Origin of the sequence: Butyricicoccus sp. AM32-19 (genome assembly GCF_003480365.1) — a bacterium.
Taxonomy (GTDB): Bacteria; Bacillota; Clostridia; order Oscillospirales; family Butyricicoccaceae; genus Agathobaculum; species Agathobaculum butyriciproducens.
This window is the reverse complement of the sequence record NZ_QUIX01000014.1, coordinates 1-57671: the sequence shown is the minus strand read 5'-3', so window position 1 is coordinate 57671 and position 57671 is coordinate 1. Positions and strand designations below refer to the sequence as shown.

Sequence of the window (57671 nt, the reverse complement as noted above, 5' to 3'; positions counted from 1 at the left end):
ACAAAATCAGAATACAAAATTTCCGCAAAGCGCCGCTGCTTTAATTGTGCGGTGTTGCCTTAAATTCTGGCGTGTCCCGTTTGTTCATTTTTCCTCTTGGCATAATAAATCACTCCATCTGTTAGATAGTATATCATACTGTCTAACAAATGGGGGTGCAGTTCAACATATGTCCCCCTTCTTTCTCATTCCTCTGCTGCAGTAAATCTGATTCATCGTTGGGTTTTCGATCAAGATCAGCAGGCAGATAATCTATAGCACTCCGAGGCGTAAAAGAACGCAGTATATCGTTTTTTAGGCATGGACGCATTTCCTTAACAGTTTCCCATTGGATATCATCGAACATTTCTTCTCTATCTTCGTCTTCATCTTTTCGGCAATTATTTGTAAACTTATGAACCAGCTTTTTGTAATGTTCAGGCAGCACCCGTTCCTTCCCATACAGCGGGTAATACGGTGCTGAATGAAAGAGTAACAATCTTTTCGAGTGGGAAATACAGTTCTTTATACAGAACCAGATGTTTTACCAGTACATCCTCTACTCTCTCCAGCAAGTGCTCTGACGCTTCACTTATGACAAAAGTTTCATACACATTATCTATTAAAGAGCAGGAGGTATTGTACTTCAGCAGTTCCGCTTTATCGTGCTTATTCCCGTCTCCCTTAACTTTATATATGGCATTTAATACGAACAGCAATGGCAGTACAGGGTAAATATATGGTATCGAAAAAACTGCGTTATACCTTGTCTTACTGCAAACTGTTATCTTCTTTACAGGCACACCTTTATACAGTAGTTCGTTATCAAATCGCCGATAGCAATTATTGATATCCTCCGTAATTTTCTTTATTAGGTTTTTTCCATTATCCTCATAGTCATGCTATTTATCGCTCGTCTCTGAACGGCTCAGCAGATGCACCATATTACTGATCGCCTGAAACAAGTAATCATTTTCATCACGAATTTTAAACAGCAGTTTGTAAGACTTCATGTCAGCTTCATCATCATAGCTACGCATGTTAATTTTTGTAATATCTTCTTCAGTCCCAAAAACAAGTCTGGTATAGAGAAACTGAAGCTCATCCGAGCTCAAGTCTTCTCTTTTCCGGGCTCAGTCAGAAAATCTGTAAGAATACGAAAATTCCTATCTTTGTACCCAGGAGTATTGCTGTTTTCAACGAATTTCGCAAATTCAGTCATCTGCTGTTCAATCTTATGCCGAAGTTTTTTCTTTGACAAATTAGCATTTTCAAAATCAAATGCGCTATTACAGAACTTCTCAAACACTATAACCACTGGGCCACTCCACCGCACGACGACAAGAAGGCCGCACGCCGCCGCACTATTGGCAGCGTCAACCTGTTCCTCGTCTCTCCCCTGCGTCCGAAGTTGACCAACTTTCCGATGCTGGACATCCCGGCGAGTGCCAGCGCGGTCTCTACCAAGAAGGGTAAAACCGGCAAGACCGATCATCGCGACTGCACCGCCGGAATTGCCTTGACAGCCGAGTTCGTGTTGGACGGCGTTTCCGAACTCACGCGAAGCATTTTCGTGTACCTCGGTAAGCCGCTCAATCTGACCGAGGACGTCTGCCCGGCTCTGATTGGAGCAGCCCTCGAGGAGTTCGCTAACTGGTTCGCGGACAACTACGAACATGCAATTGCGCTGCTGCATCAGATTGCCGACAAGCCGGACATCCTGTCCCATCTGCGGGTCGAGGGCTCGGATGCGTTCGCTGATCTACTCACGCGCGAACGCCGTATCCAGGCCAATCTCGCTCTGCTTCGGTGGTCTTTCTTATGCATGGTCGAGATGATCAAAGAGCGCATGGAGTTACCTTCCAGCAACGAGCATGCGCTCTACGAAAAGTTTTGGGAGGCCATTCACTGCTCTGTCCGCAAGCAGGTGGAGGAATTCGCCTATTTTTAGCATAGCACCTGCGGCATCGAGCCGCAATACAGGCGCGGTTCCGCAGGTGTCTGATACGGCGAAATCCGGTTATCCCGAACTGTCGTATATATAGTATAACAATGGAAAGAATATACAATGCACCCACCATCTACACAAACCAAAGGAGGTCAACCCTTATGTTCAAGCCCACACCCACCTGTCCCCTGCCCGACATCCGCGAGGCACGCATCGACCCGACCCTGCCGGTGAACGAGCGCCTGCGCCTGTTCGCCTCGTCTGTCAGCGACCCACACCGCTTCCGCGTAGGCGACACTGCGGTTGAGGTGCTGTTTGATGACGGCGCACCCAGTCTGCAATCCTGCCTGACCAACCTGTGCAAGCGGCTCCAGTGATGGTAAAAGCCGGATAACCGAAGCGAAGCCTTGCGGCACGCCGTGTGCTGTGATACACTATACGTGCAAAACACAGCCTGCGGCGTGCCGTCCGTTTTTTAGGAGGCACTCAATGGCACGAAAAAGTAAATACGAACCCCAAAAGTTATCCACAGTCCTGTGGAAACCCGCGCTCTATATCCGTCTTTCCCGCGAGGACGGCGACAGCGAGGAGAGCAACAGCATTATCAGTCAGCGCGAGCTGCTGACCGAGTTTGCAGATACGCAAACCGACATGACCGCGTCCCGGCTGTACGTTGATGACGGCTATACCGGCACCGACTTCGACCGGCCGGATTTCCGACGCATGATGCACGACCTGCGCGCCGGCATCGTCAACTGCGTGATCGTCAAGGATCTGTCCCGACTGGGACGCAACTACGTCAAGGTCGGCGAGTACCTTGAGCACACGTTTCCGCTGCTGAACGTGCGGTTCATCGCGCTGAGCGAGCGCATCGACAGCGTTGCCGACCCGCGCTCGGCGGACAGCCTGATCGTGCCGTTCCGCAACATCCTCAATGACGAGTACGCGCACGATATCTCCAATAAAGTCCGCGCTTCGCTCGATCTCAAGCGCCGGCAGGGCAAATTTATCGGCTCATTTGCGTCCTACGGCTACCGCAAAGACCCGAACGACCACAGCCGGCTGCTGATTGACGAGCCGGCTGCCGCCGTTGTCCGCGATATTTTCAACTGGTTTCTTGCCGGAACAAACGTACTCGGTATTGCCAAAAAGCTGAATGCTAAGGGCATTCCGAATCCATCTGCCTACAAACGGCAGCAGGGCATGAACTACCGCCATCCGGCCTCGGACAAGCTGGACGATCTGTGGCCGGACAGTTCGGTTCGCCGTATCCTGCGCAATCCTCTCTATACCGGCACTATGGTGCAGGGCAAAAACCGCATGAAAAGCTACAAGCTGCATGTCAGCGAGGCCGTGCCCGAGGAGGACTGGATCACTGTCGAGCAGACACACGAGGCTATCATCTCAAGCGAGCTGTTCGCCAAAGCGCAATCCCTGTTCGCCCGTGATACGCGCACCTCACCAGCACAGCCCAAAGTCTACCTGTTCTCCGGTTTTCTTCGCTGCGCAGACTGCGGCAAGGCAATGAATCGAAAGCTGATTTCCCAACCGCATCGCGACTATTGCTACTATATCTGCTCGACGTTCAAAAAGCAGCACAGCGGCGCCTGCACGAAGCATACCATCCGCAGCGACCGGCTGGAGCAGGCTGTATTGGAAACGCTCCGTCACCAGATTGCTCTGGCGGTCGAGATGGATGAGCTGATTGCCGAGATCAACCGCAGCGGCACGCGAAACCGTTCCGTTAAGCCTCTGCTTGACGAGCGGGCACAGTTTGAAACCGAGCGCGAACGCATCGAGCAGATGAAGCTGTCCCTGTATCCGGACTGGAAAGCCGGAGATATTTCGCGTGAGGAATACCATCGGCTGAAAGAGCAGTTTGAGCAGCAGCAGGCCAAACTGGACACACGTCTTGCGTCCCTGCAAGCGCGCATTGACGAGGTGCAGAGCGGCGTGGACGAAACCAATTCGTTTGTATCACAATTCGTAAAATATCGCAATCTGCCCAGTCTGACGCGTGAAGTCGTAGTCGAACTGATTGACATGATTTATGTGCATGAGGGCGGAAAAATCACGATAAAGTTTAAGTTTTCGGACGCCTATGCAGTCGCGCAGGAGTATATCCGCAAGCATGGTCAGACCGCATAAGGCACATAGTCCTAAAATAACATCTTCCCCCGCTGCTGCCGACACCCTTTCCGCACTGCTGGAGGATTTGGGTGCCGAGCCGCGGGACTTTGACTGCATCGTTACCGGCGACCTCGGTCACATCGGTGCGGACCTGCTGCTGACGCTGCTGCGCGGCGACAGCATCGACCTGTCCCCTGTCTACTCGGACTGCGGCAGCCTGATTTTTGGTGACGAGCAGGACGCGCATGCAGGCGGCTCGGGCTGCGGCTGCTCAGCGGCAGTTCTCTGCGGACCGCTGCTGCGCGATATGCATCGCGGCAAAATCCACCGGCTGGTGTTTGCGGGCACGGGTGCGATGATGAGTCCGACCTCGGTGCAGCAGGGACAGCCGATTGCAGGTATCTGCCACGCCGTTGTACTGGAAAGGAGCGAAGCATGAACTACCTGAACGCTTTCTGGGTCGGCGGACTGATCTGTGCGCTGTGTCAGGTGCTGATTGACAAAACCAAGCTGACACCGGCGCGTATTCTCGTTTCGCTGGTGGTGCTCGGTGTTATCCTGCAGGGGCTCGGCTGGTATCAGGCAGTTGTGGACTACGCAGGTGCAGGCGCGACTGTGCCGCTGCTCGGCTTCGGATACTCGCTGGCAAAAGGCGTTGCCAAAGCAGTTGCGGAAAGCGGCCTGCTCGGCGTGTTCACCGGCGGCGTGACCGGTGCGGCAGGCGGCATTGCCGCCGCGATCGTGTTCGGCTGTCTGTTCGCGCTGCTGTCCAGACCGCAATCAAAGTCGTAAAAATAACACTCCCGCTCGGAATCCACCTTCCAAGCGGGAGTGTCTTTGCAGCCAATTCTTTCTTTATCCGATTACGCAGATCACGGTCATTATCATGGCGCATACCACCGCAGCCGCGCTGACAGTGCGTACCTTGCTTACCGCGCCATCGGCCTGCTGCCGGTCTTCACCCAACAGCCATGCCGGTCGGAAATAGAACAAGATACCGAGAACGAACAATACGCCTATGCTGACCCAGTCATAGATTTGCATTTTCAATGCCCCATTTCTTCATTTCCGTAACCCAATACTCTCTCTTCATTTCTCTCTCCTGCTTCCGTCTGCCGAAAGCTGCGGCACTAACCGACCGGCTGCAATCCGTCGGTATCTGCCGCTCGCGCACCTGCGTCTGTATACGCGGTGCAAACCTGCTCATCGCCTGTCTCTGCAGGTGATTCTTTTTTATCAGGTTGATATTATTTTATCACATCCCGCTGTAAATCTCAATGTTTCTGCGGCTTTACAAAACACTTTCTCCAATTTAACCAATTTCTTTTTTATGTTTTTGGCAAGAACCCTTTATTTTTGTGCACTTTATCTGTATCTATCTCCTTGCTTTATTGCATATTTTCGAGTATACTAAGAAAGACGAACTTTATCCCGCAATTGGGAAGGAGGAACTTTTTTAAATGCTGTACTCCAAAAACAAAAAACGCGGCTTCACGCTCGTGGAGCTGATCGTTGTGCTGGTCATTCTGGCGATCCTCGCGGCGCTGCTCATTCCGGCACTGACAGGATATATTGATAAGGCGAAAAAAGATCAGGTCATCGCGGAGACGCGCATGCTACATGAGGCCGTGCAGACGGAGATGTCCGAACTATATGGTTCTTCAAATTGGAAACTTAATTCCTACACCACACTTGCAAACAGTACAGGTACAGTAATTGGTAACAATTCTAATGGTAATCCTAATAGTTATGATTTGAAAGCCAACTACGATAAAATTGCAAAACTTTCCGAAGTACCTTGTCTGCAGAAAGGCGGTTCTGGACAATTTCTCGTTCTTATCAATAGTAAGGCACAAATCCACGCGATTATTTATCACTCCGACCGTGGCTATCTCGGTCTTTACTTTAGTGATACCAACCAATATAGTGCCTATAAAATTGGCGAAACTGCTGAAGGCGGTAAAATAAGTGATAACATGTTCCGTTCTTATTATAGTTCGGTTTATTATAATGCCGCCGTTGATGCCGTGCCCGACTCCAACGGCAATTACAACGACAAGAACTATTATTGGTGGTCTTGCACCGGCATCCGCGGTATGCTGAACATCAGCGAACTTGTTTTCCCATCATAACAAAATCCCCGCCACTCGGCGGGGATTTCTTTTACCATATGATATTATGCCTCAAACCCATCCGGGAACACAACGGTCAGCACCCACTTGAACGCCTCTTCGCCGTAAACGGCGTGCGGCACCTTGGCGGGCATGACCAGCGTTTCACCTGCCTTGACAATATGCGGCACACCGCCGACCGTAAAGCGTCCGGTGCCCTCGAGCACGGTCACCATTGCGTCGCCGGTGGAGTCGTGCGTGCCGATCTCCTCGCCCTTGTCAAACGCGAACAGCGTAATGCTGACCGCCTTGTTCTGCGCCAGTGTCTTGCTGACCACCTGTCCCGACTGAACGGAAACCAGCTCAGCGAGCCTTACAACGCTCTCATGGTCGATATTGCGGATGAACTTGTCCATAGCTTCTCCTCTTTCCTGTCGTTTGCTTTATGCGGACAGTATACCACGCCAAGCCGCCGATTTCTGTTGTCCGCACAACATTTACAGAAAAATCGAATTTTCCTTGCGCGCTTCAGTCTGGAATTGCTCGAGCATAGCGGTGTGCGACAGAAAATCCGGATCATCAAATTTCTTTGCACCGCTCGGGCAGTAAGTCGTGCAGGCACAGCATTTAATACAGGTGCCCGGAATATTAGACGGGTCGTTCGGGTCAATCGCACCCATCGGGCAGATTTCCGCGCACAGACCGCAGTGCTCACACAACATCATCATCGTGCTCGGCTTGGCCTTCAGGAACTTTGCGGGCGTTTTGTCGGTCTTAAGCGGCGTGTAGTAGGCTGCCTGCGCGTCACCCGGCACCTTCGGCGGCTTGATCTCTCCCTCGCTTCTCAGCTTGAGCGCCGCACCCTGAGCCAGCATACGCAGCTCACTGAGGTCAGCCGCGTCCGGACGGCCTGCCGCCAGCTTGTCCGAGAATACATGCCGGCACAGAAAAGCGCCGCCTGCCGCCGGTTTGAAGTTGTTTTTGATCAGCAGATCGCACATTTCGGCAAGCGCGTTGTCATACGCTCTGCCGCCGTAGGTGACGAGCGCCACCGCCGGTGTACCCTCACCGTGCAGGCAGCGAGCAAAGTCCGGCGAAATCTTGTTCGGCAGCCGACCGGCATACACCGGACAGCCGAATACGACCAGCTCATCCGGGGCAAACTGATACTCCTGCGCACGGTCAGACGGCGTGTTGAGTGATATGTACCGGCACTCTGCCTTAAACAGACGCGCCAGTTCATCCGCCGTTGTTTCAACAACGGTCTTTGTGCTTCCTGCCGGACTGAAATACACACCCGTAACTTTTTTGATATCCATATCCTTTTCGTCCTCCGCTTTACGCTTATTCTACAATTTCAATACGGAATACGTTGATCGTGTCCACATCGGGGCAGCAAAACACCGCCACGCCGTCCTCCTGCCCGGGAAGATGGCCGCCGTAACGCAGAATGTCGATGTATGGGAACGCAACGTGCATCGCCATCGGGCAAAGCTGCCCGCGCTCGGTGTCGAAGTCGAAGCTGTCGCCGATTTTGTGCCCGCGGTGACAGCCGTGCTTGCCTTTTCGATCGATCAGCGTAATTTTGATCTTGGGTCTGCTCATTTGCGCCACGGCTCCTCACCCTGATGCAGAATTTCCATCTGGCACAGACGCATCGCGTTCAGCGCGGTATCGTGCGACTCCGGCGTGACGCACGCGCACAGTGCCGCGTCGATTACGATGTTTGCCTCCGGGAATGCTGCCTTGCACAGCATGGCGTTGGAAATCACGCAAATGCCAGTGCATACGCCGACAAATTCGATCTCCTCCGGCGGCTCGTGCAGAGCGCGTAGCGCGTCCACAAGTGCCACCGCGCCGAAGGTCGGCTTGCGGATAATGCGGGACGCCGGAATGCCATCCACAGCGGCAGCAATGGCATCGTCCAGCGCATGACCTTCCGTTCCTTCGATGCAGTGCGGCACCGGCAGATGGCGCCCTTCGTTTGTCTCCATGTAGTTCGGCTGGTGGGTGTCCAGCGTGACGAACAGATTCTCACGCGGTGCATTTTTTGCCTTCTCTGCCACATAGGGCACGATGGCGCGCGCTTCAGCCGTACCGAGAGGGCCGCTGATAAAATCCTTCTGCATATCCACTACGATAAGAATTTTCATAAATTATGGTTCTCCTTTGTGTAGTGGTTATAGTATAGCATTGTTTGATGGGGTTTTCCATGCATTTTCGTTTTTTAGCGAGTGCTAACCGGTGGATTGCCGCTTGCGAAGCGAGGTGAACTGCACTGACGCCGCGCGGGCGCACAAGAGGGTAGACAACCTGCGGTTTTCCACCCTCTTATGAATCTCCCCTTTTCCCTTGGATAGTCTGGCGCAGACCGGAGAACGGTGACCGCTGCGAAAATGGAAAACGGCAGTCGGGTTGCCGTTGCGTGTCTTTCCCCGCCTTTTCGCAGTTCACAGATAAATTACTGCTGCGCATGCGGGTTCATCTACGCAGAGCGCGGCACAAGGTGAATTGCCCGAAGGGCAAGAGAAGGTCCCCTGGGGGATAGCAGTGCCGCACAACTCTTTGGCACGTTATAACGCACGGCACCTGCGAATTTAGGTGTTCGGTGCCATTTATTTTCGCAGGTGCTATCTATAATAACGTGCTCACGAATTGCGCAACACGGTCATGTTGCGCCTGCGAAGACTTTCGGTCTGTGTAGCAGTAATGTATCTGACACTGCGAACAGGTTGCGAAAGACACTGTAGTAAAAATCCTCTGCCGTTCCCCGTTTCTACGCTTACGCAGTCTACCATCTGCACCCAAGCTACGCCGCAAGGGAAACGGGTGTTCAAAGAGGGTAGAAACCGTAGGTGTCTACCCTTTTTGTTCCCGCGCCGGACGGCGCACGTTCCCCGCACGCCGCAGCGTGCGAAATCTCTCACCCAGAAATGGCGAACCTCTTCACCCGATGAAGTTCTCCACGCGGTCCGCCGCCTTGTGCATCGCATGCTCCGCCTTACGCGCCGCGTGCTGCGCACTTCTCCTCATCGACGGATTGAGCATCGCGCCGGCCGCTACCATCGAAACCACCGCGCCTGCCATCGCTCCGGTCGCAATGCCGGAAACAAAAGGTGAAATTCGCATAAAAGATCTACCGCCTTTCATAAAGTTTATAGAATCAGTATGCCCGCTCGTCCCTCAAATTTTGCACAGCAAAAAAATGCTTGTTTGGCACAATCGACTATTTACAATCGCATGTTCATATTATATAATATATCTAACAATCCGCCTTTAAGGTGCGGCCCGTGAGCCGCGCAAGGCAGAAAACAGTGCATACGCCGTCAGCCGTAGGACAAGGGGGACAGGTGTAGTATTTCGTGCGGCTTTCTGCTAATTGTTGTGGCGGAAAGTCATTTTTTTGCATTTTTGAAGGGAGGCGGCAGATTGACCGAACCGAAGATCATACTCGATCAGGATGGCATTCGCCGTGCACTGACCCGCATTGCGTTTGAAATCGTGGAAAAAAACAAGGGCGCGGAGCACCTGCTGCTCGCCGGTGTGAAAACACGCGGTATCTATCTGGCGCAGCGCATTGCTGCCAAGCTGGGCGAGGTCGAAGGCAAGGCACCTCCTGTGCTCGAGCTGGACGTTACACCGTGGCGCGATGACGTGCCGCGCACGGACGCTCCTCTGCCCGATCTCGATCCGCGTATTGCAGGCGCGACCGTCATCATCGTGGACGATGTGCTGTACACCGGACGCACCGTACGTGCCGCCATCGAAGCCATCTCTCACCGAGGACGCGCCGAGCGCATACAGCTGGCTGTGCTGGTCGATCGCGGTCACCGTGAACTGCCGCTGCGGCCGGATTATATCGGCAAAAACCTGCCTACCGCGCGTGATGAACGCGTTTTTGTCCGCCTGACCGAAGTGGACGGCGAAGACAGTGTAAACATACAAGCTCGCAATCCGTAAAACAACATCGCACCTGAGAAAGGAAGAACCGAATGTCTATCCAAACCTTAGTAGAAAAGATCAAGGAAAAGGGCAACCCGACCGTAGCCGGCCTGGACGCTCGACTGGAGTACATCCCGCAGCATATTTCGGGACGCAACATGATGCTGCACGGCGAAACGCTGCGTGCTGCCGCTGAGAGCGTCGTAGCCTTCAACTGCGGCCTGATCGACGCACTGTGCGACATTGTTCCGGCCGTAAAGCCGCAGGCTGCGTATTACGAGCTGCTCGGCTCCTACGGTGCGATGGCGCTCAAGGAGACCATCGACTACGCACACGCCAAGGGCATGTACGTTATCGGCGATATCAAGCGCAACGACATCGGCGCTACCGCAACCGCCTACGCAGAGGCTTACCTCGGCAAGACCCGTGTCGGCGACACCGAGATCGCACCGTACGGCTGCGATTCGGTTACCGTAAACGGCTATCTCGGCACCGACGGCGTAGAGCCGTTCCTCAAGGAGTGCCGCAGCCGCGAGAAGAGCCTGTTTATGCTGGTCAAGACCTCCAACCCGTCCTCCGGCGAACTGCAGAACCGCGACATGGAGGGCAAGCCGCTCTACGCCCGCATGGCCGAGATGGTAGCAAAGTGGGGCGAGGGTCTGGATACGCCGTGCGGCTACAACCAGATCGGTGCCGTAGTCGGCGCAACCTACCCGGAGGAACAGAAGATCATCCGTGAGCTGCTGCCGAAGTCCTACTTCCTCGTACCGGGCTACGGCGCGCAGGGCGCGACCGCAAAGGACATCGCAAATGCATTCAACGACGACGGTCTCGGTGCTATCGTAAACTCCTCCCGCGGCATCATGTGCGCATGGAAGAAAACCGGTAACAACGGCGAGGATTATAAGGAAGCCGCCCGCGCAGAAGCCATCCGGATGCGCGACGACATCGTAAACGCCATTAAGTGATTATAGGGGGTATCCAATACCCCCTATATACAAAAATCAGTTCCAGTAGAAACTGATTTTTGATACCCCCGGACGCGGCCCAAGGCCGCTGAGTCGAGGTATAAAAAGTCAGGCGCATGTCCCGACTTTTTATGAACGCAGCAAGCTGCGTTCTATTACAATAGAAATTCCGCGAATTTCATTTAGGAGCGTGTGGATATAGTGAAAAAAGCATACTTACTGCTGGCGGACGGCACTCTGTTCGAGGGTACCGCAGTCGGCTACGAAGGACAGAGCATCGGTGAGGTCGTATTCAACACCGGCATGGCAGGCTATCAGGAGGTTCTGACCGACCCGTCCTACTACGGTCAGGTCGTTACCATGACCTACCCGCTCGTCGGCAACTACGGCATCAACTTTGAGGATTATGAGTCCCGCAAAAGCTGGGTTTCCGGCTTTATCATGCGCGAGATGTGCGAATACCCGTCCAACTGGCGCTGCAAGGTAACGCTCGATGAGTACCTCAAGGCACAGAAGGTCGTTGGCCTTGCCGGCATCGATACCCGCCGACTGACCCGCAAGCTGCGCGGCGAAGGCGTTATGAACGGCGTTATTTACACCGAGGGCTTCGAGCCGGATGAGCAGACCATTGCGGAAATGAAGGCTTACGTTGTAAAGGATGCGGTTAAGACCGTAACCTGCGACGAGAATATCGTTTATCCCGCTGACGGTGAGACCAAGTACCGCATTGCCCTGTTCGATTACGGCGTAAAGTACAACATTGAGCGCGAACTGTGCAAGCGCGGCTGCGAAGTCACCGTTGTTCCGGCGTACACCAAGCCGGAGGAGGTTATCGGCAAGTACGACGGCGTGATGCTGTCCAACGGCCCCGGCGATCCGGCGGAGAACGTTGAGATCGTGGCAAACCTCAAGGAGCTGCTGAAGTCCGACATGCCGATCTTCGGCATCTGCCTCGGCCACCAGCTGCTGGCACTGGCTATCGACGCAAAGACCACCAAGCTGAAGTACGGCCACCGCGGTGTCAACCATCCGGTAAAGGACATCGACGCGGACCGCACCTACATCACCTCGCAGAACCACGGCTATGCCGTTGTAGGCGAGTCGGTTGACCCGCAGATCGCCCGCGTGCGCTATGTCAACCTGAACGACGGCACCGTTGAGGGCCTCGAGCACATCGGCCGTCCGGTATTCACCGTTCAGTATCACCCGGAGGTATGCCCCGGCCCGATGGATACCTCGTATCTGTTTGATAAGTTCATCGAAAATATTGAAAAGTCGAAAGGAGGCGCTCAGTAATGCCGCTGCGCAAGGATATTCATAAGGTAATGGTACTGGGCTCCGGCCCGATCGTTATCGGTCAGGCTGCCGAGTTCGACTATGCAGGCACGCAGGCGTGCCGCGCACTGCGCGAGGAGGGTCTGGAGGTTGTTCTGGTAAACTCCAACCCGGCAACCATCATGACCGACAAGGCTATGGCGGACAAGGTTTACATCGAGCCGATGACCGTCGAAGCCGTTCAGGAGATCATCAAAAAGGAGCGTCCGGACTCTCTGCTGCCCAACCTCGGCGGTCAGACCGGTCTGAACCTCGCCATGGAGCTGTGCGAGAACGGTTTCCTCGATAAAATGGGCGTAAAGCTGCTCGGCGCTAATCCGACCACCATCGCAAAGGCAGAGGATCGCCAGATGTTCAAGGACACCATGGAGAAGATCGGCGAGCCGATCATTGCCTCCAAGGTTGTTCACTCGGTTGAGGATGCGGTTGATTTCACCCGTGAGATCGGTCTGCCGGTCATCATCCGTCCGGCGTACACGCTCGGCGGCACCGGCGGCGGCATCGCCTATACCTGGGAGCAGCTGCGCGAAATTGCGGCCTCCGGCATCATGTACTCGCGTGTTGACGAGATTCTGGTCGAGAAGTGCATCGCAGGCTGGAAGGAAATCGAGTACGAGGTAATGCGCGACCACAAGGGCAACGCCATCACCATCTGTAACATGGAGAACGTTGACCCGGTCGGCGTACACACCGGCGACTCTGTCGTAGTTGCGCCGTCGCAGACCCTGTGCGACAAGGAGTATCAGATGCTCCGCACCTCCGCACTCAACATCATCACCGAGCTGGGCATCGAGGGCGGCTGCAACGTGCAGTACGCGCTCAACCCGGAATCCTTCGAGTACGCCGTAATCGAGGTAAACCCGCGTGTTTCCCGTTCCTCCGCACTGGCTTCCAAGGCAACCGGCTACCCGATTGCAAAGGTAACCGCAAAGATTGCAGTCGGCTATGGTCTGGATGAGATCTCCAACGCCGTTACCGGCAAGACCAAGGCATGCTTCGAGCCGACGCTCGACTACTGCGTTGTCAAGTTCCCGCGCTGGCCGTTTGACAAGTTCGTTTACGCGGACAACACCCTCGGCACCCAGATGAAGGCCACCGGCGAGGTTATGGCCATCGACAACAGCTTTGAGGGCGCACTGATGAAGGCTGTCCGCGGCTGTGAGATCAAGCTGGACAGCATGATCGCCCCGCACATCCAGAAGCAGTCTGACGCCGAGATTAAGAAGGGCGTGTCCCGCACGGACGACCAGCGTCTGTTCCACATCTGCGAGGCTCTGCGCCGCGGCATCATGACCATTGAGGAGATTCACGACATCACCACAATGGACGTGTTCTTCCTGCACAAGTTCCAGAACATCATCGACATGGAGAAGGAACTGGCTGCAGCTGACAAGATCGACTCCGATCTGTACATCCGCGCCAAGAAGATGGGCTTCCTCGACAAGACCATCGAGCAGCTGTCCGGCAAGGACATTTCGGATGTTAAGCGTCTGCCGGTATACAAGATGGTTGATACCTGCGCCGCCGAGTTCGAGGCAGAGACCCCGTATTACTACTCCACCTATGATGAGGAGACCGAGGTTGCACCTCCGTCCGGCAAGAAGAAGGTTCTGGTACTTGGTTCCGGCCCGATCCGTATCGGTCAGGGCATCGAGTTCGACTACTGCTCGGTTCACGCTGTCTGGGCACTGCAGAAACTCGGCTGCGAGACCGTTATCATCAACAACAACCCGGAGACTGTTTCCACTGACTTTGATACCGCTGACCGTCTGTACTTCGAGCCGCTGACGCCCGAGGACGTTACCGGTGTTGTTGAGGCAGAGAAGCCGGATTATGCAATCGTACAGTTCGGCGGTCAGACCGCCATCAACCTTGCGGCGCACCTTGAGAAGCTGGGCGTTCCGATCCTCGGCACGCCGGCATGGTCGATCGACGCCGCTGAGGACCGTGAAAAGTTCGACGTTATCCTGGAAAAGTGCGGTATCCCGCGTCCGGCAGGCCATACGGTTATGACCGAGGAAGAGGCTGTCAAGGCAGCCGACGAGCTTGGCTATCCGGTTCTCGTTCGTCCGTCCTACGTTCTGGGCGGTCAGGGCATGGAAATTGCCTACAAGGAGGCCGATGTCCGCGAGTTCATGCAGGTTATCACCCGCAACAAGGTCGAGAACCCGGTTCTGGTCGATAAGTACATGATGGGCCGCGAGATCGAGGTCGATGCCATCTGCGACGGCGACGACATCCTCATCCCGGGTATCATGGAGCACTTCGAGCGCGCAGGCGTTCACTCCGGCGACTCCATTTCCATCTATCCGTCCATCAACATCGAGCAGAAGCACAAGGACACCCTCGTTAAGTATACCGAATCTCTGGCAAAGAACCTCGCTGTTCTCGGTCTGGTCAACATCCAGTTCGTTCTGTACAACGATCAGATCTACGTTATCGAGGTAAACCCGCGTTCGTCCCGTACCGTACCGTACATCTCCAAGGTTACCGGCGTGCCGATGGTCGATCTGGCTACCCGCTGCATGTTCGGTGAAAAGCTGAAGGACATGGGCTGCGGCACCGGTCTGCATCCGGAAAGCGACCACTATGCGGTCAAGGTTCCGGTATTCTCGTTCCAGAAGCTGCGTGATCTGGATACCCAGCTTGGCCCTGAGATGAAGTCCACCGGCGAGGTTCTGGGCGTTGCCAAGACCTTCCGCGAGGCACTGCTCAAGGGTCTGACCGGCGCAGGCTTCCAGATGAAGAAAAAGGGCGCTGTCCTGATCTCGGTCCGTGATTCGGACAAGCAGGAGGCAATCCGCATCGGTGAGCGCTTCGAGGCTCTTGGCTTTGATATTTACGCTACCAGCGGCACCGCAAACGTGCTCAACCGTCACATGGTCGCAACCAACTCCATCCGCAATGTGGATGAGCCGTCCCCGAACATCATCGACCTGATCGAGTCCGGCAAGATCGACTACGTTGTTGCTACCTCGGTCAAGGGCCGTCATCCGGAGCTTGGCTCGGTACACATCCGCCGTATCGCGGTAGAGCGTGCAATCCCGTGCCTGACCTCGATGGATACGGTTTCCGCGCTGCTGCGTTGCCTCGAGGGCGATGTTAAGATCGAAAACTGCGAAATGGTTGATATCAACACCATCTGATTGCAGTGAAATAGAAAAAGAACCCGAAGGGAGAAACTTCGTAAAGAAGTTTCTCCCTTCGGGTTTTGTAATCCGCCGGAATGGATACGCCGTATGAACAGTATCCGGAGCCGCGCAAAGGAAATGGAAAAATCATTTCAGTCTCTTGTATAGCGTAAGAAAACAGAAACGGTGCAGTCAATAAGACTGCACCGTTTCGAAAAATGTTAAATTGAACTGCAAAAGCTGTTATACGAGAGAAATTAGTCCTCGTCGTCGATCTCCAGGTAATCCTTAAGATCCTTGAACAGTGCGGTCGGATCAACGTCATCCTCGAGAACGATCTGAAGCGGCTCGTTCAGGGACAGCAGGAACATACCGAGCAGGCTCTTTGCGTCTACCATACCGCTCTTGCCGTGAATCCAAATATCAAAACCGTAACGGGTTACGATCTTGTTGATCTTCTGAATGTCGTCCGTATTCTTTACACGGATACCTCTGGTCATAATAACTACCTCCTGAGATTGTACTTCGTGAAGCCCTTTTATGTTAGTTTCATTATAGCATAAAACAGCAGAAAGAAAAGAGGTTTTTATAGATTTTCTCATTTTTCAGCGTTTTTCGCTTAACATAAGCACAATTTCTCAGTTGTTTAGGCACTATTCACAGATTATATCCTCTGTGCTTGTGCACAGTGTTGAGTCTCTCGGTCGGATGATTCATGAGAAGCGACAAAAAACTGTGTAAAAAATCGTATATTCTGTCAGGAAGGATTTTACTTGCTCAGTGAAGCAGCGTGATCCTGCTGTGACAGGCGGCCTTTCCCTGCGGTATGCCGCAACAGCACGGCGGCGATTACTGCGGTCAGCACTTCCGCGATGGGGAACGCCAGCCACACGCCGGCCGGCAGCAGGCGCGCGAACAGCCATGCCGCCGGCAGTACGAAGATCAGCTGACGCAGCAGCGACACGAGCAGCGACTGCACACCGCCCTCGGTGGCCTGGAACACGCCCTGTATGGCAATGTTTGCACCTGCGAACACAAAGCTGACCGCCAGCACGCGCAGACCGGTCACACACAAGCCCATCGTGCCTGCGGACAGTGAGAAAATACCTGCCAGCGGCTGCGCCAGAATTTCTACAGCCGCAGTGCAGACCAGCATAAGAACACTGGTATACATCAGACCGCAGCGCACGCCCTCGCGGATGCGTTTCGCGTTTTGCATGCCGTAGCTGAACGACACAATCGGCGTAATCGCGTCACGCAGACCAAATGCCGCGAACAAAACAAACTGCTGAATTTTGTACACAATGCCATAAGCGGTGACATACGAACTGTCCAGACTGCCGAAAATCAGATTAACACAATAATTCATCACGCTCATCGCACCCTGTGCTATGATGGCCGGTACGCCGATGGAGTAAATCTCGCCGACGATACTGCGGCGCAGGCGCAGAGCCTTGCGTCTGAACGGCAGTTCCCTGTTCAGACGGAAATGGAACACGGCTGCCAGAGCCAGAGATGCAATCTGACCGAGCACGGTCGCCCATGCCGCACCTGCTACGCCCAGCTTCGGACAGCCGAGCAGACCGTAGATCATGATTGGGTCAAGCACGATGTTCGTCAGTGCGCCTGCCACCTGTGCGATTGTAGAATAAAGCGAACGGCCGGTCGCCTGCAGGGTTTTCTCAAACACCGAGAAGAACAGAATACCGAACGAGGCCATACAGCAGATGCGCAGGTACTGACTGCCCATCGCCAGAGCGATCGAGTCGCTCGTCTGCGAGCCGATGTACGCACCCGCACCGAACGCGCCGAACAGCAGGCACACCGCATAAATAATCCCCATGAGCGTCAGCGCATTGCCTGCCGCTGCCCCCGCCTTCTCCCGGTCACCCTGACCGAGCGCGCGTGCGATGAGCGCATTTGCGCCAACACCGGTTCCGATGCCGACGGCGACCATCATCATCTGCACCGGAAACGCAAGTGTCAGCGCGTTGACCGCGATTTCACCGTTTTCCGCCATATTTGCCACAAAATAGCTGTCCACAATGTTGTAGACCGCCTGCAGCATCATAGATAGTATCATCGGTGTGCCCATCTGCAGCATGAGCCGTCCTACCGGCGCGGTCGCCATTCGTTTTTCTGCCTTGTTCCGATCCATATCGAAACCTCCCGATTGGATTTTCGGAGTCTTTACGGAAAGCTGCCACAACCTGTCTTTTGCACAAAAGAAAAAAGTGCGTAAATCCATCTGGATTTACGCACTTCTGCTACTCGACTGCTTTATTTTATCAGCGTTTTTCGCACTTGTCAAGCGGTTAGACCGGATACTTCCGAAAGATTCCGGGTGCAACGCCAACGTTCTTGCGGAAGCTGTGAATGAAATTCTCCTCGCTGTTGTAGCCGGTCGCGTAGGCGATTTCCTTGACCGACAATTCGGTGGAGGCCAGCATATACTTCGCCTTATCGATGCGGCGCAGCACGATATACTCATATGGCGAATAGCCGGTCCGCGCCTTGAACTGCCGTGAGAAATGCGATGGACTCAGGCTGACGGCTGCTGCCGCGTCCTGCACGCCGATCGGCTCGAACAAATGCCGGTTCATATAGCGGATGGCCTGTGCAATACGGTCGCCGCCTGCGGTGCTCTCGGTGGTCTCGTCCAGCAGGAGCAGACACAGCAGTCGGTGGATCAGCTGTGAGCACCGTGCCTCGCTCAGCCGCGCGTCCTCGGCGCAGGCGCTCCGCAGAGAATCCAGCATTTGCGCAATCTCCGCCGGTGCGGCCGGCGAAAATGCCCTGCGGCCGCGTGCCTGCAGGATTTTCTGATAGAATGCACGGGCATTCAGGCCGTTGAACAGCAGCCAGGTGAACTCCAGTCCGTCCGAGGCAGCATAGCTGTACGGCTCACGGCAGTCGAACAGCACGATCTGTCCGGCTCCGGCGATGGCAGGCGTACCGTTCAGCGTCAGCTCCATTGCGCCATCATGCACAAAAAACAGCATGATATTTTGGTTATGGTCACCCTGCAGGGCAATTTCCGACCGATGATTGAAGGAATACCGGCTGCTGCAGAAGTAATGTCCGAGCCGCGTCGGGTAATAAAAAAGCTCCTTTGCAAGCGAAGACGGCGTAAAAAAGTACCGTTCCGAGGTCTGATGGACACCTAATTCGGGAATCAGCATAGCGGTCACTCTCCTTGTCTCTATCCTACCAGAAGTATCCGTTTGATGCAATAGCGAATAGCAGGATTTCGCAGGTTTAGGGTAATTTGTATCATTGGCAAGACGGCAGAAACGCTTTATAATAGAGCCATCAAACAGGGAAGCCACCCTTGATATGGCAAACAGACAAGGAGGATCATTCTTATGAAAATCGCATTTGACGTTGACGTTCTTGCCAAGCAGATGTCCATCAACGATTATGTTCACAAGGTAGCTGACTGGGGCTACAAGTACATCGAGCAGTCCCCGCATCCGCGCATTAACCCGTTCTACAAGCACCCGCTGTTCTCCAAGGAGTGCCAGCAGGAGTACAAGCAGGCTCTCAAGGAGACCGGTGTAGAGATTTCCTCTTTCATCGTTGTTTACCGCTGGTCCGGTCCGACCGAGGAGCAGCGCCAGCACGCAGTTGCAAACTGGAAGCGCATGATCGAAATCGCGGTTGACATGGGTGTACCGGTCATCAATACCGAGTTCTCCGGCGACCCGAACCAGCAGGAGATCTGCAACGGCATGTTCTTCAAGTCTATGGAGGAGCTTCTCCCGATTATCGAGCGTGAGGGCATCCGCGTAGAGTGCCAGTCTCATCCGTATGACTTCGTAGAGCTGAACGACGAGGCCTGCGACATCGTTAAGTCCTTCCGTTCCAAGAACCTGGGCTACGTTTACTCCGCATCCCACGGCTTCTTCTACGATCAGGGCAAGGGCGACGTTCGCCACATGCTGAAGTACGCCGGCGATGAGCTGACCCACGTTCTTCTGGCTGACACCTGGAACCAGACCAAGGACTGCCGCTACATCGTAAATCCGCCCTGGCTGAACCAGCGCGGCCGTGCTGACTACACCATCCATCAGCACACCGCTATGGGTGAAGGCGAGGTTGATTTCGACGGCATCTTCGAGACCCTGCGTGAGATGGACTTCGCAAACAAGCAGCTGAAGCCGGACGCACCGAAGGTTGGCGGCGACAATATCATCTGCGTATCCTACTTCGGCTTCCCGGAGAAGATGGATCAGCAGGCTCCAGAGGCACTCGACCGCATTAAGCACGAGCTGCTGTAAAGAATACTTCCTGAATACACAAAAGGACTTGAGTTTTCACTCAAGTCCTTTTTGCATACTGTCACAAAACGTCATTTCAGCCGACAAGCGGAATGGAACGCACGCTGCCGCGCAAATTGATTGGCTTTGCGCCATATGCACTTATCGGCAGATAAAAACGGACAAACCGCTTTGGTTTGTCCGTTATATTTTTATTCTCCGCAGCCGGGACAGTCGGAACAGTCACCGCACTCGGTGCCTTCCGCGGCCTTGCGGTCCTCGTAGGCGCGCAGCGTGCCTTCGGTCATGTGGCTGAGAGCCGCCAGCCGCTCGTTTACCATATCCCACAGGCACATCGGCAAATGGTCGCGGTGTCCGCGGTGGATAGTCACGCACTCGAAGCAGTTGCCGTGATGGCGGCACGCCTCCTTACACGGGCAGTGGTCACCTGATTCGCGCACCTGACGCAGAAATTCCAGCTTGATCTTGAGCGCTTCTTCCTTCTTGCCCTCGCGGTCAAGGTCGTTCTGCAGGATGGCCAGCTCGTTTCCGTCTATTTTCATAAGTATCGCTCCTCTATATATTGCACTGTATTGCATTTCCATCATAGCAGAGTTTTGACAGTTTCGTCAAAGCAACTTTATCCAAAACCGTGTTTTCGTGCAGTTATACAGATTTTCAACACTCATTTTATCTATTTTGCCATTGACAAAAAAGGACAAAATAAAGCCCTCATTCACAGACACATGAACGAGGGCTTTTACTTCCAAATCTCCATAGATCCTCTTTTCCCGACAGGATATTTCCCATCGCATTTGGATTGGTATTCGGTTGTTTTTTCGGCATCTTTCGATCTTACGTTCGCGGAACCGCCCGGCTAAGGTTCGTTTACTGCACAAACTACATAATCCGTTTGGTTGCCTTTCCTACATTCGGGAACTCTATTTCCAGTGGGTGATGCGTCACTGCTCGGCGGAAGATGTGATACAGCCTGCCTTGTCGAACCGGATTTTACTCGGACTTTGATATTATCTCGTTCCGATACGGTATGTCTATGCTGCAGATACTCATCAGTATGCCCATCGGCGGGTGCAGCATCCGGCAGGTATCGTAAGATACTTCGTTTTGTTCGCCGGCGCATCAAATATCAGGGTTCTGTCATGTATGAACCTTACTTTCCTGCTGCCTCGATCCGCTTGACTGTCTTAGTATGCCATGTACGGATAGTTAAATTCACGAGGATAGCTTCCCCAAAGTTACCGTTGTTGTTACCTTTGCTTAGAAGCCGATCGCGCTTTTCAGGCGGTTCAAATTGTGGAATTGGAACTCGCTCATTTTTTCAGCTATCACCTTGATCGTTTCGGTCACAGCGCCGCGGCGAGTCCCGCGAACTGGTAAGATGCCTCTTCTGATACCATTGGACTCACCTCTTTCGTGGGTATCAAACCGGATTGACATCCTTCAGATTAGATGAAGGTTTGCGCCTTTTGGAGTAAAACCCCTGTTTTACTTTGCCTTTGGTGTTTGCCTTTATCTTTTCTGTGTCATTATAATATCATCAATATTGCACAACGTCAAGCGTTTTTTACGACTTTTTAGACTGCATATTGCACAACAAAAAGCCGTTCATTTCGGTGATTTGGCTCTTTTCTCCAAGTGTGGAATTTGGTATAATAAAAGTGTTAGGGCTTGCGAAGCGAGCGGAATCTGCGCTGACGCCGCGCGGGCGCGGCACGGGTATGTCGCGCAACTCGCTGGTCTGGATATAACGGATGACACCTCCGAGTTACAATTATCAGTAATCTTTACCGTAGGGTGCAACGTCCTCGGCACACCGTTACTTTCTGAACTGCACCATCTGCATCGCAGGGGCGGTCATTGGCCGTCCATGCAACGTGAGGACATTACTTAAGGCAACACCGCAAAATTTATTTGCAAACCACTCTTGTTCAATTATGTGGTATTGTCTTAACTCCCACTTGGTAGGAGCTCTTCACTCTAATTTCTAATCACTAACTACTAATCCCAAAAGGAGGCTATTGCAGTGGAAAACTTTAGCTTTTATATGCCGACACGCTTATTTTTCGGTGCCGGATCGGTCAAGCGTCTGGCCAAGGTACGTCTGCCGCAGGGCACGGGTCTGATCATCACCGGCGGCACCTCCACCACCAAACTGGGTTATGTGGCCAAGGTGGCGGATACGCTGGCGGAAGCCGGTCACCCGACCATGGTATACAACAAGGTACAGCCGAACCCGACGATCGAGGGTGTGCGCGAGTGCGCTGCGCTCTGCCGTGAGCAGAACATTGCATTTGTTGTCGGTCTCGGCGGCGGCTCGTCCATCGACACGGCCAAGGCGGTTGCCATTATGGCGACCAACGACGGCGACTGGTGGGACTACATTCACGGCGGCACGGGCGGCGGCAAGCGCATGGTCAATGCCGGACTGCCGATTGTTGCCATTCCGACGACCGCAGGCACGGGCACGGAGGCTGACCCGTTCACAGTTATCACCAACGGTGAGGAAAAGATCGGCGGCGGCGGTGAGAAATGCTTCCCGACCATTTCGATCGTCGATCCGGACTTTATGATGACCGTTCCGCCGCATCTGACGGCATACCAGGGCTTTGACGCATTCTTCCATGCGGCCGAAGGCTATCTGGCTAAGACTGCAAGCCCGATGAGCGACATGTTCGCGCTGCAGGCAATTACGCTGATTGGCAAATCGCTGGCAACGGCTGTTAAGAACGGCGGCAACGCCGATGCACGCGCGGATGTGGCACTGGCAAACACGCTGGCAGGTTTTGTCGAAACGCTGTCGAGCTGCAGCGGCGAGCACGCCATCGAGCATGCGCTGAGCGCATTCCATCCCGATCTGCCGCACGGCGCGGGTCTGATCATGCTGTCCAAGGCATACTGGAGCCGCTTCAAGGACACCTCGGCTGACCGCCTGCAGGCCATTGCACACGCACTCGGACGTGCGGACGGCGATTTTCTCGCTGCGCTGGCTGAGCTGCAGCAGGCGTGCGGCGTGGACAAGCTGCGCCTGTCCGACTACGGTGTAAAGCCGGAGGATGCAGGCGAACTCGCTGACAACGCAGCAAGCACCATGGGCGCTCTGTTCCGTGTCGATCCGCGCACGCTGTCCCGCGAGGAGATTATGGACATCATCACCGAAAGCATTTAAGCGAATACGCTGAGAGCGGACCGATTGGTCCGCTCTTTTTTCGATAACGGCAGTTGCTAACACATTTTCGCGCGATAGCGCTGACTTTTTGACTTTGGGAGGGAGAAAGTTTCAACCAACGGGCGGAACTTTCGGACGACTTTGTGTCGTTTGCGTTACATCTGTGTTACACTGCTTGTATTGCCGCCAGATCATGCTATAATAGTCACAGAGTATGATATACGTCATACATCTATTAGCTTGCGGCTCTGCCGCAGACAAGGAGGTACACTCTATGAAATTTCAACAGGTAATGGCATTTTTCCTCACCGGTGCAACGGCACTCTCCATAAGCACCACCGCGCTCGCTGCCGACCTTCCGGATAACGTTGATACCACCGTATCCGCCACACAGACCGCCGATGAGCAGGAAAACAACCTTTACACCAGGAACGACAAGGACCTGACCAATGCCGAGTTCGAGCAGAAATACGAGCTGCCGGAGAACTCGTGGTTCACGCCCGCAGTCCGCTATGTGATTGAGGACAACATCATGTTGCCGGCGGGTCATATCGACGGTAAAGAATATTTCCCGTGGTTCAATCCGGCGGAAAACCGCTGCACGGTTGCCGAAGCGATTTACAACAGTGCAAAGCTCGTTGACCCGGAACTAACTGCATCCTATGCGGGCATGGCTGTTAAGGAAGCGCCCGATTACGCCGAAATCCCCGAGCTTTACCGTGATGGCGCTTCGTTCTGCTTTGAATCCGGCATTATGACCGGCGACAGTCAGCACTACCTGCGTCCCTATGACTCCATCTCCCGTCAGGAGTTCGCGGCAGTGCTGCAGCGCTACATCGCGCTGCTCGAAAAGGCCGGAAAGATTACGGTTTCGACTGATACGAGTGTGAATACCGCGTTTACCGATGCTTCTTCGATCGCTCCGTGGGCGAAGGATGCCGTTGCGTTCTGTCAGACCAGCAAACTGATGAACGGCGACAATCACGGCGCATTCAATCCCAAGGGACAGATTAAGTCGGTTGAGCTGGCACAGGTGCTGTACAACCTGTCTCAGCAGATCAAATAATGTGCAAAACCACCTGTTATCACTGATAACAGGTGGTTTTTCTATGTCTTTGGGACATCAATTTCACGTCACAGTTTTCAGTCAAAACGCGAATTGTAAAAATACGTTTTATCTGCTATAGTGCAGATACCGAGAGACAGCTTCCGCGAAAGAGGTGACGGCTCTATGAAAAAACGCATTGCATTCCTGCTGATCGTTCCGCTGCTGTGCGTACTGGCTGCAAGTCTAAACATCAGCTATATGCCGGCCGGCGGCCTGCTTTTTGTCAGCAGCACGCCGGACGATGAACTCACTGTCTGGCAGAAAACCATGCCTGACGGCACCAAAATCGCCGTTTACGACAGCGAAACCTCCATCGTATACGCCAAATACCGCGGTTTGACGTACACCATCACCGAAATTCAGAAGCCTGCGGATGGGCATTGGCTGCCGGAGTCCATTAAGGTCTACCGCGGTTCGTACACCTCTCCCGACAACACATAAGAGAACAGCCTCAGAGCGTGATTTTTGCACGCCTCTGAGGCTGTTTTATTTCATTCCATGATGGAAAATTCAATTTCTTCGACGGTATAACCGTCCTCGATGATAGTCGGTGCGCGGAACAGGTCATCCTCGAGCGTATGCGGCAAATGCGCCAGACACAGGTGCAGCACGCTGCCGCCGCCCTCTCTCTGCGTGAGCAGCAGCCGTCCGCCGTGCGCCTGCGCGATTTGATTGACGAGCGGCAGGCCAAGACCAAGCGGTGTGCCGCCGCGCACGAGCGCCCGGTAATCGTCCATCGAGGTGGTGCGCCGCCAGCCGGAAAGCAGGTCATCGAACTTCGCCGGATCCAGTCCCGGACCGGTATCGGCAACCGCAATCGTCACAAAATCCCGCGTATCGGTCAGCGAAACCGTGATTTCGCCGTCCTCCGGTGTTACGCGCAGCGCGTTTGTCAGCAGGTTATAGATTGCCGTACGCACCAGTCTCGCGTCAATGAGCGCGTCTGCGTGCTCCGGCACCTGTACGATGAATTTTGCACTGCCCGCAGGCGCATGCGTCTCAGCCTGCTGTACAGCATCGCGGCAGAGCGCTGACAGGTCGCAGCGCCGCAGAGAAAGCTGCTCGGTCAGCAGAGGGTCGTGCAGTAAATCCGAGTGCGTCAGCAGCCGATACAGCCGCATGCACTGCCGCCGCAGCCCGTCTGCCAGTGCAGGATCCTCCACCTGCTCGGCCTCGGCCATCAAAGCACCCAGATAACGCGAGCTTTTGTCCTGAATGACCCGCAGGCTGCCGTCATAGGCGGCACGGTCGCGCCGCAGATACGCCAGCAGTGCACCGCCGCGGTGCGGGATCATTTCGACCGTGTAGACCGTTCCGTCGATGTCCTCCTCTGCGGTGCAGGCAGACTGTGTATTTATGCACCGGAGCAGTATATTCCGCGTGCTGCCGCTCAGGAACGGATCCAGCTCCTCCATCGGGTGCAGACCGGAAAGCTGCTGTGCCGCGTCGCTGCACCGCTCAATACGCAGCGTATCGCTCACTGCGAACAGCGCCGCATGCCGCAGCTCGGTGCGCAGCAGCAGCTCACGGACTGCGTTGCCGTCCAGCTGCGAAAAAAATGCGTCTTCCATCATTATCCTCCCAAAACACCGTGTAATTTTACCTTTGTACTGTGGGAAAGCTGCTGTCATTCTCGATCGTGTTTTCCTGCGTCCGGTATATGCTGCGCGGTATTTGGCATACTAATCTCTGTCTTCGCGGATGTGAAAAAACAGCACGGCGCGCGCTGTGCTTTTCTCATCCCGAAAATCGGGGGATTATACAAACCGAATCCCCATATTTTGTACGATGTGTTTATTATACCACTGCCGCTACTGTCATTGCAAAGAAAATTATACAAAAATACCGGGCAGAATGACAAGAAAATCACAAATATTACACCTTGCGGCAAACTGCGCATTTAGTGTATAATAATAACATCAACAGAGAACTTCATCAAAACATTTAGGAGGAACACTGTAAAATGGGTATCAAAGTAGGTATCAATGGCTTTGGCCGTATCGGCCGTATGGTTTTCCGCGCTGGTCTGAAGAACCCGAACATTGAGTTCGTAGCGGTAAACGATCCGTTCATGACTCCGGACTACATGGCATACATGCTCAAGTATGACACCATGCACGGTCGTTACGACGGCACCATCGAGTATGATGACAACTCCATCACCGTTGATGGCAAGAAGGTTCAGTTCTTTGCAGAGATGGACCCGAAGAACATTCCGTGGGGCAAGGTTGGCGCTGACTACGTTGTAGAGTCTACCGGCGTATTCCTGACCAAGGAGAAGGCACAGGCTCACATCGATGGCGGTGCTAAGAAGGTTATCATGTCTGCTCCGTCCAAGGACGACACCCCGATGTTCGTAATGGGCGTTAACCAGAACACTTACACCAAGGATATGACCTTCGTATCCAACGCATCCTGCACCACCAACTGCCTGGCTCCGATCGCTAAGGTACTGGACGAGGCATTCGGCATCACCGAGGGCCTGATGACCACCGTACACTCTGCAACCGGCACTCAGAAGGTTGTTGACGGCCCGTCCAAGAAGGACTGGCGCGGCGGCCGTGCTGCTTGCGGCAACATCATCCCGTCCACCACTGGCGCTGCAAAGGCTGTAGGCAAGGTTTACCCGAAGCTGAACGGCAAGCTGACCGGTATCTCCATGCGTGTACCGACCCTGGACGTTTCCGTTGTTGACCTGACTGCTAACCTGGCTAAGCCGGCTACCAAGGAAGACATCTGCGCTGCTATGAAGGCTGCTTCCGAGAAGCCGCTGTCTGAGGGCGGCCTGAAGGGCGTTCTGGGCTACACCGAGGATGCTGTTGTATCTTCTGACTTCCTGGGCGACGAGCGCACCTCCATTTTCGACGCTAACGCTGGCGTTTACCTGACCGACACCTTCGTAAAGGTTGTTTCCTGGTACGACAACGAGTGGGGCTACTCCAACAAGCTGCTGATGCTCATCGAGCACATGGCAGAGGTTGACAACAAGTAATTGCTGCCCACTGGCGTATAAAATGTTTTCAAAAAGCTCTTGTTCTTCGGAACAAGAGCTTTTTTCTTTCTCTCCGGCTTGACGGCACAGGCATATCATGCTATACTTAGTTCAAATTTAGACTATCTATTTTTGAAGCAGGTGATATACATGAATCCCTATATGGAATTTACGCACAAGACCGATCTGGCATACAGCGCAATGTGCCGACCGCTGTGCCGCGAACTCAAGCTGACACAGACGGCGTTTGACATCCTGCTGTTCCTTGCCAACAACCCCGGCCATGACACCGCCAGCGACATCGTGGAGCTGCGCCGGATCAAGGCGAACCTCGTATCAGTCAACGTCAACCGGCTGGTCGAAGAGGGCTATCTGCGCCGCGAGAGCATCCCCGGCGACCGCCGCAAGACCCGTCTGATATGTACCGACAAGGCGCTTCCCATCATCGACCGCGGCCGCGCATTGCAGGCGCAGTTCATCGACCGTCTGCTCTCCGGCATGAGTGATGAACAGCGGCAGGCGTTTGGCGATGCCGTCGGTGTCATCGACCGCAATCTCGACCAGCTCTTGCAGGAGGTGCGCTGATATGACGATGCTTTTCACCGTGCTCGTCACGTTTTTCGCCGGCATGGGCGCTGGCCTCGGCACCGGCTTCGCGGGCATGAGCGCCGCCGCCGTTATCAGCCCCATTCTCATCACCTTTCTGCACATGGACCCGTATATGGCGGTCGGCATCGCGCTCTCGTCTGACGTACTGGCGAGCGCCGTTTCGGCCTATACCTACGGCAAAAACAAAAATCTGGATGTCAAAAACGGCCTGCTGATAATGCTCAGCGTGCTTGTATTCACCGTGGTCGGCAGCTATATCGCCAGCCTGCTCCCCTCGCGAACGATGGGCAGCTTCTCGGTGTTTATGACGTTCCTGCTCGGCGTAAAATTCATCGTCCGTCCGGTCATGACCACCAAAGAGGCGATGATGAACGTGTCCGCGCGCAAACGAGCTGTGCAGTCCATTGTCTGCGGCGTGCTGATCGGGTTTATCTGCGGCTTCATCGGCGCGGGCGGCGGCATGATGATGCTGCTCATCCTGACCTCGGTGCTCGGCTACGAGCTGAAAACCGCCGTCGGCACCAGCGTGTTCATTATGACGTTCACAGCGCTCACAGGCGCGGCCTCGCACTTCGCCATTGGCGGAATGCCTGACCCGCTGATCTGGGCTCTGTGCGTGATCTTCACGCTCGTGTGGGCACGCATCGCTGCCGTGTTCGCCAATAAGGCCAGCCCGAAAACGCTCAACCGCGCCACCGGCGTGATTCTTGTCGTGCTCGGCCTTGCTGTTATGTTATTCTCCAAAATCGCATAAACAAACCCCTTTCCGCTCTGTCGGAAAGGGGTTTTTCAGTTGAAAATTGAGAATATGGATATTTTTTTGCCTGAACACAAATTGGTGCTGGAACATGATGGGTACTATTATCACAGCAGTATGGCGGCCAGAGAGAGGGCAGAACGGAAAGACCGCGCCCTGCGAGATGCGGGATATCAGGTGCTTCGGATCTGTGACAGCCGGGAGCTGGCTGAGCCGGTTGTATTGCAGAAGACGAAAATTCTGTATCGGTTTGATGAGCAGGACAGGCATCTTGACCAAATGATCGCCTCTGTATTTTGCTATCTTGATTTACAGCCGCTCGATTTTCATCACCGGCGGGATCAATATGCAATTAATCAAATGTATTTTCATGAGCGAAAGAAACGCACTCTGGCGGTAGAATATCCTGCAATCGCGTTGGAGTGGAGCACCCGCAACGCCGACAAGCCTGATACTGTATTCAGCGGTTCACCTCGAAAAGTTTGGTGGCACTGTCCAAAATGTCAGCAGGAGTATCGAGCAACGATCGCTAATAGGACCAAGCGCCGTTCCAACTGTCCGTTCTGTGCCAATCTTCAGGCGTATGAGAAAAACTGCCTGGCAGTGCTCCGGCCGGAAATTGCCGCGGAGTGGCATTCTGCGTTAAATTCCCCTCTGACACCTTATGATGTAGTGCCCGGCTCTGAAAAAAAGTATACTGGATCTGTTCGGAAGGACATGTTTGGAAAGCAGCCATCTGTTCCCGCACCAATTCTCGAAAAAGCAGATGCCCCATCTGTCATCCGAGAACTGGGACGCGATGCGGCTTGGTGAGGCCGTCGGAGCCTGCGCTTATTTGAATCTGGCACTCCACAAAGAATTTGCCGCTTTGGCCCAGTGAGATAGCAGGGCAATCCAATAAGAAATTTGGGTGGAAATGTGAAAAGGCCATGAGTGGCAATGCGAGAAGGGACATGTCTGACAGAGTTCCATCAGCAAGCGGATTCGCGGGGATGGCTGTCCATATTGTTCCGGTCGGCGTCCAAGCAGAGCGTATTGTCTGCAAGCCTGCTACCCTGCCCTTGCTCCTATCCATACAGAGAAATTGAACATTCAATAAAGAACGTGCGTTCTTTTTAGTGCAAATCATGCTGCATTTTCGTATTTTCCTCAGAATCAATCCATATACTATGTTATTTTATGCGCTCGCTTCTCAACGGCAGTTCTCCCTCAAATCTGCGGCTGCACCTGCAGGAACTCCTCTGTTCCCTGTTCTCCGGTTTGCATTTTTGCCGGTTTCGTGGTATATTTTAATATATGCCGTATGACTTTGTAATCGGTCATGCGCGTCAATCTGCGAACACATCATACAAAGGTAGGGAGCAAAGATGAACGGACCTACATTACAAGTGTAGATGCTCGGGCAGTTTACCCTTCGATACGGCGACCGCACCATTTCCGACAGCGACGACCGTTCCCGCCGGGTATGGTCACTGTTGGCCTATATGATATATAACCACGGCCGCTCGTTCGCCCAGGAGGAGCTGATCCATCTATACTGGAGCAACGGCGAAAAAAGCGCGGATCCCGGAAATGCGCTCAAATCAATCTTCCACCGCATTCGTATCGCGCTGGACAAACTGCAGCCGGGACTTGGCCGCCTGCTCATCCGCCGCAAAGCAGGACGATACTTCTGGAACAACGTTATACCGCTTTCCCTCGATATTGAGGACTTCGAGGCGCATTTTCATGCCGCCGAAGCCGCCGGAGATGACGATGTCCGTCTGGCAGAGTATCAGGCTGCACTGGCACTGTATGCCGGCGATCCGCTGCCGCGCATGACCGATGAAATCTGGACCATTCCAATCGTGGCCTACTATCACAGCCTGTACACCCGTACGGCAGCCGGGGCGATCGAACTGCTTGAAAAGCAGGAACGCACCGCCGAAGCCGTTGCGCTGTGCCATCAGGCGATTCATATTGAGCCGTATCAGGAGGACCTGTATGAGCACCTCATGCGTGGTCTGCTCCGCACCGGCGATATGAAGGGCACTATGTCGGTCTACGAGGAAATGAGCGAGCTGCTGTTTGCGCATTTCGGCGTTATGCCGTCCGAGACGCTGCGCACGCTGTATCGTCAGGCAACACGCACCGTAAACGACCGCACACTGACCATGGACGAGGTTTGCTCTCAGCTTGCGGAGCCTGCGCCGCACGGCGGCGCCATGGTATGCGAATACGACTTTTTCAAGATTCTGTACCGTTCCGAAGCCCGTTCGATCGCACGAAACGGCCATTCAGCGAATATCTGCCTGCTGTCGGTCTCCGGCAAGGACGGCGAAATGCTTGCACGCCGCAGTCTGGACCCCGCAATGAACAATCTGCAAGTGCTTGTCCAGAACAATCTGCGCCGCGGCGATGTGATCGCTCGATGCAGCATTTCGCAGTATATCATCCTGCTGCCGCAGGCGAATTACGAAAACAGCCGCATGGTCGCCGACCGACTGGTAAGCGCGTTTTACCGTCGGTATCCGCACTCGCCCGCACGGCTCCGCTATACGGTGCAGCCGCTGACGTAATCGGACTTTCAAAACAACTGCGTGCCGTCTATCCCGCGCACAATAAAGGAGATAAACATGGGTAAACAAAGCTGGAAGCCCGGCAACATGCTCAATCCCGTTCCGGCGGTGATGGTCAGCGTTGCCGATGAAGCGCACCGTCCCAACATCATCACGGTAGCGTGGGCCGGTACGATCTGCACCAACCCGCCGATGGTGTCGATTTCGGTCCGTCCGTCACGGTATTCTTACGATATTATCGAGAAAACCGGTGAATTTGTCATCAATCTCACCACCGAAAAGCTGGCGCGCGCGTGCGACTACTGCGGCGTTGTCAGCGGCCGTGATGTAGACAAATTTGCGAAAACCGGTCTGACGCCCATGCCGGTCGAGCATGTCAGCGCACCCGCTATCGCGGAAAGTCCGGTCAACATCGCCTGCCGCGTGACCGAGAGCCGCGCACTCGGCAGCCATACCATGTTCATCGCCGAGGTGGTCGGCGTGACGGTTGATGATACATATCTGGACGAAAACGACCGGTTTCATATCAACGATGCAAACCTGATTATGTACTCCCACGGCGAGTATTTTGCGCTCGGCAAATATCTCGGCAAGTTCGGATACAGCGTGCAGAAGAAGAAAAAGAGGAAGAAGTAAGGCGTTTTCAACTGCATACTATTGGCTGAAATATTAAATCGAAATTTGACAAAGGAGTGTGATTATATGGGTAAAGCGATTTTGGCAGCAATCGTTACATTGATTGTTGGTTATTTAGGTACGGTCGTAGGAGTTGAACTTTTAGGTAATTGGTATGAGTTTGGATTGCTCATTGCTATTGCAGTAATGGGTGCTTTTATCATCTACTTCAATGACAAGAAGTAAGACGACTTCCAGTTTTCCGCACCATGCAACCCAAACAGCGCAAAACCGGCATCTTTCGATGCCGGTTCTTTTCATTTCATTTCTTTATCAAATCGCTGTTCAGCCCAGCATTCTGCCGCGCAGCAGAATCGTGTGAATGTTCAGCTCCTCATCCAGCAGGAGCACATTCGCCAGCTTGCCCGGCTCGAGCGAGCCGTAATCGTGCTCAACGCCGATAGCGCACGCCGGATTGGTGGACGCGGAACGAATCGCCTGACCGAGCGGAACACCCATTTTAACAGCCGAGCGCACGCAGTCCATCAAATTGGTTGCGGAACCCGCAATCGTGCCGTCGTGCAGGGTGGCAAGGTTGCCGCGCACGGTAACCGCCTGTCCGCCGAGCGAATACTCGCCGTCATCCAGTCCGGTCGCCATCATGCTGTCCGAGATCAGGATAACACGGTTCTCAAACAGCCGGAAGGTCGCGCGAACGACCGACGGATGCACATGCACGCCGTCCGCGATGAGTTCAACCGCCACGTTATCGTTGTCAAAGGCTGCACCGATCACACCCGGTGCCCGATGAGAAAACGGCGGCATGGCGTTGTACAGGTGGGTCACCTGCCGCGCTCCATGCTTGAAGGCTTCGCAGGCGGTGTCGTAATCCGCTGTCGTGTGCGCAATCGAGATACGCACCTCGCCCGCCAGCTCGTCAATGGTCTCCATCGAACCGGGCAGCTCGGGTGCCAGATCGCACAGCTTGAACAGACCGCCGGCTTTTTCCTGCACCCGGCGGAACATGGCCGCGTCCGGCGCATGCAGATAAGCGCCGTTCTGCGCACCCTTTTTCGCCTCGGAAATGAACGGGCCTTCCATGTTGATGCCCACAAGCGCCGCGTCATTACTCTCCGCCTGATAGGTTGCGGCGGCTTCGGCAATCTGTGTCAGCTTGTCCTCCGGATAGGTCATAGTCGCCGGACAGATGGCGGCCACGCCGATCTGTGCCTGATACTTTGCCAGTGTGGAGATAGCCTCATGCGTGCCGTCGCAGAAATCGCGGCCCATGCAGCCGTGAAAATGCAGATCGACCAGTCCGGGCACGGCGTACAGACCGCCCATATCCACCGCATCCGCGCTCACCTCTGCGGATGCAATCCGGTCGCCCGAGATGGACAGTCCGCCGGTTTTGAACGTGCCGTCCGGCTGATATACCCTCAAATTGCTAAATTCCATAACTTCTCTTCCTTTTTAGAGCAAATCGCCGCACTTAGACAGTGCTGCCTCGTCCGCTACGATGGAAACATCTGTGTGCAGCTGCAGGATGGATGCCGGAACCTGAGGCGTTACCGGGCCGAAGAACGCTTTGCGGACGGTCTCTGCCTTGTTTTCGCCCGAAACCACCAGCACGATGCGCCGTGCCAGCATGATGGTCTGCACGCCCATGGTATACGCCTGCCGCGGCACATCATCCGCCGACGCGAAAAAGCGTTTGTTTGCCTCGATGGTGGACTCGGTCAGATTTACACAGTGCGTACCCTTGGAGAAATACTCGTCCGGCTCGTTGAAGCCAATGTGTCCGTTCAGGCCCATGCCGAGCAGCTGCAGGTCAATGCCGCCCGCCGCCTTAATGGCTGCATCGTAGCGCTTGCACTCCCGCTCGGCGTCAAGCTGCGCGCCGTCCGGCAGATTAATGCGCTCTGCCGGCACATTCACCGCGTCGAAGAAGTTTTTGTGCATGAAATAGTGGTAGCTCTGGTCGTGATCGGGTGTCAGGCCGCGATATTCGTCCAGATTGAAGGTCGTGCAGCCGCCGAAGTCCACATCGCCCTTGTTATACCATTTAATCAGCTGCTCGTAAATGCCGATCGGTGACGAACCGGTTGCCAGACCGAGTACGGAATCCGGTTTGAGAATAACCTGTGCCGAAATGATGTTGGCTGCCTTGCGGCTCATGTCGTTATAATCCTTAGCGCGAATGATTTTCATGGAATACCTCTTTCTTCTGTCTCCGGAAATAGAAAGGGCAGGCAATGTGCCCGCCCTTTCCATTGCGCGGAGCGCAATCGTGATATGCAAACAAGATAGGTTAGTTAGATTGGTTGCGATTTCTTAACCATTCGGTGTTCCCACGCGGCTGTATTTCCAAACCGTGTGCGAGCACTTCAGGCTGCGTTGAATTGCTTTCAGTGTTACTTCAGCATCTTTGCCATTTCGTCGGCTACGAACTGGACCTTGGTGCCAATGATAACCTGAACCGCGGTCTGCGACGGACGCATTACGCCAGCCACGCCTGCAGCCTTGATCTTTTTCTCGTCGACGAGCGTGCCGTCCTTGACTTCCAGACGCAGACGGGTAATGCAGTTATCCAGAGATTCTACATTTTCCTTGCCGCCCAGACCTTCGAGGACTGCAGCTGCAATAGCGGTGAAGTCGTTATTTGCCAGCTTGGCATTCTTGTCAACCTCTGCGAAGTCGGCTTCTTCATCCTCACGGCCCGGGGTCTTGAGGTTGAACTTGGTGATCGCAAAGTAGAATACCAGATAGAATACAACGAATGCTGCGATACCCAGCGGGATGATCATCAGCGTGTTGTTCGCTGCCGGCAGGAAGGACGAGAATACGAGGTCGGTCGCGCCTGCGGAGAAGCAGAAGCCTGCACGGAAGCCGACATAGTAGGTGATAATGGCGAAAATGCCGTACAGAGCAGCATAAACAACATACAGCGGGAAGCACAGGAACATGAAGCCGAACTCAAACGGCTCGGTAACGCCGCAGATGAATGCACAGATGGCAGCGGACAGGACCAGACCGATAGCAGCCTTTTTGTTCTTGGCCGCCTTGATCATCGCGAGAGCCGCACCGGCAACACCGAACATCATGCAGGGGAAGAAGCCGGACATATACATGCCGAGGCTCCAGCCAATGACATTGCCGGTGATGCCGACATCGCCGGTCTGAAAGCCGGCCCAGTAGTTCTGCAGGTCTCCGAGGCCGATGGTGTCAAACCAGAATACATTGTTCAGCGCGTGGTGCAGGCCGGTCGGGATGAGCAGACGGTTAAGGAATGCATAGATGCCGGCGCCGATACCGTCCATGCCGATGATGCCTTCGCCAACAGCTACCAGAGCGCTGAAGATGACAGGCCATACGAACAGCAGGACAACGGATACCGCGATGGAAACCAGACCGGTTACGATGGCAACGCAGCGCTTGCCGCTGAAGAATGCCAGCCAGTCCGGGAGCTTCGCGTTTTTGAAGCGGTTATAGCAGCTTGCGCCGATGATACCGGCGATGATAGCGATAAATACGTTCTGGATCTTGTCAAATGCCAGCGTTTTTACCGGATCATCCGCGATTGCGGGCATCAGCGTGGTAACAACGCCGGTGCTCAGCAGGTTGGTCATCATCAGCCAGGATACCAGACCGGCCAGTGCCGAGGTACCCTCGCGGTCGTCGGATAGTCCGACTGCAACACCGATGACAAACAGCCATGCCATATTGTCAATCAGCGCGCCGCCTGCCTTTATCAACAGGAAGCCAATGTTATACAGTGCACCGCTCGTGGCCGCACCCGGCACGCCCATAACGCCCGGAGCGATCGCGTAGCCGAGACCCATCAGGATACCGCAGATCGGCAGCGCAGCTACCGGCAGCATCAAAGCCTTGCCCAGCTTTTGCAGTTTTTTCATCATAAGAGTTTCCCCTCCTTATTTTGTGGACCGCCGAAGCGGCCGATTGTGTTGACGGATGGGAGAGCCGAACTCCGTTTCCGTCCCCCTATTTCATCGCCGTTCACACCCAGCGAAATGAAATCCTTACAAATTACTCTCGAGGAACGCCTGCATTGCAGCTGCAGCGGTCTCCTCGTCCTCACCCTCGATGGTAAGCTTTACGGTATCGCCGCCCTTAACGCCGAGTCCCATCACGCCCATGATGCGCTTGGCATCGACTTCCTTTTTCGGGCTGGCGATCATGATTTTCGAGGCAAACTTGCCTGCCTCCTTGACCAGCAGTCCGGCCGGTCGAGCGTGGATACCCAGTGCATCCGTAATCGTATATTCAATGGTCTTCATCTCAGAATTACTTCCTTTCCGTTACTTGGTTTCCAGGTGCAGCAGTACGTCGCCTGCAGAAACCGTTTCTCCTGCCACGGATTTTACGTCCTTGAACGTATCCGGATTGCAGATTAAAACCGGCGTTACGATCTTGTAGCCTTCGGCCTTGATGGCCTCCGGGTCAAATTCGATCAGCGTGTCGCCCTTCCTGACCTGATCACCGGCCTTGCAGCAGGCCTTGTAATGCCTGCCCTCCAGCTGTACGGTGTCGATGCCAACGTGGATGAGCAGCTCTGCACCGCCCGCCGTGGTCAGCGATACCGCGTGACCGGTCTCAAACATCACATCCACCGTGCCGTCCGCCGGAGCAACAATGCGTCCTTCGGTCGGCTCGATTGCAATGCCCGGACCGAGAATGCCCTGTGCGAACGTGGGATCGGGTACGTCCTCCAGTGCTACCACCTTGCCGGCAACCGGCGCCGTTATCTCGATGCCGCTGTCGCCGCCAAACAGATTTTTCAGTTTACCAAACATTTAGCTCACAACCTTTTTGATTCGGCAATACCGCATGGTTGAACACGAGTGATTTGCGCGTAAATTGTGCGGTGTTGCCTTAAGTATGCCTGTTTTGTCCGAAAACATACAGAAAATAAAAAGAACCAAACTTCTGCACAGATACAACTTGCCCTTTGATGGCAATTCCTGCGAGAAATCTGGTTTTGCCCGCCGAAGCGGTAACAATCCATTTCAAACGGATACTGTTTACTTGTTAATTGCAGTATAACAAACTTTTCTCACCTTGGCAAGAGCAACCTGTCGAATTAGTTGCCAAATTTTCGCGTTGTTTTTCTGCACTTTGCACAAAAAACAAGTCCGCACTGCTTGTGCAGTACGGACTCCGTGATTACTTTTTATCATCAATGTGCTCCATCACACGGGCGATGTGAATGGTGAGATACAGCAGCTCATTCTGTCCGGAGTGGAAATTTTTCTCCCTCTGGACGTACACGCGAATCTTGTCCGCACAGGCATACGCCTTCGGGTACTTGAACCGCACCACATCGAGCAGATCGCTGTCCTCATCGCCGTAGCCTTCTCCGCTGACGATACGCCGTGCGTAGAACTTGAGGTGCGTGACAAACCGGTAGTAATTGAGCGATTCATCATCCGGACGGAAACCGTATTCATCGTAAACGATGCGGAAAACCGCCTGCAGCAGATAGGTCATGTCGTAAATATCGCGGATTTCACCACCGAGCTGTGCATTGACAAAGTGCAGCGCGATAAACGCTGCCTCATCATCCGTGAACTCCACGCCGGTCTCCTCCTTGACGATCTCATTCGCCTTGAGACCCACGCGGAATTCGTCCTTGTACAGCTGCCGGATGTCCCACAGCAGCGGATTGGGCAGTACAATGCCCTCCTTATAGCGGTTGACGGCCGCCGAGATATGATCGGGCAGCGTAACGTAAATGCTGTCCGACAGCTCCTTGCCGAGCGCGATCTTCGCATGGTTGATAATGCGTTCGCTCATCAGGAAATGCGGCAGCGGAATGCTTGTTATCAGCTGCTGGAACCGGTCGAAAAGCTGATCCGAGTGCAGCGTGAACCGCTTTTCCACCTTGTCCGGCGGTGCTTCGTCACCTGCGCGGCGGCCGAAGCCCAGACCGCGCCCCATAAGCACAGTCTCCGCACCGTTTTCATCCAGCGCGACCACAACATTGTTGTTAAGTACCTTTTCTATTTTCACGTCCGCGCCTCCTGACCCGCACCGCAGCACGCATCAAACGCTTCACGCGCCGCACGGACTGCATTTTCGTCGCACTGCCACAAACTGAATTCGCTCAGTCCGGGCAGCCCCATCGGCACATTTTCGCGCCGGAACTGCATTCTGCTGTTTTCCACCCGCTTTGCGGAAAGATGGAAGGCATTCGCGCCTGTTTTCGGCTGCAAATCGCGGATAACATCGGCGTTTACGCCTGCACCGACCAGAATCTGCACGTCCTCTCCTGCTTTTGCAACCAGCGCGCGCAGTAAATCCGCGCCTGCGGTGCAGTCCGCCTGCTGCCCTGAGGTCAAAATGGTATCCACACCCAGCCGCTTTGCGGTTTCCAGTGCCGCAAACGGATCGCGGCAGACATCGAACGCACGGTGCAGCGTCACACCGCAGCCGCCTGCAAGCGCGATCAGCTTTTCCATGCGCGCCTCGTCAAGATCGCCCTCGGGTGTGAGCACGCCGATGACAATGCCGTCCGCGCCGAGCGCGGCAAAGCGCTTCACCTGACGGCAGAGCAGCTCAAATTCGCTTTCCGTATACAAAAAATCGCCGCAGCGCGGACGCAGCAGCACACGAACCGGTACGGAAACCCGTTCCCGCACCATGCGGAACAGATCCTCATCCGGCGAAGTACCGCCGATCATTAAATTTGCGCATAACTCCAGCCGCATAGCACCGCCGCGCTCCGCGCTTACCGCAGACTCGACCGAGTGGGCACAAACCTCCAGAACCGGTTTCATTTCCTGCTCCTCCTTCGAGACAAAATAACGCTTGGCAAATTATGTGATTCAATCCACACTGTTATCCGTTAATTATATCACCGAAAACCGCATAGGTCAACGCAGGTTTTTACAGCATTCTGCACAATAAAAATCAGATGTTTTCATATAAAATAAACCACCTCCCCGCTTCGTATGCAGAGAGGTGATTTGCAGTATTTTCCGCATAATGGCGGCTGATCTCGACCATGCCGCGGATACCGTCGATCGGTGTACGGACATCATAGCGCTGACAGATATTTGCGTCCATATTCCCAAAAAATTCTCCGCGCTTTTGGCTGTTTCTTTTCTTCGGCTGAGCTGTCTTGTCAGTTTGTATAAAAATGCAAGCAAGTTTTGCACAAATCGGATAGTTTGCAGGAATTCGAGCATACTTATGCAAATAGACCGCATATTTTGTTGTTTTTTTAACAATTTTGTGCTATACTGAATATACAGCCCATAAAATGGGTAATGCGCGCCGGAGCAGTTCCGCTGCACCGGGCCGACAGGAGAGGTGTTTTATGAACAGTATTACAACCCGCGTTTGGATCGCGGGAGCAAGCGGCAGACTGGGTTCCGCGCTTAGTCATCGTTTCGGCGGCAACACAGCATATAAGCTGGTAACCAGCGACCGCGATGTACCGGTTGAGGATGTATCCGTTGTCGGCCGTTTCGCCGATATTAACCATCCGGATGTCATCATTAACTGTGCCGGCCTGACCGACGTGCAGGCCTGCGAGGAGAACCCCGAAGAAGCGTATAAGATCAACGCCATCGGCGCCCGCAATCTGGCGACCGCTGCAAGACGCATCGACGCAAAATTCATTCAGATCTCGACCGATGACGTATTCGGCGGCGACGAGGACAAGGCTTTCTGTGAGTTCGACGATCCCCATCCGACCACGATGTACGGCAAGAGCAAGTACGCCGGTGAAAAGCTCGTGCGCGAACTGACCGACAAGCATGTTATCGTGCGTTCGTCGTGGCTGTACGGCGTCGGCTCGTACGACTTTGTTGACCGCGTGCTCGATACGGCGGCAAAGGAAGGCGCGGTCCATCTGCCGGAGGACGAGATTTCCTCCCCGACCTCGGCGAAAGCGCTCGCCGGCTTTATCGACTGCCTGATGCACAGCCGCGAGTACGGCCTGTTTCACGCATCGTGCGACGGCTCGTGCTCCCGTGCAGAGTACGCCCGCGAAATTCTGCGTCTCGCCGGCAAGGAAAATGTGCCAGTCACCTCGGCCTCCGAGAACACTGCGCTGCGTCCGCGCTTTACGCTGTTGGATAACATGATGCTGCGTATCACTGGTTTGTATCAAATGCCGGACTGGCATGACGCGCTGAGCGAATACATGGCCCACCGGAAGACGGGAGTAAATAAATGAATGAAGTAAAAGAGAAAAAGAAACTCGGTCTGACTACAAAGATCTTCATCTCGCTGATCGCCGGTGCGATTGTCGGCATTGCGCTCAATATGTTTGCAACTGATGTGGATTTTGTGCAGAACGTGCTGGTAAACGGCGTATTTTATGTTGTTGGTCAGGGCTTTATCCGCCTGATGCAGATGCTGGTCGTACCGCTGGTATTCTGCTCGCTGATCTGCGGCGCCACCGCCATCGGCGACAGTAAAACGCTCGGCAAGGTCGGCGTAAAGATCATCGGCTTCTACATTTTCACCACGATGATGGCGGTTGCCGTTGCACTCGGTATCGGTCTTCTGATCAAGCCGGGTATGGGTCTGGATATGTCGCAGATCCAGACCGCCGAAGTCGCCGCTTCTTCGGATTCGGTCAGCTTTGCGGAAACCCTGCTGAACATCATCCCGAAAAACCCGATCGGTGCGCTCGCCAACGGCGAAATGCTGCAGGTTATCGTGTTTGCACTGATCGTCGGCGTTATCCTCGCCAAGCTGCAGGATAAGACCCAGCTGGTAACGAACTTCTTCCAGCAGGGCAACGATATTATGATGGAAATGACCATGATGGTCATGGGTCTGGCTCCCATTGGTGTATTCTGCCTGATCTCTAAGACCTTTGCCGGTCTCGGTTTCTCCGCCATGGTGCCAATGTTCAAGTACATGGGCGCGGTGCTGCTGGCGCTGTTCATCCAGTGCTGCGGCATATACCAGATTCTGCTGGCGCTGCTTACGAGACTCAATCCGCTGCGTTTCCTCAAGAAATTCGCTCCGGTTATGGGCTTTGCGTTCTCGACCGCAACCTCTAACGCCACTATCCCGATGAATATCGACACGCTGGAGGAAAAAATCGGCGTCAACCGCCGTATTTCGTCCTTCACCATCCCGCTCGGCGCGACCATCAACATGGATGGTACGTCCATCATGCAGGGCGTTGCCGTTGTATTCGTTGCACAGGCGTTCGGCATCCAGCTGACCCCTGCGGATTATCTGACCGTCATTGCGACCGCAACGCTCGCCTCCATCGGTACCGCAGGCGTGCCGTCGGTTGGTCTGGTTACGTTGGCAATGGTATTCGATTCGGTCGGTCTGCCGGTTGCCGGAATCGGTCTGATCATGGGTATCGACCGTATCCTCGATATGGCGCGTACTGCCGTTAATATCACCGGCGACGCTGTCTGCACCACGATCGTGGCGCATCAGGACGGCGCACTGAACAAGTCTGTATTTAATAAAAATTAAATCAAACTAACAGAAAAACCCCGTATTTCGTAAGAAATACGGGGTTTTTCTGGTGCCGCCAGCCGGAATCGAACCGGCACGGGTTTAACTCCGGGGGATTTTAAGTCCCCTGCGTCTACCAGTTCCGCCATGGCGGCGTGTAAATATTATACCAGAATGGATTCGGTCTGTCAAACATGTGCGCCGCCGGTTTGAGGATTTTTCAATCCCGCCTCTGCTGCTTTCCTGTTGCGTCCTTCCGGAAAAAGCTATACAATAAATATAACAGTTCTCCTGTACAGAAACGCGCATACGGTACGCGTTCCATGCGTTCCGGCTATGCATTTGACGTACCAATTCGATGTCAGAGAAAAAATTTTTGAAACATGCGGAACAAACCATACGGAACAAACGTCTAAGCTAATATATGGTAATGGCCCCACCGCAGCAGCGGCCGTGCTGTCGATGGCATTCGTTATTGTCATATACAGGATAGAGAGTATAAGCATTAACAGTGAAAAGGAGGAAAAAATATGAAACGGTTTCAGAAGGCGTTACTCGGTGTTGTGGTGAGCGGTGCATTGCTGTTCTCGGCGCAGGCGGCGGAACTGTCCAGTTCGGCACAGGATACGCTGCAATCGGCTATGACTAAGGTTCAGCAGGAGATCAAGGATTACGGTCAGTTGAAAACACTCGGCTTTACCGGTGAAAACTGTGAAATTATCCTCTCGAACCTCAACGCGAAACAGTATTTGGTTAACCTAACAGCTGACAGCACACACAAGTATGGTATTCTGGACAAAACGACCGGCAAGCTGGTTGTTCCTGTGGAGTACGATTATTACATTGCGCTTGACGGCACGGAAACACTGGTTAGCCAGTACGACGCTGATCATCACCCCAGCTACTGGTTCGCCGATGAAACCGGCAAACTGACGCCGATGAAGCTGCCGTCCGGTTATGAGCTTGCGACGTATGAGCCAAACAGCAATGTGTTCGTGCTCTTCAAAAACGCGAAAAAGCCGGTATATGACCCGTATTCCGGCGATGGTCCGGCTACGCTGATTGAAGATGTCACCTTCTTTGCTCTGGCCGACAGAGACATGAACATCATCCTCGATGACATCGACATGGTACCGGATTGGTACGCCGATTTCTTCATCGCAAAGACCGGCAGCACAAAGTGGGAACGTGTTGGCAAGGCAGGCGCGGACGGCAACGGCACCTGCGGTCTGTTTGACCCGAAAACCGGAAAATTTGTCGGCAAGCATGATTTTAACCAGATTTTCTGGTACGATCAGCACTTTATCGGCACACGCAGCAGAGGCACAAAATCTTATCTGCTGGATGGCAAGGGCGGCGAAACCCTGCTGCCCGCAAACGTCAAGGAGTACAGCAGCTGGGCCAAGACCGAAGTAGCTGCCGCAGAAGAGCACGGTCTCATCGAGTCGTTCTCCTATCCCAAGCTGGACATTACCCGCGAAAACTTCACCATGCTGGCGATGAACCTGTACAACAAGATCTATCCCAACAAGGAGATTCCGGCTCCGGAAACCAAGTTCGCCGACTGCAGTGACGACCCGAACGTGAACAATGCCGCCGCACTCGGCATTGTCACCGGCTACGAGGACGGCACCTTCCGTCCGTACAAGACCATCTCCCGCCAGGAGGCGGCCACCATGCTCGACCGCCTGTACGCAGCACTCGGCGGCCAGACCGAGTTGATCGCCGACCCTGCCTACGCCGATGATGCACAGCTTGGGGACTGGGCACGCGGCAGCGTTTACGCCATGCGCCAGACCGGCATCATGCAGGGCAAGGAAAATAATCGGTTCTGCCCAACCGACGGCTACACCGCAGAGCAGTCCATTGTGACCATCGAGCGCATGTATCAAATCATCAAATAACCAGCCATACAAAAAAGGACTTCGTTTTGACGAAGTCCTTTTGCTTACTCATAACGTCCCATGAAAATCTCGGTTACGATGCCGTTTTCGATGGTGACACGCAGCAGGTCCACCATCGTTTCGTCCCGTGCGTCCGGCGAGCCGTACAGATCGAGGAACCGTGCTTCGCTGTCTCCGACACGCAGTCCGCGCACGGTTTTGTGCCGCCAGAACAGCCACCGGCGGGTCAGTGGAATTTCATCCGGTGCCTCGGTGATGATAACGCGGTTGCGGCTCTTATCCCACCGTATCTGCGGAATGTGGCTGTCCCACAGGTACGAAAACGGCGTGTACAATACGCCATTCCGTTCCACACCGGAGACAGCGGTCTCAGCACCGTGCAGTGTGTAGGTTTTGCCGTCTGTCGTACCGCCAAGGCGCTCAACGATCTCTTTCAGCGGCACATACGGCTCGTTTTTGTACAGAATAACCGGATTCTCCAGCGTAATCGGCTCTCCGTTCTGCAGAGCTTCCCTGCTGCCGATTTCTATGCTGAGCGACGTGTTCGTCCGCTCCAGATAGCCGATTCGCCAGACCGCCAGTCCAATCGCAAGCACAAGCGCCAGCAGCGGCAGCCAGTATTTTTTCACAATACGCATGATTTTCCTCCCTGATTACGCCTTCTGCGTCATGCGCAGCATAATGACGAGCGTCTGCTCGATGGTGCAGCCATCCTTCGGGCAGAATTTGCTACCGCTCTTGCCCTGCAGGATGCCGCCCTGCTGCATCGGTAAACCGAATTCTTCGTCCAAAGGCCGATACTGCGTTGTCGGCATAGATTTTCGCAGAATTTTCGCTCGAAACCGTGCCGTACAGCACGTTGTACAGTCGATGCAGAATCACTGTTGCCTCCTGATGCGAAAGCTCGCGCGTCAGCTGAAACGTGCCATTCTCGCAGCCGGTGACGATGCCGAGCGATGCGATATCTGCATCGGCATACAGCCGCACAGCACGAGCGCGGACAGCATAACCATTCGTTTTTTCATGCTCCCTATCCCCTTGCCAAATGAATTTATATACAATATATAGTATATAACCATTCTGCCCCTGTCAACTGTGACACGAAAATAAGTTTTTTGAGAGAACTTTGTCTCACTTCCCCCGTCTAACGGTTATAGTAAGTGAAGAACCTCACAGGCAGGAGGTATTTTTATGAAAAACGGCGTTATTTGTGTGCAGCCGCGCTGATCGCGGGCAGCATGACGGCGGGAGTCGGTGCTGCAAGCGATAAACCAAACGCCGATGATACCCAGCTTGGCGATTGGGCACGCAGCAGCGTGTATGCGATGCGCGAGATCGGCATTATGCCAGGCAAGGAGAATAACCGATTCCGTCCTAAGGATGGGTATACGCAGGAGCAGGCTGTTGTAACGGTGGAACGGGCGGTTTCAGGCTGTGAAGCAATATTAAAATTATTTTTTTCTGTTGATTTTTCGGTACATATTCCGCCGCAGATATCCAGTTTGTGGATGTTTGCGGCGGTTTTGTTTTTGTGAAATTGTTGCATACACCGTCTATTTTCCGGCATTTTCAGGTGTTTAAAGTCTTTTTGCGATTTTCCCGCGAATCTCAAAAAGGTTCTTGCACTGGTACTGGCGTTTGCTTGCGCATTCACCATGTTTGCTGGTGCAGCGTTCACGGATTCGGCTGACATTAAGGTTGACACCGAAGTTGTGGACACTCTGGTATCGCTGGGCGTAGTTAACGGCTACGACGATGGCTCTTTCAAGCCGAACGGTACCGTAACCCGTGCGGAGATGGCGAAGATGATCTACGTTCTGCGCACCGGTAATTCTGACGCTTCTGCGTACAACGACGACAAGACTTCTTTCACCGACATTGGCTCCCACTGGGCTCGCGGCTACATCAAGTACTGCCAGTCCCTGGGCATTATCGCTGGTAAGTCTGCTACCAAGTTCTGCCCGAACGACAAGGTAACCGCTCAGGAAGCTGCTAAGATGCTGCTCGTAACCCTCGGTTACGACGCTACCAAGGCTGGTCTGACCGGTGCTAACTGGGCATCCAAGACCAACGCACTGGCTGACGAGAACGGCCTGCTGGAGGACGTTAACACTTCCTTCACTTCCGCTTGCCCGCGTCAGTACGCTGCACAGCTGATCTACAACGCAATCTTTGCTCCGACTGTTGTATGGCGCGATGACGCTTACACCAACAAGACCCTGATCGGCGACGAAGATCTGCCGACTGTTGGCGAGAAGTTCATGGGCCTGAAGAACCCGAAGGGCATCCTGACTTCCGTTAAGTACGACGACAACGACAAGACCTACACCACCGTTATTGATCGTGTTGGTGCTGATGATCTGTCCTTCGACGCTACCGCTGATTACTCTGCACTGATGGGTCAGCAGGTTAAGGCGCTGTACAAGGAAGGCAAGAACGGCGACGACGACACCCTGTACGGTATCTATGCTACCGACAAGAACAAGACCGTTACCACTCTGGTTGACGACATCGACGCGTACGACGGCGGCTTCAAGGTAAACGGCAAGGAATACGACTTTGCTGCTACCGTAAAGTTCGTTGCTCCGAACGGTAAGAAACTGGATCGTGTTACCAAGTATAGCGATCTGGCAGCTTACCACACTGTAACCTTCGTTGATAACAACAACGACAAGAAGTACGAGTACGCTGTATGCGACCCGTTCACCGTTGCTAAGGTTGATTCCCTGACTGCTAAGAAGGCTTACTTCGTAGACACTCTGGATGATTCCGCTACTTCTGTTGACCGCGACGATCTCGACGCTTACGACAAGATTGCTGAGGACGACTACGTTATCCTGACCAACAAGGATTACTCCGTTTCCGGCAACACTGTTGCTGTAAAGGCTGACGAGGTTTCCGGCAAGGTTGCAGGCACCAAGGCTGACGGCTCCATCAAGGTTGACGGCAACTGGTACAAGAAGGCTGACGCTGACGTTGACGCTCCGGATTCTGGCGACACCCTGAAGTACGCTGTTGTTAAGAACGGCTTCTACTTCGATAGCGACTGCAAGAACGGTTCTACCGATAAGCTGGCTCTGGTACTGAAGGCTGCTGATGCTTCCGACTTCGACGGCGACTACTTCGACGCTAAGCTGCTCCTGTCCGATGGTACTACCAAGACCACCAAGGCATATGTCAAGGGCAGAGATCGTAACAATAAGGTAACGAAGACGCAGCCGCTTCCCGGCACTCTGTACACCTACACCACCAACAACACCGGTTATGTTCTGGAAAAAATCGCTAACGGCGATGATATCGGCATGGATACCGCTGCTATCACTGGCGCAACCTACGATCCGGTTTCCAACAAGGTAACCAAGGGTGGTTCTTCTACTCGTCTGGCTGCTGACGCCAAGGTATTCGTAAAGTACGAAACCAACAAGGGTAAGGTTGTTACCGGTGCAGCTGCTGACAAGTGGGCTTCTGTTGTTGGTAACTATACTGTAACCGTAGCTTACACCGACACTACCGTTAAGGTAATGGTTGTTGATCAGAATACTTCCTCTAATCCGAGCATTAGCGACGATTCCCTGTACGGCGTAATTCTGTCCGAGCCTTACAAGGACAAGAACGCAGACGATGAGGATATCGTTGTTATCGACAAGTTCCTGACCGAGAACGGCATTGTAACCAATCTGAAGATCGATACCGATGAGTTCGCTATGTCCGATCTGAAGAAGAACATGCTGGTAAGCTACCAGATGGACGGCGAAGACTATGTTAAGTTTGACACCGTTGCTGATGGTGCAACCGCTGCTGTAGGCGCAATCACCGATGTTGATGGCGATTATGTAACTGTTCTGACTACTGCCGGCACTAAGGTAGAGCTGAAGGTTGATAAGGACGACAGCCACATCCTGTATGTTGATACCGACGCAGAGGACGCAGCTTCCGGTTCCATCAAGAAGGCAACCAAGAAGGACGCTGATAACTACTACGCAAACATCATGGTTATCTACAAGACTGTTGCTGAGAACGACGAGTCTCGCATCATCTGGGGTGCAGCAATCGATTCTGCAAACCAGCTGCAGGACGCTGACGGCAACGATGTTCTCGTAACCATCCGCTAATTGTTAATTGAACTGTATATAGTTTGTTAGCAGTAACAAAACCCCCGAGGAAAATCTCCTCGGGGGTTTTCCCATTTTCACACAAAAACCGCAAACGCGTACTTATACCCGCTCAGATTGAGGGCGCAGTTGCGGCTATTGAGCAGCTGAAAGCCGTCGGCGGTGACGCCGAGACCGACGCTATCGCCGTACATCAGCGGCACGTCCTCCGAGGCGAGGCCGCCGTAAATGGCGCTGCTGTAACCGGTGTAGCAGCCGTCGCGGAACACGAGCACGGCCTTTGGGTGATACCCCAGTGTGATAGTACGTTTTTCGGTTCCATCGCCGGTATAAGTGCCGAAATGGCACGCAGTTTTAACCGTAAGCGTGGTTTTGACGGTGTTCATGTCGGTTTGCATGGCGCTGTCCGCCTCGGTGCGCGCGTTGGTTTCAGACTCGGCGGCGTGCTCGATCGCGGTAAGGCGGTTGCGCACGTCCTGCGCCAGCTTGTCACCGTCCACACAGCCGCTCGGCAGCTTGCCAACCGACGCGTCACGCACCTGCTTCTGCACGTTTTCGATTGCGTCCTGAACGGTCTGCGCCGGCACGCCCGCGCTCGCGGTGTAACCCAGTTTGGCCGCCGCCGAGAACTCGCCCAGCGCATCGCACAGCCGGTTCAGCGCCTGCCGTAGCTCCTCCGGCGACGAGTCGAAGTACGTTTTCAGCTCCGCCGCCTGCATGTTCGGCTGGTCGGGCAGGTCCGCCAAACGCTTCGTGAACGTGCCCTGTCGATACGATTCAAATCCCATAATGAAATACCTCCTGTCCGGCGTTTCGCCGTTTGTTTGAGGTATAGAATAGCCGATTTTTCCGAAATTGCAAGAAAAACTTTTGGATTTTTGCGAATTTTTTCGGGGAAAGGGAAAACCCCCGAGGAATTCCTCGGGGGTTTTCTTTTTGCAATTACGCCGAAGCAGAATTACGAATTAAGCAACAGCGAAGGTTACGTTAGTATTTGCAACAACGTAAACCAGAGCGTTTACAGTTGCGCCAGCAGCAACCGGGATAGTAGTGGAATCATTGCTATCAGCAGTCTTTGCATTGGTCAGAGTAATCGTCTGAGAAGTAGCCGTGGTGTTGGTGTACTTAACAGTCAGAACTTCGTTAGCTACAACGTAGTCGCCAGCCTCAACAGCATCGCCATTGCGATCCTCTACGGTTACGCCAGTTGCGATAGAAGCAACCTTAGCAGCATAGGTGTTCTTGATGACGTTAGCGTCAACAACGATCATCTCGATGTCATTGCCGTCCAGCAGGTACAGTGCGTTCGGAACGTACTTGGTAGCAGAGCCAACAGTGTAATCGTCAGCCTCGAACAGCTCGGTGCCGGTCAGACCAATATCCTTGGTGTCCTCAGAAGAGTTTACATTCAGGATAACGGTATCCTTGGTCAGGTCGTACTCGTTAGCGCCGTCGATAGCAACCTTGCTGGAGGTAGAGCCGCTTACGCCGCCAACCTTCAGAGTGGTGCCGGCTACAGCCAGAGAGTAACGGGTTACGTCCTTGATCTCCGGCAGCTCGCCTTCCTTGGTCTCGATTGCGCTGTAGCCGATTACGTCGCCCTTCAGACGAGCGTCCTTGTGGGTTTCGGTGGAGTTGTAGGTAACTTCCTCACGAACCTCTACGGTCTCAGTGCCGATCCATACCTTGTATACGGAGTAGTCGCCGTCCTTGTATGCGTCCTTAACAATGTAGCCGTAGTTGTCGTTGGTGTCGAAGTTGTTCGGCAGGTTAGTGCCGGTAGCCATCTTAACTGCAACGTAGGTAGCCTTGGTCATACCGTTTACCTTGGAGGTGTAACCAACAGCGGTGCCTACCAGTGCGCCAGAACCAACCTTCATAGTCTTCAACTGCTTGCCGGTGATCTTCTTAGCGTCGGTTTCGTTGGCGCTGTATACGAATACAACAGCATTATCATCGATCGCATTGGTGCCAAACTTTTCGACGCTGTGAGTGGTGTCGGCTGCGGTAGTGCCGTCCGCCTGATTCAGAACAGCAGAAGAAACGTAGGTGTAGTCAACATTGCCGGTCGGCGTCACAAACTTGTACTTGCCTTCCTTAACGGTGTACTCGTACAGAGTGCCTGCGGTCGGGTTAGTACCGTCAACATCAACGGTCTTAACAGTGCCGTCAGCAAACATTACGCGAACCTGCTTGAAGGAGCCGGTATCAACAACCAGAGCCATATCCGGCTCGCCGGAACCAGTGCCAGTGATCTTCTTAGCGTCGAATGCAACGCCGTTTGCTACGAACAGCTGAACAGTGTTGCCGGAAGAGATGCCGCTCATCAGAGTAGCAGTAGCTTCGGAAGTCTTGTACCAGTTGCTTGCTACGCGAACTTCGTGAGACTTAACGCCATTGTAAGCGCCTTCAACAATGTCAGCCTTGGTGATGTCGTTGTTGTCGTTGAACAGATTCGGAACAACTACAGCGTAGTCGTCCTTCTTCAGGCCGTCAACGATGTTGTCGTCAGCGAACTTGTAGGTCTTGCCGCCAGCAACGATGGAAGCAGAAGAAACAGAGGTAACCTTGCCTACGGTCGGCTTAACTACAACTGCGGTGTCGAACTTGCCAGCGTCAGCAGCGTCAGAGAAGGTTACAACAGAACCGGTGTACTGGTAAGCGGACTTGAAATCAGAAGCGGTCATCTGACCCTTGTTAGCGCCGTTCTCATAAACGGTAACCTTGTCGCCGTTCAGAGAGTACTTGGTGCCGTCGATCTTGATCTTAGCGCCATCGGTACCAACGTCAGCAGTGTTAGCGGTTACAACAGAGTCATCCAGGGTGTAAACGCCCAGAACCTTGTCGTTCTTGCCGGTCATAACCTTAACGCGCTGATACATCATGTCGGACAGATCCTCAGAGAAGTCAAGGGTCTTCGGACCAGCCGGAGTAGACAGGCTGTTGTTGTTGATCTTCTTGATAGTGTTAATGATCATATGATCCTTGGAAGTGCCCCACTTGCCGGTAGCAGTCAGGGTAGCTTCGTAGGTGGTCAGATCGAGGTACTTCTCGCCAACGGTCTCACGGTTGCCACCGCGGTCGGTGTACCAGTCAAAGCCGTTTGCATCGGTGGACCATACAACACGGTCTGCATTCAGGGTGTTGTAGATGATCTGTGCAGCGTACTGACGCGGCAGAGCGGAGTACAGGTCTGCATTAACATCGTCCAGCAGCTTGTTCTCGGAAGCCAGACCGATGGTCTTCTGATCCCAGCCTGCGCCGGTCAGACCGCACTTAGCCGGCTGGTAACCCATGGTTACGAGCAGCATCTTGGCAGCCTCAACACCAGTTACGGTTGCGTCCGGAACGAACTTGGTAGCGGACTTACCAGCGATGATGTTGTTAGCCTGGCAGTACTTGATGTAGCCAGCAGCCCAGTGAGAGCCGATATCAGTGAAAGAAGTGGTAGCAGACTTGTAGGAATCTGCATTGGTGCTGCCCGTACGAGCAACATAGATCATTTTTGCCATCTGCGCACGAGTTACAGTACCGTTCGGCTGGAAGGAACCGTCTTCGAAACCTTCGATTACGCCCAGCGATACCAGAGTGTCCACTACGTCAGACTTAACCTTAATGTCGGCCTGATCCGTGAACGCTGCACCAGCAAACATGGTGAATGCGCAAGCAAACGCCAGTACCAGTGCAAGAACCTTTTTGAGATTCGCGCCGGAGTCGCGATTACCCGAAAAACGCGGGTGAAATTTCAAAAAATCCATCTAATATGTAACATTTCAAAGAAACGCTTTCTTCAAACGGGTTACATTTTATGGATACAACCTGTCCGCCAATCCCAATCGCAAACAAGCATCTATATTATATAAGGTATAACCCGCGTTGTACAGAGCCGGTTTGCGATCTGGCCCAAAGCCAGGCGGCAGCGTAATATTACAAGTAATGTTACACTCATGTTACGGATTGCGAACTTCGCTTGACCCATTGGTTTGACTATGGTAATATACTTAACGACGAGTGAGAACTCGTACAAAAAATTTTAAGGAGGAAAACCCCTATGAAGAATCTCAAAAAGGTTCTTGCACTGGTACTGGCGTTTGCTTGCGCATTCACCATGTTTGCTGGTGCAGCGTTCACGGATTCGGCTGACATTAAGGTCGACGCTGATGTAGTGGACACTCTGGTATCGCTGGGTATTGTAGAGGGCTTTGAAGATGGCTCTTTCCAGCCGAACGGTACTGTAACCCGTGCGCAGATGGCAAAGATGATTTACGTTCTGCGTACCGGCAACTCTGACGCTTCCGCCTATAACGACGAGAAGTCCTCTTTTACCGACATTAACGGCCACTGGGCACGCGGCTACATCAAGTACTGCCAGTCCCTCGGTATCATTGCTGGTAAGAGCAACACCAAGTTCGTTCCGAACGAAAAGGTAAGCGCTCAGGAAGCTGCTAAGATGCTGCTCGTAACCCTGGGTTACAACGCTCAGAAGGCTGGTCTGGTAGGTACCGGCTGGGCATCCAAGACCAACGCACTGGCTGATGAGGCTGGTCTGCTGGAGGATGTAAACACTTCCTTTACCGCTGCTTGCCCGCGTCAGTACGCTGCACAGCTGATCTACAATGCAATCGACGCTAAGACCGTTGTACTGCGTGACGGTGAGTACACCGACGAAACCGCTATGGGCGTTGCTAACAAGACCATTGGCGAGAAGTACATGGGCCTGAAGAAGACCGTTGGTACTCTGTCCTCTTTCTCTAAGACTTCTGGCAAGGACACCTATGAGATGTCTCTTACCGATATCAATGAGAACGATTCTTCTACCAAGTACGAAACTTCCTTCACCAAGGTCGAGAAGGATTACGCTTCTCTGAAGTATAAGACCGTTAAGGTTCTGTACAAGGCAAAGGATGACGTTTACGGCGTATTCGCTACCGACGACAACACTTCTACCACCGGCGTTCTGGCTGACCTGAAGATGGACAGCGACAAGAAGGTTAAGCTGGACGGCACTAAGTACGATCTGGCTTCTACTACCACCGTTTACGTTGATGGCGTTAAGGTAACTACCGATGGCGAAAAGACCATCAAGGATTGGGTTACCAAGTATGGCGACGGCGGTTCTAACAAGTTCGCTAAGCCGTACCTGAAGGGTACCAAGGTTGAGCTGCTGGCTACCGACGGTTCTTCTGATTACTCCATCCTGAACGTTACCACCTATGAAATCGGTAAGGTTTCCTATGTTGGTTCCGATTACATCAATGTAACTACCAAGGGTGGCGTTGCTACCCAGTCTGTTAAGCGTTCTGACGATGACTTCAACTATCCGTCTGACATTAAGAAGGACGACTATGTTGTAGTTACCAAGGAAGGCAACTATGCAGACAAGAAGGGCCTGATTGAGAAGGCTACTGTTGTTGAGGGCAAGGTTCAGTCCACCAAGGGCGATAATAAGGTTCAGATCAACGACAACTGGTATACTATGGCTTCTGATGATGTAACTGCACCGAAGCTGAATGCACGCGTAATGCTGGTAGTAGTAAACGGCTACGCATACTACGTTGATACCGTAACTGTTGGTACTGACGATATCGCTCTGCTGGTTGACGCTGGCGCAAACAGCGGTGTTTCCTCTAAGAAGGAAGCTCGCCTGATCTTCGCTGACGGCACCGATAAGATCGTTGAGATCAAGAAGTACTGGGAGGATGACTCCACCAAGGGTGAGGTTATTCAGGCTGGTACTGATTACCTGAAGACCCCGATTCTCGTTACCTACGACGTATCCAAGGATGTTTACACCCTGACCAAGGTTGATGCAGACGATACCGCAGGCTACGATACCTATGTAACCGTTACTGGCGACAGCGTTAAGGTTGACGGCAGCGTAACCGGTACTATCGCTTCCAGCGATGGCGCTAAGAATCTCAGCAAGCTGTATTTCGAGTCCACTGGTATCGTATTCGTACGTTACGATGCAGGCGTTGACAACGACGACCCGAGCTTCAAGGTTGTAACCGGTAAGACCGCTTCCAACTACGACAAGTCTCTGAAGGGTGCACTGGCTGTTGCTAACAAGAGCAGCAACACCTACTATGCTCAGGTTGCAATGATCGACTTTGGTACTGCTAAGACCGGCGGCAGCTCTGACGACAACTATCTGGTAGCTCTGGACGATTCTTACACTTCTAAGATCGACGGCACTACCTACACCATGGTTAAGGCTTGGAACGGTTCTGAAGAGAAGGTATATAAGTCTGAGGATTCCGTAACCCTGTCTGCTGGCGATGTATTCAAGTACACCGAGGACGGCGAGGACGCAATCTCCATCGAGGAGCTGAAGTCTCAGAAGTCCGCATATGTTTCTGCATATGACGAAGGCACTGGCGACATCACCCTGATGGATAGCAGCAAGAATAAGATTTCGAGCACTGCTTCCGTATGCTACGACAAGGTTGACAGCAAGGATACCGTAGTATTCTATGTAAACTCTGACGATGGCGTAGGCGTTGCAAACGGCGAAATCCGTCTGGCTGACTACTACGATGATAATCAGGCTGAGGATCACGTAAACGTTCGCGTTTACTCCGAGGATGATGATCAGATCACTGTTCTGGTTGTTGATGTAAACAACAATTACACCCAGTGGTAATCACCCGTTTAGCTTAGGCTGAATACAAAACCCCCGAGGAAACTTCCTCGGGGGTTTTCCCATTTTCACGCAAAAACGGCAAACGAGTACTTATATCCGCTCAAATTGAGGGCGCAGTTGCGGCTATTGAGCAGCTGAAAGCCGTCGGCGGTGACGCCGAGGCCGACGCTATCGCCGTACATGAGCGGCACGTCCTCGGACGCCAAACCGCCGTAAATGGCGCTGCTGTAACCGGTGTAGCAGCCCTCGCGGAACACGAGCACGGCCTTGGGATGATACCCAAGCGTGATGGTACGTTTTTCGGTTCCATCGCCGGTATAAGTGCCAAAATGGCACGCAGTTTTAACCGTAAGCGTGGTTTTGACGGTGTTCATGTCACTTTGTAGGTCGGTGTCCGCCGCGGTGCGCGCGTTGGTTTCGGACTCGGCGGCGTGCTCAATCGCGGTCAGGCGGTTGCGCACGTCCTGCGCCAGCTTGTCGCCGTCCACGCAGCCGCTCGGCAGCTTGCCCACCGACGCATCACGCACCTGCTTCTGCACGTTTTCGATCGCGTCCTGAACGGTCTGCGCCGGCACGCCCGCACTCGCGGTGTAGCCCAGTTTAGCCGCCGCTGAGAACTCGCCCAGCGCGTCGCACAGCCGGTTCAGCGCCTGCCGCAGCTCCTCCGGCGACGAGTCGAAGTACGTTTTCAGCTCCGCCGCCTGCATGTTCGGCTGGTCAGGCAGATCCGCTAAACGCTTCGTGAACGCGCCCTGTCGATACGATTCAAATCCCATAAATATACCTCCTGTTCGGCGTTTCGCCGTTTGTTTGAGGTATAGAATAGCCGATTTTTCCGAAATTGCAAGAAAAACTTTTGGATTTTTGCGAATTTTTTCGGGGAAAGGGAAAACCCCCGAGGAAAATTTCCTCGGGGGTTTAGTTATGCCTTCAAATCAGCAAAACTGATTAGGAATGCATGTAGTTGTTAACGTCAACAACGATCAGGTTGATGTAATCGTCGCCAGCCTCAGAGTAAACAATTACGTTGTTCTCTACGGTGCCGTCTGCATTTACATCCTCAGCAACGTCGATGTCGAACGCACCAACGCCTACCTTATCGTCGGAGTTGACGTACAGGATAGTGGTTTCGCCAGCCTTGATCTTGTTCTTCGTGCTCAGGTCGCAGCGGCTATTATCAAAGGTGATAGCGCCGGTGCCTTCGTCGTAAGAAGTGATCTTGGTCAGTGCATAGTACTCGCCGTTCACGCCGGTGGTGGTCTTGTTGTCCAGACGAGTCAGGTCAACAGTGCCATCGGAGTTGTTGGAGTACTCAAACGCGGTACGCTTGGTGATACCGGTGTTGGTATCCTCAGACTTGAAAGTAACTTCCTTGGTGCCGTCCCAAGCCTTGATGAAGGTGTACTTGGTACCATCGATAGTCTGCTCGTACGGATCGTCCAGAGCGTAAGCATAGTTGCTGTTAGAAGCGCCCGGCAGCTTGGTGTCCATAGTAACAACAGCTACCTGTGCGTATGCGTTGCCGGAAGTCAGCTCGCCCAGAGCCTCAACAGACTTCAGAGTGGTCTTGCTCCAGTTAGCAACGTCCTTACCGGTAACTACCTTGTAGTCATCGGTCTTGTACTTAACGAATACAACAGCATCGCTCTTGAAGAACAGCTTGCTATTAGTGTCATTTTTCTGGCCAGCCAGAGTTACATTACCCTTGATGTTGCCGTCAACATCCTGAGAAGCAGCGGTAGCATAGATATCGTAACCATTGCGAGCGGTGCCGGAAACCTTCTTCAGAGTGTACTTGCCCTTGGATACCTCATAGGTAGCCAGCTTCGGAGAACCGAAAGTTACCGGAGTATTATTGTAGCCGTACTCGGAATCAGAATCCAACTCAACAGTCTTGCGGGAACCGTCAGAGAACATCAGGTCAGCAACCTTGGAGTTGCCAAGACCATTGGAAGAACCGGTTTCGATAACCATTACCATGTCAGCAGTGCCTGCGGTAACAGTGTCAACGAACTGAACAAAGCCGTTAACCAGAACAAGCTTTACAGTTGCGTTAGAGGACGGCCAGTCTTCGATAACATTGGTAGTGCCAGCCTTGTAGTCAGCGGTGTACCACTTGCCATCGATCATTACCTGATCGTTGCCCTTAGTACCAGTAACCTTGCCTTCAACAGTCTCAGCCTTGGTGATCAGGCCCTTGTCATCAGCATAGTTGCCCTTGGAGGAGATTACAGCGTAGTCATCCTTTTTGATGTCGGACGGATAGTTGTAGTCATCATCCTTGCGAGCGCCGCCTGCATTGATGTAGTCGGTGCCAACGTAGGTAACCTTCTTAACGGTGTAAGTGGTCACCTTCAGAATGTTGATCTTGCTGCTGTCAGTGTTAGAGATAGCCTGAACAGAAGAAGCCTTGCCGATGTTATCGCCTTCGGAGTGAGTAGCAACCCACTCATCGATGGTAGCAGCAGTAGTAAAGGTAGTGTTCTTGGTGGTGCTGAAGTCAGCAGCAACCAGTGCGCTGTTCGTGCCAGTGCCAGTAGCCTTACGGTATACCTGCGCACCGTCAACGTATACGATAGAACCGGATGCGATGGAGTACTTGGTGCCATTGATCTTCAGCTTGTTGCTATCCATCTTAACGTTATCCATTACGTTGGAAACAACAGTGTTGTCATCGGTCATGGAGTAAACGCCAAATACGTTGTCCTTGTCCTTGTACAGAACCTTAACCTTCTGATACTTCAGAGCGGAGTAGTCCTTGGTAACCTTAGTGAAAGCATCCAACTTCTTGCCAGTGCTCTCAGTCGTGTTGATGGTTACGTTCAGAGAGTAAGTGTTCTTATCGGTATCCTTGGTTACATCGTTCAGAATACCAACGGTCTTGTTCAGACCCATGTACTTCTCGCCAATGGTCTTGTTCTCGCTGCCATTGTAGTTGTACTTGGTGTAAGCGTCATCACGCCATGCAACAGTTACAGCATCAATAGCATTGTAGATCAGCTGTGCAGCGTACTGACGCGGGCAAGCTGCGGTGAAGGAAGTGTTTACGTCCTCCAGCAGACCAGCCTCATCAGCCAGTGCGTTGGTCTTTGCAGCCCAGCCTGCACCTACCAGACCTGCCTTGGTTGCATCGTAACCCAGAGTTACCAGCAGCATCTTAGCTGCTTCCTGAGCGGTTACCTTGTCGTTCGGGCAGAACTTGGTGTTGCTCTTACCAGCAATGATGCCCAGGGACTGGCAGTACTTGATGTAGCCACGAGCCCAGTGGGAACCAATGTCAGTGAAAGAGGTCTTGTCATCGTTGTACGCAGAAGCGTCAGAGTTACCGGTACGCAGAACGTAGATCATCTTCGCCATCTGCGCACGAGTTACAGTACCGTTCGGCTGGAAGGAGCCGTCTTCGAAACCTTCGATAACGCCCAGCGATACCAGAGTGTCCACTACATCAGACTTAACCTTGATGTCGGCCTGATCCGTGAACGCTGCACCAGCGAACATGGTGAATGCACAAGCAAACGCCAGTACCAGTGCAAGAACCTTTTTGAAGTTACAAGGAAAATCTCAAAATATACACTTAGATTAGGAATCTGCAGGATATCCGATGTTTTATGAACTTTTTTATGTTGTGCATGCCTTAGAAAAAGATACAATAAATGGATATTTCCCATTCTAAGCACAGACAGATGGATGATATAATTCGTAAAATTTATAATCTGATTTTTGTTCAATCTGCCAAAAATAAGTTTTGAAACAGATGTCCTAAAAATGCTTGCAGTATCCATATAATGGTATTCAGGAAGAGGTGCATAAAGTTTAAAATAGTTCAATAAATCCACGAATATATTCCGAATTCACGAGTTATACCATAGTTTCGAGATTTTTGCGGGAATCTCAAAAAGGTTCTTGCACTGGTACTGGCGTTTGCTT

General features: G+C 53.3%; 53 protein-coding genes, 1 tRNA gene and 1 pseudogene. 28 read left to right on the top strand and 27 right to left on the bottom strand.

The features are described 5' to 3' along the window. Window positions 1-881 precede the first annotated feature (881 nt). On the bottom strand, window positions 882-1094 hold the full coding sequence (locus tag DW806_RS11380; protein WP_118730029.1) for a hypothetical protein: 213 nt from the start codon (window positions 1092-1094) through the stop codon (window positions 882-884). 311 nt (window positions 1095-1405) lie between these two features. Between DW806_RS11380 and DW806_RS11370 the strand changes: the two genes are divergently transcribed. The 5 genes from DW806_RS11370 to spoVAE all read left to right on the top strand — a co-directional run bounded on the left by DW806_RS11370 (window position 1406) and on the right by spoVAE (window position 4849). Next, window positions 1406-1930: a hypothetical protein gene (locus DW806_RS11370; RefSeq protein WP_118730027.1), complete on the top strand. Its 525-nt coding sequence runs from the start codon at window positions 1406-1408 to the stop codon at window positions 1928-1930. Between the two features lie 158 nt (window positions 1931-2088). Further along, complete coding sequence (locus DW806_RS11365) at window positions 2089-2304, top strand: DUF6870 family protein (protein WP_118480667.1); 216 nt, start codon at window positions 2089-2091, stop codon at window positions 2302-2304. A gap of 112 nt (window positions 2305-2416) precedes the next feature. Then, window positions 2417-4075: a recombinase family protein gene (locus DW806_RS11360; protein ID WP_118730026.1), complete on the top strand. Its 1659-nt coding sequence runs from the start codon at window positions 2417-2419 to the stop codon at window positions 4073-4075. Continuing rightward, window positions 4059-4496: a hypothetical protein gene (locus tag DW806_RS11355; RefSeq protein ID WP_243022721.1), complete on the top strand. Its 438-nt coding sequence runs from the start codon at window positions 4059-4061 to the stop codon at window positions 4494-4496. Before DW806_RS11360 ends, DW806_RS11355 begins: the two co-directional genes overlap by 17 nt. Next, window positions 4493-4849 carry a stage V sporulation protein AE gene (spoVAE, locus tag DW806_RS11350; RefSeq protein ID WP_110435916.1) on the top strand — a complete coding sequence of 119 codons (357 nt, stop codon included), beginning with the start codon at window positions 4493-4495 and terminating at the stop codon, window positions 4847-4849. The genes DW806_RS11355 and spoVAE overlap by 4 nt, the downstream gene beginning before the upstream one ends. A gap of 63 nt (window positions 4850-4912) precedes the next feature. On the opposite strand, the gene DW806_RS11345 is transcribed toward spoVAE, so the two are convergent. Further along, the gene (locus DW806_RS11345; protein WP_118361219.1) at window positions 4913-5101 is read right to left on the bottom strand and encodes a hypothetical protein; all 189 of its coding nucleotides are present in this window, start codon (window positions 5099-5101) and stop codon (window positions 4913-4915) included. A 416-nt stretch (window positions 5102-5517) separates the two neighbouring features. On the opposite strand from DW806_RS11345, the gene DW806_RS11340 reads away from it, so the two are divergent. Continuing rightward, window positions 5518-6189, top strand: a complete 672-nt coding sequence (locus tag DW806_RS11340) for a prepilin-type N-terminal cleavage/methylation domain-containing protein (RefSeq protein WP_118480661.1) — start codon at window positions 5518-5520, stop codon at window positions 6187-6189. A 44-nt stretch (window positions 6190-6233) separates the two neighbouring features. Here the strand turns inward: DW806_RS11340 and DW806_RS11335 are convergent, their stop codons facing one another. The 5 genes from DW806_RS11335 to DW806_RS11315 all read right to left on the bottom strand — a co-directional run bounded on the left by DW806_RS11335 (window position 6234) and on the right by DW806_RS11315 (window position 9297). Then, on the bottom strand, window positions 6234-6584 hold the full coding sequence (locus DW806_RS11335) for a cupin domain-containing protein (protein WP_117489259.1): 351 nt from the start codon (window positions 6582-6584) through the stop codon (window positions 6234-6236). 81 nt (window positions 6585-6665) lie between these two features. Then, window positions 6666-7487: a 4Fe-4S binding protein gene (locus DW806_RS11330; RefSeq protein WP_118730024.1), complete on the bottom strand. Its 822-nt coding sequence runs from the start codon at window positions 7485-7487 to the stop codon at window positions 6666-6668. Window positions 7488-7512: 25 nt separating this feature from the next. Further along, window positions 7513-7773, bottom strand: a complete 261-nt coding sequence (locus DW806_RS11325; protein ID WP_118730023.1) for a TIGR04076 family protein — start codon at window positions 7771-7773, stop codon at window positions 7513-7515. Beyond that, window positions 7770-8321, bottom strand: a complete 552-nt coding sequence (locus tag DW806_RS11320) for a cysteine hydrolase family protein (RefSeq protein WP_118730022.1) — start codon at window positions 8319-8321, stop codon at window positions 7770-7772. Before DW806_RS11320 ends, DW806_RS11325 begins: the two co-directional genes overlap by 4 nt. 793 nt (window positions 8322-9114) lie before the next feature. Next, entirely contained in the window at window positions 9115-9297 is a 183-nt protein-coding gene (locus DW806_RS11315) for a hypothetical protein (RefSeq protein ID WP_118730021.1), read from the bottom strand. Window positions 9298-9597: 300 nt separating this feature from the next. Here DW806_RS11315 and pyrR point away from each other — a divergent pair, with 300 nt between their 5' ends. The 4 genes from pyrR (at window position 9598) to carB (ending at window position 15559) form a co-directional block, all read left to right on the top strand. After that, complete coding sequence (gene pyrR, locus DW806_RS11310) at window positions 9598-10128, top strand: bifunctional pyr operon transcriptional regulator/uracil phosphoribosyltransferase PyrR (protein ID WP_110435909.1); 531 nt, start codon at window positions 9598-9600, stop codon at window positions 10126-10128. 32 nt (window positions 10129-10160) lie between these two features. After that, window positions 10161-11078: an orotidine-5'-phosphate decarboxylase gene (gene pyrF / locus DW806_RS11305; RefSeq protein WP_117752127.1), complete on the top strand. Its 918-nt coding sequence runs from the start codon at window positions 10161-10163 to the stop codon at window positions 11076-11078. A gap of 201 nt (window positions 11079-11279) precedes the next feature. After that, the gene (locus DW806_RS11300) at window positions 11280-12374 is read left to right on the top strand and encodes a carbamoyl phosphate synthase small subunit (RefSeq protein ID WP_118730020.1); all 1095 of its coding nucleotides are present in this window, start codon (window positions 11280-11282) and stop codon (window positions 12372-12374) included. Further along, complete coding sequence (gene carB / locus DW806_RS11295; protein ID WP_118730019.1) at window positions 12374-15559, top strand: carbamoyl-phosphate synthase large subunit; 3186 nt, start codon at window positions 12374-12376, stop codon at window positions 15557-15559. The genes DW806_RS11300 and carB overlap by 1 nt, the downstream gene beginning before the upstream one ends. A gap of 242 nt (window positions 15560-15801) precedes the next feature. Here carB and DW806_RS11290 read toward each other — a convergent pair whose 3' ends face one another. From DW806_RS11290 to DW806_RS11280, 3 genes are all read right to left on the bottom strand, one after another. Continuing rightward, complete coding sequence (locus DW806_RS11290) at window positions 15802-16044, bottom strand: HPr family phosphocarrier protein (RefSeq protein WP_110435905.1); 243 nt, start codon at window positions 16042-16044, stop codon at window positions 15802-15804. Window positions 16045-16313: 269 nt separating this feature from the next. Continuing rightward, the gene (locus tag DW806_RS11285) at window positions 16314-17702 is read right to left on the bottom strand and encodes an MATE family efflux transporter (RefSeq protein WP_118730018.1); all 1389 of its coding nucleotides are present in this window, start codon (window positions 17700-17702) and stop codon (window positions 16314-16316) included. 157 nt (window positions 17703-17859) lie between these two features. After that, on the bottom strand, window positions 17860-18726 hold the full coding sequence (locus tag DW806_RS11280; protein ID WP_110435903.1) for an AraC family transcriptional regulator: 867 nt from the start codon (window positions 18724-18726) through the stop codon (window positions 17860-17862). A gap of 183 nt (window positions 18727-18909) precedes the next feature. Between DW806_RS11280 and DW806_RS11275 the strand changes: the two genes are divergently transcribed. Then, the gene (locus DW806_RS11275; protein WP_118286227.1) at window positions 18910-19824 is read left to right on the top strand and encodes a sugar phosphate isomerase/epimerase family protein; all 915 of its coding nucleotides are present in this window, start codon (window positions 18910-18912) and stop codon (window positions 19822-19824) included. A gap of 191 nt (window positions 19825-20015) precedes the next feature. Here DW806_RS11275 and DW806_RS11270 read toward each other — a convergent pair whose 3' ends face one another. Then, window positions 20016-20366 (bottom strand): LPS biosynthesis protein, encoded by a 351-nt coding sequence (locus DW806_RS11270; RefSeq protein ID WP_181967716.1) that lies wholly within the window; start codon window positions 20364-20366, stop codon window positions 20016-20018. A 1481-nt stretch (window positions 20367-21847) separates the two neighbouring features. Between DW806_RS11270 and DW806_RS11265 the strand changes: the two genes are divergently transcribed. The 3 genes from DW806_RS11265 to DW806_RS11255 all read left to right on the top strand — a co-directional run bounded on the left by DW806_RS11265 (window position 21848) and on the right by DW806_RS11255 (window position 24539). Beyond that, window positions 21848-22990 (top strand): iron-containing alcohol dehydrogenase, encoded by a 1143-nt coding sequence (locus DW806_RS11265; protein ID WP_243022720.1) that lies wholly within the window; start codon window positions 21848-21850, stop codon window positions 22988-22990. A gap of 274 nt (window positions 22991-23264) precedes the next feature. Next, window positions 23265-24056, top strand: a complete 792-nt coding sequence (locus DW806_RS11260) for an S-layer homology domain-containing protein (protein WP_158578361.1) — start codon at window positions 23265-23267, stop codon at window positions 24054-24056. 165 nt (window positions 24057-24221) lie between these two features. Continuing rightward, window positions 24222-24539 (top strand): hypothetical protein, encoded by a 318-nt coding sequence (locus tag DW806_RS11255; protein ID WP_118730016.1) that lies wholly within the window; start codon window positions 24222-24224, stop codon window positions 24537-24539. A 50-nt stretch (window positions 24540-24589) separates the two neighbouring features. Here the strand turns inward: DW806_RS11255 and DW806_RS11250 are convergent, their stop codons facing one another. After that, a complete protein-coding gene (locus DW806_RS11250) occupies window positions 24590-25669 on the bottom strand; it encodes a sensor histidine kinase (protein ID WP_158578360.1) in 1080 nt (359 codons plus the stop codon). Between the two features lie 392 nt (window positions 25670-26061). Between DW806_RS11250 and gap the strand changes: the two genes are divergently transcribed. The 8 genes and pseudogenes from gap to DW806_RS11215 all read left to right on the top strand — a co-directional run bounded on the left by gap (window position 26062) and on the right by DW806_RS11215 (window position 31875). Next, window positions 26062-27090: a type I glyceraldehyde-3-phosphate dehydrogenase gene (gap, locus tag DW806_RS11245; RefSeq protein WP_110435898.1), complete on the top strand. Its 1029-nt coding sequence runs from the start codon at window positions 26062-26064 to the stop codon at window positions 27088-27090. A gap of 150 nt (window positions 27091-27240) precedes the next feature. Beyond that, window positions 27241-27675: a MarR family winged helix-turn-helix transcriptional regulator gene (locus DW806_RS11240; protein WP_118480639.1), complete on the top strand. Its 435-nt coding sequence runs from the start codon at window positions 27241-27243 to the stop codon at window positions 27673-27675. A gap of 1 nt (window position 27676) precedes the next feature. After that, entirely contained in the window at window positions 27677-28453 is a 777-nt protein-coding gene (locus DW806_RS11235) for a sulfite exporter TauE/SafE family protein (protein WP_118480637.1), read from the top strand. 54 nt (window positions 28454-28507) lie between these two features. Beyond that, a pseudogene (locus DW806_RS11230) lies at window positions 28508-29017 on the top strand (zinc-ribbon domain-containing protein); the annotation flags it as partial. A 140-nt stretch (window positions 29018-29157) separates the two neighbouring features. Next, on the top strand, window positions 29158-29295 hold the full coding sequence (locus DW806_RS16105) for a zinc-ribbon domain-containing protein (protein WP_442861152.1): 138 nt from the start codon (window positions 29158-29160) through the stop codon (window positions 29293-29295). Window positions 29296-29850: 555 nt separating this feature from the next. Further along, on the top strand, window positions 29851-31014 hold the full coding sequence (locus DW806_RS11225; RefSeq protein ID WP_118480633.1) for an AfsR/SARP family transcriptional regulator: 1164 nt from the start codon (window positions 29851-29853) through the stop codon (window positions 31012-31014). 57 nt (window positions 31015-31071) lie between these two features. After that, window positions 31072-31650: a flavin reductase family protein gene (locus tag DW806_RS11220; RefSeq protein WP_118730013.1), complete on the top strand. Its 579-nt coding sequence runs from the start codon at window positions 31072-31074 to the stop codon at window positions 31648-31650. Window positions 31651-31716: 66 nt separating this feature from the next. Then, complete coding sequence (locus DW806_RS11215; protein ID WP_117490033.1) at window positions 31717-31875, top strand: binding-protein-dependent transport permease; 159 nt, start codon at window positions 31717-31719, stop codon at window positions 31873-31875. A 99-nt stretch (window positions 31876-31974) separates the two neighbouring features. Here the strand turns inward: DW806_RS11215 and nagA are convergent, their stop codons facing one another. The 8 genes from nagA to DW806_RS15240 all read right to left on the bottom strand — a co-directional run bounded on the left by nagA (window position 31975) and on the right by DW806_RS15240 (window position 38715). Further along, the gene (nagA, locus tag DW806_RS11210) at window positions 31975-33087 is read right to left on the bottom strand and encodes an N-acetylglucosamine-6-phosphate deacetylase (protein WP_118564378.1); all 1113 of its coding nucleotides are present in this window, start codon (window positions 33085-33087) and stop codon (window positions 31975-31977) included. 15 nt (window positions 33088-33102) lie between these two features. After that, complete coding sequence (gene nagB, locus DW806_RS11205) at window positions 33103-33840, bottom strand: glucosamine-6-phosphate deaminase (protein ID WP_118730012.1); 738 nt, start codon at window positions 33838-33840, stop codon at window positions 33103-33105. Window positions 33841-34043: 203 nt separating this feature from the next. Then, entirely contained in the window at window positions 34044-35546 is a 1503-nt protein-coding gene (locus DW806_RS11200) for a PTS transporter subunit EIIC (RefSeq protein WP_118730011.1), read from the bottom strand. Window positions 35547-35669: 123 nt separating this feature from the next. Continuing rightward, window positions 35670-35927, bottom strand: a complete 258-nt coding sequence (locus DW806_RS11195) for an HPr family phosphocarrier protein (RefSeq protein WP_118730010.1) — start codon at window positions 35925-35927, stop codon at window positions 35670-35672. 21 nt (window positions 35928-35948) lie between these two features. Then, entirely contained in the window at window positions 35949-36443 is a 495-nt protein-coding gene (locus tag DW806_RS11190) for a PTS sugar transporter subunit IIA (RefSeq protein ID WP_118730009.1), read from the bottom strand. A gap of 370 nt (window positions 36444-36813) precedes the next feature. Next, on the bottom strand, window positions 36814-37659 hold the full coding sequence (gene licT / locus DW806_RS11185) for a BglG family transcription antiterminator LicT (protein WP_118730008.1): 846 nt from the start codon (window positions 37657-37659) through the stop codon (window positions 36814-36816). Continuing rightward, on the bottom strand, window positions 37656-38426 hold the full coding sequence (locus DW806_RS11180) for a copper homeostasis protein CutC (protein ID WP_118730007.1): 771 nt from the start codon (window positions 38424-38426) through the stop codon (window positions 37656-37658). Before DW806_RS11180 ends, licT begins: the two co-directional genes overlap by 4 nt. Window positions 38427-38559: 133 nt before the next feature. Next, on the bottom strand, window positions 38560-38715 hold the full coding sequence (locus DW806_RS15240) for a hypothetical protein (protein ID WP_158578359.1): 156 nt from the start codon (window positions 38713-38715) through the stop codon (window positions 38560-38562). Between the two features lie 253 nt (window positions 38716-38968). On the opposite strand from DW806_RS15240, the gene rfbD reads away from it, so the two are divergent. Beyond that, the gene (gene rfbD / locus DW806_RS11175; protein ID WP_118730006.1) at window positions 38969-39832 is read left to right on the top strand and encodes a dTDP-4-dehydrorhamnose reductase; all 864 of its coding nucleotides are present in this window, start codon (window positions 38969-38971) and stop codon (window positions 39830-39832) included. Then, the gene (locus tag DW806_RS11170) at window positions 39829-41103 is read left to right on the top strand and encodes a dicarboxylate/amino acid:cation symporter (RefSeq protein WP_118730005.1); all 1275 of its coding nucleotides are present in this window, start codon (window positions 39829-39831) and stop codon (window positions 41101-41103) included. Before rfbD ends, DW806_RS11170 begins: the two co-directional genes overlap by 4 nt. 50 nt (window positions 41104-41153) lie before the next feature. On the opposite strand, the gene DW806_RS11165 is transcribed toward DW806_RS11170, so the two are convergent. Further along, window positions 41154-41240: transfer RNA gene (locus tag DW806_RS11165), tRNA-Leu, on the bottom strand. 375 nt (window positions 41241-41615) lie between these two features. Here DW806_RS11165 and DW806_RS11155 point away from each other — a divergent pair. Further along, the gene (locus tag DW806_RS11155) at window positions 41616-42989 is read left to right on the top strand and encodes an S-layer homology domain-containing protein (RefSeq protein ID WP_118730003.1); all 1374 of its coding nucleotides are present in this window, start codon (window positions 41616-41618) and stop codon (window positions 42987-42989) included. A 44-nt stretch (window positions 42990-43033) separates the two neighbouring features. Here DW806_RS11155 and DW806_RS11150 read toward each other — a convergent pair whose 3' ends face one another. Further along, window positions 43034-43627 carry a stalk domain-containing protein gene (locus DW806_RS11150; RefSeq protein ID WP_118730002.1) on the bottom strand — a complete coding sequence of 198 codons (594 nt, stop codon included), beginning with the start codon at window positions 43625-43627 and terminating at the stop codon, window positions 43034-43036. 15 nt (window positions 43628-43642) lie between these two features. Then, the gene (locus DW806_RS15235) at window positions 43643-43780 is read right to left on the bottom strand and encodes a hypothetical protein (protein ID WP_158578358.1); all 138 of its coding nucleotides are present in this window, start codon (window positions 43778-43780) and stop codon (window positions 43643-43645) included. A gap of 369 nt (window positions 43781-44149) precedes the next feature. On the opposite strand from DW806_RS15235, the gene DW806_RS11145 reads away from it, so the two are divergent. Together DW806_RS11145 and DW806_RS11140 are read left to right on the top strand one after the other, a co-directional pair. After that, a complete protein-coding gene (locus DW806_RS11145) occupies window positions 44150-44524 on the top strand; it encodes an S-layer homology domain-containing protein (RefSeq protein ID WP_147358100.1) in 375 nt (124 codons plus the stop codon). Window positions 44525-44644: 120 nt separating this feature from the next. Then, a complete protein-coding gene (locus DW806_RS11140) occupies window positions 44645-47101 on the top strand; it encodes an S-layer homology domain-containing protein (RefSeq protein ID WP_118730000.1) in 2457 nt (818 codons plus the stop codon). A 77-nt stretch (window positions 47102-47178) separates the two neighbouring features. Here DW806_RS11140 and DW806_RS11135 read toward each other — a convergent pair whose 3' ends face one another. Next, window positions 47179-47889 (bottom strand): hypothetical protein, encoded by a 711-nt coding sequence (locus tag DW806_RS11135; RefSeq protein ID WP_118729999.1) that lies wholly within the window; start codon window positions 47887-47889, stop codon window positions 47179-47181. Window positions 47890-48066: 177 nt separating this feature from the next. Next, the gene (locus DW806_RS11130; RefSeq protein WP_158578357.1) at window positions 48067-50850 is read right to left on the bottom strand and encodes an S-layer homology domain-containing protein; all 2784 of its coding nucleotides are present in this window, start codon (window positions 50848-50850) and stop codon (window positions 48067-48069) included. Window positions 50851-51152: 302 nt separating this feature from the next. On the opposite strand from DW806_RS11130, the gene DW806_RS11125 reads away from it, so the two are divergent. Next, a complete protein-coding gene (locus tag DW806_RS11125; protein ID WP_118729997.1) occupies window positions 51153-53744 on the top strand; it encodes an S-layer homology domain-containing protein in 2592 nt (863 codons plus the stop codon). A 65-nt stretch (window positions 53745-53809) separates the two neighbouring features. Here the strand turns inward: DW806_RS11125 and DW806_RS11120 are convergent, their stop codons facing one another. Together DW806_RS11120 and DW806_RS11115 are read right to left on the bottom strand one after the other, a co-directional pair. Next, window positions 53810-54520, bottom strand: a complete 711-nt coding sequence (locus DW806_RS11120) for a hypothetical protein (RefSeq protein ID WP_117492407.1) — start codon at window positions 54518-54520, stop codon at window positions 53810-53812. 172 nt (window positions 54521-54692) lie between these two features. Next, a complete protein-coding gene (locus DW806_RS11115) occupies window positions 54693-57242 on the bottom strand; it encodes an S-layer homology domain-containing protein (RefSeq protein ID WP_118729996.1) in 2550 nt (849 codons plus the stop codon). Window positions 57243-57671 lie beyond the last annotated feature (429 nt).

Coding starts and splice junctions, on each gene's coding strand:
- DW806_RS11370 (WP_118730027.1), top strand. CDS start 1,406: ATGCTGGACATCCCGGCGAGTGCCAGCGCGGTCTCTACCAAGAAGGGT.
- DW806_RS11365 (WP_118480667.1), top strand. CDS start 2,089: ATGTTCAAGCCCACACCCACCTGTCCCCTGCCCGACATCCGCGAGGCA.
- DW806_RS11360 (WP_118730026.1), top strand. CDS start 2,417: ATGGCACGAAAAAGTAAATACGAACCCCAAAAGTTATCCACAGTCCTG.
- DW806_RS11355 (WP_243022721.1), top strand. CDS start 4,059: ATGGTCAGACCGCATAAGGCACATAGTCCTAAAATAACATCTTCCCCC.
- spoVAE (WP_110435916.1), top strand. CDS start 4,493: ATGAACTACCTGAACGCTTTCTGGGTCGGCGGACTGATCTGTGCGCTG.
- DW806_RS11345 (WP_118361219.1), bottom strand. CDS start 5,101: ATGCAAATCTATGACTGGGTCAGCATAGGCGTATTGTTCGTTCTCGGT.
- DW806_RS11340 (WP_118480661.1), top strand. CDS start 5,518: ATGCTGTACTCCAAAAACAAAAAACGCGGCTTCACGCTCGTGGAGCTG.
- DW806_RS11335 (WP_117489259.1), bottom strand. CDS start 6,584: ATGGACAAGTTCATCCGCAATATCGACCATGAGAGCGTTGTAAGGCTC.
- DW806_RS11330 (WP_118730024.1), bottom strand. CDS start 7,487: ATGGATATCAAAAAAGTTACGGGTGTGTATTTCAGTCCGGCAGGAAGC.
- DW806_RS11325 (WP_118730023.1), bottom strand. CDS start 7,773: ATGAGCAGACCCAAGATCAAAATTACGCTGATCGATCGAAAAGGCAAG.
- DW806_RS11320 (WP_118730022.1), bottom strand. CDS start 8,321: ATGAAAATTCTTATCGTAGTGGATATGCAGAAGGATTTTATCAGCGGC.
- DW806_RS11315 (WP_118730021.1), bottom strand. CDS start 9,297: ATGCGAATTTCACCTTTTGTTTCCGGCATTGCGACCGGAGCGATGGCA.
- pyrF (WP_117752127.1), top strand. CDS start 10,161: ATGTCTATCCAAACCTTAGTAGAAAAGATCAAGGAAAAGGGCAACCCG.
- carB (WP_118730019.1), top strand. CDS start 12,374: ATGCCGCTGCGCAAGGATATTCATAAGGTAATGGTACTGGGCTCCGGC.
- DW806_RS11290 (WP_110435905.1), bottom strand. CDS start 16,044: ATGACCAGAGGTATCCGTGTAAAGAATACGGACGACATTCAGAAGATC.
- DW806_RS11285 (WP_118730018.1), bottom strand. CDS start 17,702: ATGGATCGGAACAAGGCAGAAAAACGAATGGCGACCGCGCCGGTAGGA.
- DW806_RS11280 (WP_110435903.1), bottom strand. CDS start 18,726: ATGCTGATTCCCGAATTAGGTGTCCATCAGACCTCGGAACGGTACTTT.
- DW806_RS11275 (WP_118286227.1), top strand. CDS start 18,910: ATGAAAATCGCATTTGACGTTGACGTTCTTGCCAAGCAGATGTCCATC.
- DW806_RS11270 (WP_181967716.1), bottom strand. CDS start 20,366: ATGAAAATAGACGGAAACGAGCTGGCCATCCTGCAGAACGACCTTGAC.
- DW806_RS11260 (WP_158578361.1), top strand. CDS start 23,265: ATGAAATTTCAACAGGTAATGGCATTTTTCCTCACCGGTGCAACGGCA.
- DW806_RS11255 (WP_118730016.1), top strand. CDS start 24,222: ATGAAAAAACGCATTGCATTCCTGCTGATCGTTCCGCTGCTGTGCGTA.
- DW806_RS11250 (WP_158578360.1), bottom strand. CDS start 25,669: ATGGAAGACGCATTTTTTTCGCAGCTGGACGGCAACGCAGTCCGTGAG.
- gap (WP_110435898.1), top strand. CDS start 26,062: ATGGGTATCAAAGTAGGTATCAATGGCTTTGGCCGTATCGGCCGTATG.
- DW806_RS11240 (WP_118480639.1), top strand. CDS start 27,241: ATGAATCCCTATATGGAATTTACGCACAAGACCGATCTGGCATACAGC.
- DW806_RS11235 (WP_118480637.1), top strand. CDS start 27,677: ATGACGATGCTTTTCACCGTGCTCGTCACGTTTTTCGCCGGCATGGGC.
- DW806_RS11225 (WP_118480633.1), top strand. CDS start 29,851: ATGCTCGGGCAGTTTACCCTTCGATACGGCGACCGCACCATTTCCGAC.
- DW806_RS11220 (WP_118730013.1), top strand. CDS start 31,072: ATGGGTAAACAAAGCTGGAAGCCCGGCAACATGCTCAATCCCGTTCCG.
- DW806_RS11215 (WP_117490033.1), top strand. CDS start 31,717: ATGGGTAAAGCGATTTTGGCAGCAATCGTTACATTGATTGTTGGTTAT.
- nagA (WP_118564378.1), bottom strand. CDS start 33,087: ATGGAATTTAGCAATTTGAGGGTATATCAGCCGGACGGCACGTTCAAA.
- nagB (WP_118730012.1), bottom strand. CDS start 33,840: ATGAAAATCATTCGCGCTAAGGATTATAACGACATGAGCCGCAAGGCA.
- DW806_RS11200 (WP_118730011.1), bottom strand. CDS start 35,546: ATGATGAAAAAACTGCAAAAGCTGGGCAAGGCTTTGATGCTGCCGGTA.
- DW806_RS11195 (WP_118730010.1), bottom strand. CDS start 35,927: ATGAAGACCATTGAATATACGATTACGGATGCACTGGGTATCCACGCT.
- DW806_RS11190 (WP_118730009.1), bottom strand. CDS start 36,443: ATGTTTGGTAAACTGAAAAATCTGTTTGGCGGCGACAGCGGCATCGAG.
- DW806_RS11180 (WP_118730007.1), bottom strand. CDS start 38,426: ATGAAACCGGTTCTGGAGGTTTGTGCCCACTCGGTCGAGTCTGCGGTA.
- DW806_RS15240 (WP_158578359.1), bottom strand. CDS start 38,715: ATGGACGCAAATATCTGTCAGCGCTATGATGTCCGTACACCGATCGAC.
- rfbD (WP_118730006.1), top strand. CDS start 38,969: ATGAACAGTATTACAACCCGCGTTTGGATCGCGGGAGCAAGCGGCAGA.
- DW806_RS11170 (WP_118730005.1), top strand. CDS start 39,829: ATGAATGAAGTAAAAGAGAAAAAGAAACTCGGTCTGACTACAAAGATC.
- DW806_RS11155 (WP_118730003.1), top strand. CDS start 41,616: ATGAAACGGTTTCAGAAGGCGTTACTCGGTGTTGTGGTGAGCGGTGCA.
- DW806_RS11150 (WP_118730002.1), bottom strand. CDS start 43,627: ATGCGTATTGTGAAAAAATACTGGCTGCCGCTGCTGGCGCTTGTGCTT.
- DW806_RS11140 (WP_118730000.1), top strand. CDS start 44,645: ATGTTTGCTGGTGCAGCGTTCACGGATTCGGCTGACATTAAGGTTGAC.
- DW806_RS11135 (WP_118729999.1), bottom strand. CDS start 47,889: ATGGGATTTGAATCGTATCGACAGGGCACGTTCACGAAGCGTTTGGCG.
- DW806_RS11125 (WP_118729997.1), top strand. CDS start 51,153: ATGAAGAATCTCAAAAAGGTTCTTGCACTGGTACTGGCGTTTGCTTGC.
- DW806_RS11120 (WP_117492407.1), bottom strand. CDS start 54,520: ATGGGATTTGAATCGTATCGACAGGGCGCGTTCACGAAGCGTTTAGCG.
- DW806_RS11115 (WP_118729996.1), bottom strand. CDS start 57,242: ATGTTCGCTGGTGCAGCGTTCACGGATCAGGCCGACATCAAGGTTAAG.